Annotated in this window: 50 protein-coding genes, 9 tRNA genes and 1 riboswitch (1 of these 60 only partly in view); of the genes, 51 read left to right on the top strand and 8 right to left on the bottom strand. The window is 44.8% G+C overall.

The genetic code is table 11. The features are described 5' to 3' along the window. Positions 1–1,637: the 5' portion of an ATP-binding protein gene (locus tag DWB64_RS14480; protein WP_129488971.1), read on the bottom strand. 82 nt of this gene lie to the left of the window's left edge; 1,637 of the gene's 1,719 nt are visible here — the first part of the coding sequence; it begins with the start codon at positions 1,635–1,637; the stop codon falls past the left edge of the window. A gap of 98 nt (positions 1,638–1,735) precedes the next feature. Between DWB64_RS14480 and DWB64_RS14485 the strand changes: the two genes are divergently transcribed. Next, on the top strand, positions 1,736–2,647 hold the full coding sequence (locus DWB64_RS14485) for a substrate-binding domain-containing protein (protein WP_129488972.1): 912 nt from the start codon (positions 1,736–1,738) through the stop codon (positions 2,645–2,647). Between the two features lie 136 nt (positions 2,648–2,783). Next, positions 2,784–4,295 (top strand): glycerol kinase GlpK, encoded by a 1,512-nt coding sequence (gene glpK / locus DWB64_RS14490; RefSeq protein ID WP_129488973.1) that lies wholly within the window; start codon positions 2,784–2,786, stop codon positions 4,293–4,295. Positions 4,296–4,342: 47 nt separating this feature from the next. Here glpK and DWB64_RS14495 read toward each other — a convergent pair. Then, positions 4,343–4,426, bottom strand: a tRNA-Leu gene (locus DWB64_RS14495). 255 nt (positions 4,427–4,681) lie between these two features. Here DWB64_RS14495 and DWB64_RS14500 point away from each other — a divergent pair. From DWB64_RS14500 to DWB64_RS14540, 9 genes are all read left to right on the top strand, one after another. Further along, the gene (locus DWB64_RS14500) at positions 4,682–5,800 is read left to right on the top strand and encodes a hypothetical protein (protein ID WP_129488974.1); all 1,119 of its coding nucleotides are present in this window, start codon (positions 4,682–4,684) and stop codon (positions 5,798–5,800) included. An 8-nt stretch (positions 5,801–5,808) separates the two neighbouring features. Then, positions 5,809–6,075 (top strand): CD3324 family protein, encoded by a 267-nt coding sequence (locus DWB64_RS14505; protein ID WP_129488975.1) that lies wholly within the window; start codon positions 5,809–5,811, stop codon positions 6,073–6,075. A 123-nt stretch (positions 6,076–6,198) separates the two neighbouring features. Continuing rightward, entirely contained in the window at positions 6,199–6,846 is a 648-nt protein-coding gene (locus DWB64_RS14510) for a DUF2238 domain-containing protein (protein ID WP_129488976.1), read from the top strand. 191 nt (positions 6,847–7,037) lie between these two features. Next, on the top strand, positions 7,038–7,976 hold the full coding sequence (locus DWB64_RS14515) for an NAD-dependent epimerase/dehydratase family protein (RefSeq protein ID WP_206736684.1): 939 nt from the start codon (positions 7,038–7,040) through the stop codon (positions 7,974–7,976). A 13-nt stretch (positions 7,977–7,989) separates the two neighbouring features. Beyond that, positions 7,990–10,026: a urocanate hydratase gene (locus DWB64_RS14520; protein ID WP_171831371.1), complete on the top strand. Its 2,037-nt coding sequence runs from the start codon at positions 7,990–7,992 to the stop codon at positions 10,024–10,026. Positions 10,027–10,128: 102 nt separating this feature from the next. Beyond that, positions 10,129–11,022 (top strand): glutamate formimidoyltransferase, encoded by an 894-nt coding sequence (gene ftcD / locus DWB64_RS14525; RefSeq protein ID WP_129488978.1) that lies wholly within the window; start codon positions 10,129–10,131, stop codon positions 11,020–11,022. A 4-nt stretch (positions 11,023–11,026) separates the two neighbouring features. Next, positions 11,027–12,283, top strand: coding sequence for an imidazolonepropionase (gene hutI / locus DWB64_RS14530; RefSeq protein ID WP_207713468.1), 1,257 nt, complete (start codon positions 11,027–11,029; stop codon positions 12,281–12,283). Between the two features lie 69 nt (positions 12,284–12,352). Then, positions 12,353–12,970, top strand: coding sequence for a cyclodeaminase/cyclohydrolase family protein (locus tag DWB64_RS14535; protein WP_129488979.1), 618 nt, complete (start codon positions 12,353–12,355; stop codon positions 12,968–12,970). 124 nt (positions 12,971–13,094) lie between these two features. Next, positions 13,095–14,558 carry a PAS domain-containing protein gene (locus tag DWB64_RS14540; protein ID WP_129488980.1) on the top strand — a complete coding sequence of 488 codons (1,464 nt, stop codon included), beginning with the start codon at positions 13,095–13,097 and terminating at the stop codon, positions 14,556–14,558. 39 nt (positions 14,559–14,597) lie between these two features. On the opposite strand, the gene DWB64_RS14545 is transcribed toward DWB64_RS14540, so the two are convergent. Beyond that, positions 14,598–15,617 carry a M42 family metallopeptidase gene (locus DWB64_RS14545; RefSeq protein ID WP_129488981.1) on the bottom strand — a complete coding sequence of 340 codons (1,020 nt, stop codon included), beginning with the start codon at positions 15,615–15,617 and terminating at the stop codon, positions 14,598–14,600. A 134-nt stretch (positions 15,618–15,751) separates the two neighbouring features. On the opposite strand from DWB64_RS14545, the gene DWB64_RS14550 reads away from it, so the two are divergent. From DWB64_RS14550 to DWB64_RS14710, 33 genes are all read left to right on the top strand, one after another. Further along, positions 15,752–15,979 carry a DUF2164 family protein gene (locus tag DWB64_RS14550; protein ID WP_164980428.1) on the top strand — a complete coding sequence of 76 codons (228 nt, stop codon included), beginning with the start codon at positions 15,752–15,754 and terminating at the stop codon, positions 15,977–15,979. A 12-nt stretch (positions 15,980–15,991) separates the two neighbouring features. Further along, positions 15,992–16,993: a ribose-phosphate pyrophosphokinase gene (locus DWB64_RS14555; RefSeq protein ID WP_129488983.1), complete on the top strand. Its 1,002-nt coding sequence runs from the start codon at positions 15,992–15,994 to the stop codon at positions 16,991–16,993. A gap of 3 nt (positions 16,994–16,996) precedes the next feature. Continuing rightward, entirely contained in the window at positions 16,997–17,590 is a 594-nt protein-coding gene (locus DWB64_RS14560; RefSeq protein ID WP_129488984.1) for an HD domain-containing protein, read from the top strand. 88 nt (positions 17,591–17,678) lie between these two features. Continuing rightward, positions 17,679–19,859, top strand: a complete 2,181-nt coding sequence (gene pcrA / locus DWB64_RS14565; protein ID WP_206736685.1) for a DNA helicase PcrA — start codon at positions 17,679–17,681, stop codon at positions 19,857–19,859. A gap of 15 nt (positions 19,860–19,874) precedes the next feature. Continuing rightward, positions 19,875–21,104 carry an aminopeptidase gene (locus tag DWB64_RS14570; protein WP_129488986.1) on the top strand — a complete coding sequence of 410 codons (1,230 nt, stop codon included), beginning with the start codon at positions 19,875–19,877 and terminating at the stop codon, positions 21,102–21,104. Positions 21,105–21,213: 109 nt separating this feature from the next. Next, positions 21,214–23,223, top strand: coding sequence for an NAD-dependent DNA ligase LigA (ligA, locus tag DWB64_RS14575; protein WP_129488987.1), 2,010 nt, complete (start codon positions 21,214–21,216; stop codon positions 23,221–23,223). A gap of 14 nt (positions 23,224–23,237) precedes the next feature. After that, complete coding sequence (locus DWB64_RS14580; RefSeq protein ID WP_129488988.1) at positions 23,238–24,908, top strand: peptide ABC transporter substrate-binding protein; 1,671 nt, start codon at positions 23,238–23,240, stop codon at positions 24,906–24,908. Positions 24,909–24,918: 10 nt separating this feature from the next. Beyond that, a complete protein-coding gene (locus tag DWB64_RS14585; RefSeq protein ID WP_129488989.1) occupies positions 24,919–25,902 on the top strand; it encodes an AIR synthase family protein in 984 nt (327 codons plus the stop codon). A gap of 85 nt (positions 25,903–25,987) precedes the next feature. Then, positions 25,988–28,069, top strand: coding sequence for an N-acetylmuramoyl-L-alanine amidase (locus DWB64_RS14590; RefSeq protein ID WP_129488990.1), 2,082 nt, complete (start codon positions 25,988–25,990; stop codon positions 28,067–28,069). A 73-nt stretch (positions 28,070–28,142) separates the two neighbouring features. Continuing rightward, positions 28,143–28,571: an ATP-binding protein gene (locus tag DWB64_RS14595; protein WP_129488991.1), complete on the top strand. Its 429-nt coding sequence runs from the start codon at positions 28,143–28,145 to the stop codon at positions 28,569–28,571. Then, complete coding sequence (locus tag DWB64_RS14600; protein ID WP_129488992.1) at positions 28,556–28,861, top strand: STAS domain-containing protein; 306 nt, start codon at positions 28,556–28,558, stop codon at positions 28,859–28,861. The genes DWB64_RS14595 and DWB64_RS14600 overlap by 16 nt, the downstream gene beginning before the upstream one ends. Before the next feature lie 19 nt (positions 28,862–28,880). Continuing rightward, positions 28,881–30,047, top strand: a complete 1,167-nt coding sequence (locus DWB64_RS14605) for a PP2C family protein-serine/threonine phosphatase (protein ID WP_129488993.1) — start codon at positions 28,881–28,883, stop codon at positions 30,045–30,047. A gap of 146 nt (positions 30,048–30,193) precedes the next feature. Then, positions 30,194–30,913, top strand: coding sequence for a ribonuclease PH (gene rph, locus DWB64_RS14610; protein ID WP_129488994.1), 720 nt, complete (start codon positions 30,194–30,196; stop codon positions 30,911–30,913). Then, complete coding sequence (locus tag DWB64_RS14615) at positions 30,913–31,509, top strand: XTP/dITP diphosphatase (RefSeq protein WP_129488995.1); 597 nt, start codon at positions 30,913–30,915, stop codon at positions 31,507–31,509. Before rph ends, DWB64_RS14615 begins: the two co-directional genes overlap by 1 nt. Beyond that, positions 31,506–31,985, top strand: a complete 480-nt coding sequence (locus tag DWB64_RS14620) for a YfcE family phosphodiesterase (RefSeq protein ID WP_129488996.1) — start codon at positions 31,506–31,508, stop codon at positions 31,983–31,985. Before DWB64_RS14615 ends, DWB64_RS14620 begins: the two co-directional genes overlap by 4 nt. A 127-nt stretch (positions 31,986–32,112) precedes the next feature. Continuing rightward, positions 32,113–32,189: transfer RNA gene (locus DWB64_RS14625), tRNA-Pro, on the top strand. 15 nt (positions 32,190–32,204) lie between these two features. After that, positions 32,205–32,278, top strand: a tRNA-Gly gene (locus DWB64_RS14630). A gap of 18 nt (positions 32,279–32,296) precedes the next feature. Next, positions 32,297–32,373, top strand: a tRNA-Arg gene (locus tag DWB64_RS14635). A 7-nt stretch (positions 32,374–32,380) separates the two neighbouring features. Continuing rightward, positions 32,381–32,456: transfer RNA gene (locus DWB64_RS14640), tRNA-His, on the top strand. 8 nt (positions 32,457–32,464) lie between these two features. Continuing rightward, positions 32,465–32,539, top strand: a tRNA-Gln gene (locus tag DWB64_RS14645). A 3-nt stretch (positions 32,540–32,542) separates the two neighbouring features. After that, positions 32,543–32,618: transfer RNA gene (locus DWB64_RS14650), tRNA-Lys, on the top strand. Positions 32,619–32,988: 370 nt separating this feature from the next. Beyond that, positions 32,989–33,064 (top strand) — tRNA-Lys (locus tag DWB64_RS14655). Positions 33,065–33,317: 253 nt separating this feature from the next. After that, positions 33,318–33,770 carry an NUDIX domain-containing protein gene (locus tag DWB64_RS14660; RefSeq protein ID WP_129488997.1) on the top strand — a complete coding sequence of 151 codons (453 nt, stop codon included), beginning with the start codon at positions 33,318–33,320 and terminating at the stop codon, positions 33,768–33,770. A 219-nt stretch (positions 33,771–33,989) separates the two neighbouring features. Next, positions 33,990–34,066 (top strand) — tRNA-Arg (locus DWB64_RS14665). Between the two features lie 73 nt (positions 34,067–34,139). Beyond that, complete coding sequence (locus DWB64_RS14670; protein WP_129488998.1) at positions 34,140–35,810, top strand: hypothetical protein; 1,671 nt, start codon at positions 34,140–34,142, stop codon at positions 35,808–35,810. Positions 35,811–36,813: 1,003 nt separating this feature from the next. Further along, positions 36,814–37,668: a hypothetical protein gene (locus DWB64_RS14675; protein WP_129488999.1), complete on the top strand. Its 855-nt coding sequence runs from the start codon at positions 36,814–36,816 to the stop codon at positions 37,666–37,668. 223 nt (positions 37,669–37,891) lie between these two features. Continuing rightward, positions 37,892–38,509 carry a histidine phosphatase family protein gene (locus tag DWB64_RS14680; RefSeq protein ID WP_164980429.1) on the top strand — a complete coding sequence of 206 codons (618 nt, stop codon included), beginning with the start codon at positions 37,892–37,894 and terminating at the stop codon, positions 38,507–38,509. 62 nt (positions 38,510–38,571) lie between these two features. Beyond that, positions 38,572–38,745, top strand: a riboswitch (cobalamin riboswitch). 242 nt (positions 38,746–38,987) lie between these two features. Beyond that, a complete protein-coding gene (locus DWB64_RS14685) occupies positions 38,988–40,142 on the top strand; it encodes a Card1-like endonuclease domain-containing protein (protein WP_129489001.1) in 1,155 nt (384 codons plus the stop codon). A 9-nt stretch (positions 40,143–40,151) separates the two neighbouring features. Then, positions 40,152–40,814 (top strand): L-serine ammonia-lyase, iron-sulfur-dependent subunit beta, encoded by a 663-nt coding sequence (sdaAB, locus tag DWB64_RS14690; protein ID WP_129489002.1) that lies wholly within the window; start codon positions 40,152–40,154, stop codon positions 40,812–40,814. A 9-nt stretch (positions 40,815–40,823) separates the two neighbouring features. Next, complete coding sequence (sdaAA, locus tag DWB64_RS14695; RefSeq protein WP_129489003.1) at positions 40,824–41,699, top strand: L-serine ammonia-lyase, iron-sulfur-dependent, subunit alpha; 876 nt, start codon at positions 40,824–40,826, stop codon at positions 41,697–41,699. A gap of 123 nt (positions 41,700–41,822) precedes the next feature. Then, a complete protein-coding gene (gene rpsD, locus DWB64_RS14700; protein WP_129489004.1) occupies positions 41,823–42,407 on the top strand; it encodes a 30S ribosomal protein S4 in 585 nt (194 codons plus the stop codon). A 246-nt stretch (positions 42,408–42,653) separates the two neighbouring features. Continuing rightward, positions 42,654–43,613, top strand: a complete 960-nt coding sequence (locus tag DWB64_RS14705) for a TraX family protein (protein ID WP_164980430.1) — start codon at positions 42,654–42,656, stop codon at positions 43,611–43,613. A 175-nt stretch (positions 43,614–43,788) separates the two neighbouring features. Then, positions 43,789–44,538 (top strand): GNAT family N-acetyltransferase, encoded by a 750-nt coding sequence (locus DWB64_RS14710; RefSeq protein WP_129489006.1) that lies wholly within the window; start codon positions 43,789–43,791, stop codon positions 44,536–44,538. A gap of 34 nt (positions 44,539–44,572) precedes the next feature. On the opposite strand, the gene larB is transcribed toward DWB64_RS14710, so the two are convergent. Genes larB through larC form a run of 3 tightly spaced genes read right to left on the bottom strand, consistent with a single transcriptional unit; the run spans position 44,573 to position 47,374 of the window. Continuing rightward, positions 44,573–45,319 carry a nickel pincer cofactor biosynthesis protein LarB gene (larB, locus tag DWB64_RS14715; RefSeq protein WP_129489007.1) on the bottom strand — a complete coding sequence of 249 codons (747 nt, stop codon included), beginning with the start codon at positions 45,317–45,319 and terminating at the stop codon, positions 44,573–44,575. After that, positions 45,316–46,125, bottom strand: coding sequence for an ATP-dependent sacrificial sulfur transferase LarE (gene larE / locus DWB64_RS14720; RefSeq protein ID WP_129489008.1), 810 nt, complete (start codon positions 46,123–46,125; stop codon positions 45,316–45,318). The genes larB and larE overlap by 4 nt, the downstream gene beginning before the upstream one ends. After that, positions 46,109–47,374: a nickel pincer cofactor biosynthesis protein LarC gene (larC, locus tag DWB64_RS14725; RefSeq protein WP_129489009.1), complete on the bottom strand. Its 1,266-nt coding sequence runs from the start codon at positions 47,372–47,374 to the stop codon at positions 46,109–46,111. Before larC ends, larE begins: the two co-directional genes overlap by 17 nt. 113 nt (positions 47,375–47,487) lie before the next feature. Between larC and DWB64_RS14730 the strand changes: the two genes are divergently transcribed. From DWB64_RS14730 to DWB64_RS14755, 6 genes are all read left to right on the top strand, one after another. Then, positions 47,488–47,919 carry a hypothetical protein gene (locus tag DWB64_RS14730; protein ID WP_129489010.1) on the top strand — a complete coding sequence of 144 codons (432 nt, stop codon included), beginning with the start codon at positions 47,488–47,490 and terminating at the stop codon, positions 47,917–47,919. A 273-nt stretch (positions 47,920–48,192) separates the two neighbouring features. Then, a complete protein-coding gene (locus DWB64_RS14735; protein WP_129489011.1) occupies positions 48,193–49,026 on the top strand; it encodes a hypothetical protein in 834 nt (277 codons plus the stop codon). A 420-nt stretch (positions 49,027–49,446) separates the two neighbouring features. Further along, positions 49,447–51,321, top strand: a complete 1,875-nt coding sequence (gene abc-f, locus DWB64_RS14740) for a ribosomal protection-like ABC-F family protein (RefSeq protein ID WP_164980431.1) — start codon at positions 49,447–49,449, stop codon at positions 51,319–51,321. Positions 51,322–51,420: 99 nt separating this feature from the next. Then, positions 51,421–52,044, top strand: a complete 624-nt coding sequence (locus DWB64_RS14745; RefSeq protein WP_129489013.1) for a hypothetical protein — start codon at positions 51,421–51,423, stop codon at positions 52,042–52,044. Further along, complete coding sequence (locus tag DWB64_RS14750) at positions 52,031–52,537, top strand: GNAT family N-acetyltransferase (protein WP_129489014.1); 507 nt, start codon at positions 52,031–52,033, stop codon at positions 52,535–52,537. The genes DWB64_RS14745 and DWB64_RS14750 overlap by 14 nt, the downstream gene beginning before the upstream one ends. A gap of 230 nt (positions 52,538–52,767) precedes the next feature. Then, positions 52,768–53,589, top strand: coding sequence for a DUF4349 domain-containing protein (locus DWB64_RS14755; RefSeq protein WP_129489015.1), 822 nt, complete (start codon positions 52,768–52,770; stop codon positions 53,587–53,589). Between the two features lie 70 nt (positions 53,590–53,659). Here the strand turns inward: DWB64_RS14755 and DWB64_RS14760 are convergent, their stop codons facing one another. Next, positions 53,660–54,934 (bottom strand): adenylosuccinate synthase, encoded by a 1,275-nt coding sequence (locus tag DWB64_RS14760; protein WP_129489016.1) that lies wholly within the window; start codon positions 54,932–54,934, stop codon positions 53,660–53,662. 107 nt (positions 54,935–55,041) lie between these two features. Between DWB64_RS14760 and DWB64_RS14765 the strand changes: the two genes are divergently transcribed. Next, positions 55,042–55,935 (top strand): LysR family transcriptional regulator, encoded by an 894-nt coding sequence (locus DWB64_RS14765; protein ID WP_164980432.1) that lies wholly within the window; start codon positions 55,042–55,044, stop codon positions 55,933–55,935. 34 nt (positions 55,936–55,969) lie between these two features. On the opposite strand, the gene DWB64_RS14770 is transcribed toward DWB64_RS14765, so the two are convergent. Next, entirely contained in the window at positions 55,970–57,649 is a 1,680-nt protein-coding gene (locus DWB64_RS14770) for a transporter substrate-binding domain-containing protein (RefSeq protein ID WP_129489018.1), read from the bottom strand. Positions 57,650–57,671 lie beyond the last annotated feature (22 nt).

The following is a 57,671-nucleotide window of genomic DNA, read 5'->3' on the forward strand; positions in this document are numbered from 1 at the left end:
TTTAAGACTTGCGAAACCATGTTATGCACGATATGCAGCCCGAGTCCTGTGCAGCCTTTGCTGCGATTTGTCGTATAGAAGGGATTGAAAACCTTTTCGATAACCGATTCTTTGATGCCCTGGCCGTCATCGACATAATGAAGCTGTATGGCGCCATCGGTCTGATCGTATCGAATGGTGATGGTACCTCGCTGATTGTTCTCGTAGCCGTGCAGGATACTGTTCATGACAAGATTGCTTAGGATATAGGAAATAGCACCGGGATAAGAGACGATTTCGAGTGTCGGATCGCATTCGAGATTCACCTCGAGATTCGCGGTTCTTATTTTAGGCTGCAGTGTGACGAGTACGTCTGTTGTATAGGCATAAAGATTGAAGGTGCCGATCTCCAGGTTGTCTTGATTGGAAGCGACGGTTTTAAAACTTGTGACGATATCAGCTGTCCGTGACAGGTTGTTTTCAAGCATCATTAGCGAGTCATTTGTAGAGCTCAGATAATCCAACAAGTGCTTCTTGGTCATTTTGTTGCTATCCATGTGTTCCTTAAGTGTCTGGTGCTGCTCGATCAGGAAGGAGCTTAATGTGATGCTTACACCCAGAGGGGTGTTCAGTTCGTGAGCGACTCCAGAAACCAGTTCACCCAGTGAGGCGAGTTTTTCCGATTGTATCAGCTGTTCCTGTGCCTGGTTCAATGACACGAGAGATTCCTCCAGTTCCTTTGTACGCAGGGTTACCTGATGATTCAAGCGTGCATGCGACTTAAGCAGGGAAGATAGATAGACAAAGACTAAGATTGCGATGAAAAGCCCTAAAATAGGAAGGTACAGGTACTGGTTGGTCGGTGAACGCCATCCGCCGATCGGTTCGACTTCTAATATCCAGTAGTTGTCTTCAAGCGGCACAGGCAGCGAAATCGGATCGACAAGTCTTGACACTCCGGGTGAGAACAGGCGGACCTTTGTCTGCTTCAGTTCTGAAAGTGTGTAAAGATTCAGGTTGTAATTCTTTGTCGACTGCAACAGTCCTGAATTACCTAAAAGGCGATCGTAGTCGAGTATCACGTTCAAAAGACCGATAAAATTTTTTGGCAGCCCGTTTTCGTAGGACATGATCGGTACCCTGCTAATGATTTTTTGAGAACCGGTGGCCATGTCTGTGGAGACTGTGATGACGGTTCGTCTTGTATTTTTTGTCTTGACCACAGATAAGAACTCCGTTTGGCTAAGCAATAGATCTTGACCGATAAGGGAATCATTTAGTTTTGGAGGGTAGACATAGGATACGGTTGTGCCTTCTGTGAGCTGGACTTCCTTGATCAGATCGTTCTGCTGGGAAAATAGCTTCTCGCTGAACTTATTCAGTTCGTCAACGGTGCTATCAGGATGTAGTTGGTAATAGACGAGTAATCCGCGTGCCTTATCCATGGTCTGATTGATCTGGTAAATGAAATTCGAGATCGTTGTCGACATTTCGTCACGCACCCTTTGCTTTTCGCTGGCGATATCGTACTGGTAGGAGAACCATGACGCATAAGAGAAGATGCCTATAATCAGTAAAGAAGAGAGTATCGGAACCGCTTTCTTCAGTATCGGATGAGCCAGGGATTGTCTAATTTTGTTTAGGGGTAGATTTAGCATTTATAGCGCTCCGTTTCAGATGAGTTGATCGATGTTTAAAGCATACCCATATTGGGCATAGTCATAACAGACGAACATAAATTTAGGAGGGTTTCAAAATGATTTTAAGAAAAATCAGGCATATTCGTAGCCTATGCTTGCTGGTTCTGATAGCTATTTTGACCGTAGGTTGTGTAGGGAGTCAAACAAAAACGGTAAGCATAGGTGTGGTCTTGTCCAATTTAAACAATCCTTTTTTTGAATCCATCCAAAATGGAATGATGGATTCAACGGGTTCATCGGAGCTGAAGCTGACGATTGTCTCTTCAGATGATGAAATCAATAAAGAGTATGAGGCTGTCAAAATGTTAATCTATCAGGGGGTGGACCTTATCGTGATCAATCCAACCAACTCCGATGCGGTGTTTAGGGCTGTGAGTCTTGCAAATGAAAGCGGGATACCAGTAATGACAGTCGATAGGGAATCTACAGGAGGCCGTATAGTCAGCCATATCGGGTCAGATAATAGGAGTGGTGGCGAAATGATCGCAAAGGTCATGATAGAGGGTGCTGGCAACCAAGGCAAATACGCGGAAATAATAGGTGTGGAAGGTACCTCGGCCTCAAAATTGAGAGGTGAAGGCTTCAATTACTATATGTCTGCAAACAGCTATATGACCTTGGCGGCAGCCGTGCCTGCCGACTTTGACCGCGAAAAGGGACGGCTGTCGATGCAGACGATCCTGTCTGTGCATCCGGACCTTGTCGCCGTGTTCGCTCAAAACGATGAAATGGCTCTGGGAGCCCTAAGCGCAGTCGAATCTGCAGGACTGCCCATAAAGATATATGGATTTGACGGGTCAGACGAGGCAATCAGGGCGATCGATGAAGGGCTCTTGGAAGCTACTGTGGCGCAACAACCCTACTTGATCGGAAAAATGACGGTAGAGGCGGCCAAAGCTTTTCTTGACGGAAGCGATGTCGAAGAACTCATCCTAGTACCTGTGAGAATTATTACAAAAAAAGAATGATCGGCTTAAGCTTTAAAATGAGGACTTCATTTTAAAGCTTTTATTTTGCAGCTGGTGGCGCATTTGGTCTAAACGCCGTCCCAAGGAAGTGCTATAATTGATTTATCGATGTTCATGTGAACCAGGGGGCTTACTTATGGAAAAAAAATATATCTTATCGCTGGACCAGGGGACGACAAGTACGCGTGCGATCTTGTTTGACCGTTCAGGTGATATCGTAAAAATCGCGCAAAAGGAGTTCACCCAGTTTTATCCCAAGTCAGGGTGGGTGGAGCACGACGCTATGGAGATCTGGGGTTCTCAGATGGGAGTCGCCAGAGAGGTGCTTGAGACGGCGGGGGTATCGACTACTGAAATTGCAGCGATCGGAATCACAAACCAGCGGGAAACCACCGTAGTATGGGATAAGGTCACAGGCAAACCGATTCACCGCGCAATCGTCTGGCAGTGCAGGCGGACAGCATCCATCTGCGACCGCTTGATCGAAGAAGGCCATGAGGCGTACATAAGAGAAAACACAGGTCTTGTCGTAGACGCCTACTTTTCTGCTACAAAAGTTAAGTGGATACTGGACCATGTGGAGGGTGCAAGAGAAAAAGCCGAGAAGGGCGAGCTGTTATTCGGTACGATCGATTCATGGCTGATCTGGAACCTTACAAGGGGAGCGGAGCATGTGACCGACTATTCCAATGCGTCAAGGACCATGATGTTCAATATCAGGACGCTGGAGTGGGACAGGCAGATCTTAGAGGCGCTTGATATTCCTTTGTCGATGCTTCCTGAGGTCAAAGCTTCCTCAGAGATCTATGGGGTGACCGACGAACATACCTTCGGCGGAGCAAAGATTCCTATCGCAGGTGCTGCGGGAGACCAGCAGGCCGCGATGTTCGGACAGGCGTGCTTTTCAAAGGGCATGGCTAAAAACACCTACGGCACCGGCTGTTTCATGTTGATGAACACCGGCGAGGAGATGATTACTTCAAAAAACGGTCTTTTGACGACGATCGCCTGGGGTGTCGATGGAAAAGTTGAATATGCGCTTGAGGGATCGATATTCATGGGTGGAGCTTCTGTGCAGTGGTTGAGGGATGAGATGAAGCTGATCACCGATGCCGCCGACAGCGCCTATTACGCATCCAAGGTGGACAGCACGGGTGGTGTGTATGTCGTACCCGCCTTCGCAGGTTTGGGGGCGCCCTACTGGGATATGTACGCGAGGGGAACCATCGTCGGCCTTACTCGTGGATCTGGTAGAGATCATATCATCCGTGCGACCCTCGAATCCATCGCTTATCAGACAAGAGACGTACTTGAGGCGATGCAGGAAGATTCGGGCATAAGACTTGAAACCCTTAAGGTGGATGGCGGAGCTACTGCAAATGACTTTTTGATGCAGTTTCAGTCGGATATTCTGGCAGTGCCTGTGGATCGTCCGGTAGTCAGGGAGACAACCGCGCTTGGTGCGGCGTATCTTGCGGGACTCGCTGTAGGGTTCTGGTCGTCTAGGGAAGAAATCGCCATGAACTGGTCGATGGAAACGCAATTTACCCAAAACATCACAGAAGCATCAAGAGCCAAGCTTTACAAGGGCTGGAAAAGAGCCGTTGAACGATCAAGGGCTTGGGAAGAAAAAGAGGATGAGGATTAAGAAATAGGTAAATAAAAAAAACCATCACATTGTGATGGTTTTTTTATTGGTGCGGGTAGAGGGACTTGAACCCCCACGAACTAGTCACTAGATCCTAAGTCTAGCGCGTCTGCCAATTCCGCCATACCCGCGTATGCTTAACAAGTAGATGTACTAACTTGTTGCGACTAATATAATTTAACACATCTAAAAAAAAAAACAAGTGTTTTTTTATAAATTTATTTATTATTTTCATTTTTTTTATCACGGGTTCGAAAGGACTATGTAAAGAACGACATCCATCTGTTTTTTGCATAGCGCCAGTTGGATTGTTTACGTTATACTAAAACTGTGGATGAGCTCACCGAATCAGGCTGTATAGTTAATGATAAGTACAGGAGAACATGATGAAAATAAATAAGAAAGTACTGGAAACCATCAAGAAAAAGATAATAGAAGACTATAAGGACGACGTGGCGATTCTTGTGCGTTACAATGTGAACATCACAGCTACTGAAGAAAATAAGATTGGTTTTGACTTTTACTTTATTCCCAAAAACGAAAAAGCCAAGCAGCTGTCCACTCAGTTCATCATAGACGGAATCAGCTATGACCTGTTTCCGATGTCATGGGACAGGCTCATCAGCAATGCCGCTTTCGATAGCCCGCAGGCCTATCTGCTGACAGAATCCGAAGTGGTCTACTATGCTGACCAGGATGATCTGAACCGGTTCAATCAGCTGATTGATAGTGTGGGCAGGTTGACAAGCCCTGAATACGCTGAGCTGATGTTGAATAAGGCCTTTGAGTATTTCAATGAGACATTCATCTATCTATTCAACATGGATCAGGTCGGTGACAGCATGCTTGATCTGAGACTTGAAGCCAGCAAGGTGATCACGAAAATCACAAGCGCCTTGGCCTTTTTCAACCAGACCTATTATAGGGGCGGTAATGGAACCGACTTATCCATCATCGAGGAAAGCTATACCTTCAATAGGTTGCCTGTCGACTATGAGGTCTTGATCAAAGAAATCTTGTCGGCAAGCGATGCACAGAGTTTAAAATCAAACACCGTAGCGCTTGTAAGCAATACAAGGGAGCTACTGGAGCAGGGGCGCAGGGAACATGCTCAGATTGAACCCTTTGAGACATTTTTTACAGGGTATTATGAGGAACTCAAATCCATTTTGACCCGATTTGAAATGGCATGTGAAAGCAAGGTCCAGTCCAAGCTCTTCCTGCTTGCGGCCTATATGCATGAGGAAGTCAGTCAGTTTATGGCAAAGGTAGAAACCGGTATCTGGTTTAATGACCGCAATTACTATTCGGAGTACAGCAAGGCTTTTGACGATTTTTTTAAGGTGGATCTTTTAGAGCTGATCGCTCAAGAAAACTATGAGGAATTGCCGATTGCCATTAAGGATTTTGAAGCTAAAATGATGCAGATGTTAAATGACAACGGAATTGACTTATTGATCTTTGACGATGTCGAGGCCTTTAAAACGTATTTTGAAAGCAAGTAGGCACCCAGATGAAGTATAAGAATGCGAAGAACGTGTTGCCCCAAGAGCTCATGGATGAGATTCAAAAGTATATCCAGGGTGAATACCTCTATGTGCCCAAAGCGGATGGGTCGAAAAAGAAATGGGGTGAAAAATCGGGGTCTCGAAGGGAATTGTCACTCAGAAACGACAACATCAGAAAGGCCTTCAATTTCGGAACAAGTATTTCCGAGTTGGCACAGGAGTACTTCTTGTCTGAAGAGAGTATCAAGAAAATCGTGTATGGTAAAAAATAAGAGTAATAAGCTAATGCAAACCGACCTTTTGATCAGTATAGGGTCGGTTTGTATTTTGGCGAAATGTGGTTAAGGAAGAAGGATATTGGATATATAGTTTGCAAGTAAACTTAAGGAGCGCTTATGAAAATGAATAAGGATCCGTCACAACATCAATATAGGATTCATGTCACATTAGTGATACTAAGCCTTGTAGTACTGCTATGGTCTGCTGTGAATCCGTATAAGTACCTTTTTTGGTTCTTTCTGACGATTCCGCCTTTACTGCTTGAAGGCTCCTTGATTTTGACCTACAGACACTTCCGGTTTTCAACACTTGTATATATCGTCGTTTTTTTACATGTGATCCTTCTGCTTGTAGGGGCCAAGTACACCTATACGAACGTCCCCGCTGCTGTCTATATCTCAGACCTGTTCGGTGCGAGTAGGGTGCATTTTGATAGGCTGGGCCATTTTATGCAGGGGATAACCCCGGCGATGATGGGCAAAGAATTGCTAGTCAGAAGAGGCTATATCACAAAGACGTTCATGAGCTATTACATCGTCATGAGTATCGCGCTCGCCTTTAGCGCGTTTTATGAACTGCTCGAGTTCATGGTGACAGTCGTGACGAAGCTGTCTCCTTCGATCATACTCGCTCCTCAGGGAGATGTCTGGGATACCCACTGGGATATGATCTGGGCGATCATCGGTGCGGCATTCGCCCTTACCGTTTTGGCAAAAACCCACGACAAGCAGATTGAAAGCTTACCTAAGCGCAAACACAAGTAAAAGCAGACTGCTATGATTACGAGAGGAAAGTCGCATACGAAATGCGACTTTTTAGCGTCTTTATTTAAGTAAAGTTACGTTGATTTTTTGACTGCCTAGATATAGACTATACATATGCAACACCTTGGAGTAAACGGTTTCATAGCGTATGCGGCCGTCTTGTGGATTTAATGCTAAAACGAGGTGAAATAGTGGGCAAAATACTTTTGACAGGTTCACACGGACAAATCGGGACAGAACTCGCTGACGCGCTTGGCGCAAGATATGGCGCAGATGCCATTGTCGTAAGTGATGTGAAAGCGGACTACGCTGGACCCTACACGCATGAGGTACTTGATGTGACGGACGGTCATGCTGTCACAAACATTGTAAGGAAGCATGACATAAAAGAGGTCTACCACTTGGCAGCCATCCTTTCGGCGGCTGGAGAGAAACACCCCGATTTACTGTGGCGTGTCAATATGGACGGTCTGAAAAATGTGCTGGATGTCGCTAAAGAGAATCGTTTGAAAGTGTTCGTGCCAAGTTCGATAGCCGCATTCGGGCCTTCGACTCCAATGGATATGACACCACAAACTACCATTCAAAGACCGACGACCATGTACGGGATTTCAAAAGTAGCTGGCGAACTGCTCTGTGACTACTATTTCAAAAAATACGGGGTGGATACCAGAGGGGTAAGGTTCCCTGGCATCATTTCGCATAAGGCGCTTCCGGGCGGTGGAACGACCGATTACGCAGTCCATATCTATTACGAGGCGATCAAGTCAGGTAGGTATACGAGTTATATCGATAAGGGAACCATGATGGATATGCTTTATATGCCGGATGCTATCGAAGGGGTATTGGCCTTGATGGAAGCGGATGGGAATAAGCTGAACAATAGAAATGCATACAACATTACTGCGATGAGTTTCGATCCAGAACAACTTGCAGCATCAATAAAAAAGGAAATACCTGAGTTCACACTTGATTATGCGGTGGATGATGTTCGTCAGGCGATTGCGAACACTTGGCCGAACTCGTTAGACGATCATGTGGCGCGTGAAGAATGGGGATGGAACCCCAAGTTCGATATTGACGCGATGACAAAGGATATGCTTTACAACCTAAAGTTAAAACTTAAGTAAATGGGAGGATGCTATGATTTCAAATTTTGACATCAGTCAGGCGATGACTGTAAAACTGGATGCTGTTCTACCTGAATATCCGAGCTTTAAAGAGGGTATCAGAAGAGCTCCGAAGCGTGAGTTCACACTGACGAAGAACCAAACGAAAACGGCGCTTATGAACGCACTACGTTACATTCCGGAAGAACTCCATGAAGCGCTTGCTCCTGAGTTCATGGAAGAACTTAAGACGCATGGCCGTATCTACGGCTACCGTTTCAGACCGGAAGGAGACATCTCGGGCAAGCCATATTCCGAGTACAAGGGTGTCTGCACAGAGGCAAAAGGCATCCAGGTGATGATCGACAATAATTTGGATTTCGATATCTGCCTATACCCATATGAGCTTGTGACTTACGGTGAGACAGGCCAAGTATGCCAAAACTGGATGCAGTACCAGTTGATCCAAAAATACCTTGAAATCATGACGCAGGAACAGACGCTTGTCGTGATGAGCGGTCACCCTCTTGGCTTGTTCAGATCTTCTGCTGAAGCACCAAGGGTAATCATTACAAACTCATTGATGATCGGCATGTACGATAATCCTGAGTGGCAAAACAAAGCCCAGGCGATGGGTGTTGCAAACTACGGTCAGATGACCGCAGGTGGCTGGATGTACATCGGACCGCAAGGAATCGTTCATGGAACATTCAACACGGTGATGAACGCGGGCCGTTTAAAACTTGGTATTGCAGATGACAAAGACCTTGCCGGTGTGCTGTATGTGACATCAGGTCTTGGCGGCATGAGCGGCGCTCAAGGTAAAGCGGTAAAGATCGCAAACGGTGTCGGCATTATCGCCGAAGTGGACAAGTCGCGCGTGATGACACGCTTTGAACAAGGATGGGTAGACAGTTACACGGATTCTGCCAAAGAAGCCTTTAGAGAAGCAAGCGAGTATATGGAAAAAGGTCAAGGTAGGGCCATCGCATTCCACGGTAACGTCGTGGACCTTTTGGAGTATGCGCTTCAAAACGATGTGAAGATCGATCTTCTGTCAGACCAGACATCTTGCCACGTGCCATACGAGGGCGGTTACTGCCCGGTTGGTATCACTTTTGAAGAAAGAACAAAGATGCTCGCTGAAGATAAGGCGACTTTTGTCAAGCTTGTCGACAACACACTACAAAAGCACTATAGAATCGTGAAGGAACTCGTTGAAAAAGGCGCTTACTTCTTTGACTACGGAAACGCCTTCATGAAAGCGGTTTACGATACAGGAATCACAGAAATCACAAAGAACGGCATCGATGAGTCTGAAGGTTTCATCTTCCCGTCCTATGTCGAAGATATCATGGGCCCAATGCTGTTTGACTATGGCTATGGACCTTTCAGATGGGTTTGCCTAAGCGGTGACCCGATGGACCTTAGAAAAACCGACCATGCGGCCATGAGCTGCATCGATCCGGATCGACGCGGTCAGGACAGAGACAACTATGTTTGGGTGAGAGATGCAGAAAAGAACAAGCTGGTTGTCGGCACTCAGGCTCGAATTCTTTACCAGGACGCCCTAGGCAGAATGAAAATCGCGCTTAAGTTCAACGAAATGGTTAGAAACGGCGAGATAGGTCCTGTCATGCTTGGACGTGACCACCATGACACAGGCGGTACGGATTCACCGTTTAGAGAGACTTCGAACATCAAAGACGGTTCAAACATCATGGCTGAAATGGCTGTTCAGTGCTTTGCGGGCAACGCGGCACGAGGCATGTCGATGATCGCGCTCCACAACGGTGGCGGGGTAGGTATCGGTAAATCGATCAACGGCGGATTTGGAATGGTGCTTGACGGTTCTGAAAGAGTGGATACGATTCTTAGAAGAGCGGTGCCATGGGATACGATGGTCGGCGTTGCAAGAAGAAACTGGGCAAGAAACGAGCATGGTATTGAAACATGTATCGAGTACAATGAAATCTATGCTGGAACAGATCACGTGACGATTCCTTTCAGAGCGAAAGAATCACTTGTTGAGTCTCTGGTAGATGCCAATTATGATGATTGCCTTAAATAATTAAAGCAGTAATGCCACTGGGCGAGTGTCCCAGTGGCTTATGTCGTTCATGTCCGCATCAGCGGTGTGATATAACCTTATAAATAACTGGAGGATACATTAATGTCAAAACTCGTTCAATGTGTACCAAATTTTTCTGAAGGCCGTGACTTAGACAAAGTTGAAAAGATCCTTAATGCGTTTAGAGCAAAAGAAGGCGTTAAATTACTGGATTACTCAAGTGATAAAGATCATAACAGAAGTGTTGTAACACTTGTAGGTGAACCGCAAGCTGTAAAAAAAGCGGTAGTTGAAGCGGTCGGTATTGCAAAAGAATTGATCGACATGACAAAGCACGAAGGCCAGCATCCTAGAATGGGCGCTTGCGATGTTATTCCCTTTATCCCTATCAAGAACATCACAATCGAAGAGTGTGTCGCTCTTGCCAAAGAAACAGCGCAAGAAATGAACACTGCTCACGGCGTACCTGTATTCCTTTATGAAAAAGCGGCTTCTAACCCAGACCGTGAAAACCTTGCAAAGGTAAGAAAAGGTCAATTTGAAGGCATGTTTGAAAAAGTGAAAGAAGCAGAGTGGAAACTTGACTTCGGCACAGAGTGTCACCCTACTTACGGCGTAACAGCTGTCGGAGCTAGAATGCCTCTTGTAGCATTCAACGTACTGCTTAACACAAACAATCTTGATATCGCAAATCAAATCGCTAAAAATGTAAGACATTTAAGCGGTGGTCTTAGATTTGTAAAAGGTATCGGTATCGATATGCCAGAAAGAAACATCACACAAGTATCGATGAACATGACAGACTTCACGAAGACTCCTTTATACAGAGCCTTCGAACTGATCAAAATCGAAGCGAAGAGATACGGTGTCAGCGTCATCGGCTCTGAGGTCATCGGTCTTGTACCAATGGAGGCCATGGTCCGTACTGCCGAGTGGTACCTTGGCGTTGAAGACTTCTCTATGGAACAAGTGCTTGAAAAACGTATGATGGAGTAATCCTATGATTACTAAGCTATTAATAAAAAACGCCTCAGAACTCGTTACTTGTTCTGGAAACGCCGCTAAAAAGGGCAAGCAGATGAGCGACCTGCATGTGATCAGAGACGGAGCTATCGCATCGTCTGACGGAGTGATCACGCATGTAGGTAAAACCGAAGATGTGCTAACGGCTATAAACGAAGACGATTATGTCGTCATCGATGCGACTGGAAAAACAGTCATGCCAGGTTTTGTCGATTCACATACTCACTTTGTATTCGGAGGCTTCAGGGCCGACGAGTACGGATGGAGACTTGAAGGACAAAGCTATGTTGACATCATGGAAAAAGGCGGCGGAATCGCAAACTCTGTTCGTGGAACAGATCAGGCGACCTTCCAAGAGCTGATCGATGTCGGTATGAAACGACTTAACTCCATGCTTTCATTCGGTGTGACAACAGTCGAAGGAAAATCAGGCTACGGCCTGTTCAAGGATACCGAACTTAAGCAGCTTAAGGTCTATAAGGCGCTTAAGGAAATGCACCCGATGGATATCGCTGTCACTTATCTTGGACCACATTCTGTTCCAAAAGAGTACAAGGGCAACGAGATGGCCTTTATCGAGTATCAGATCAAGGAATGCCTGCCTGAGGTGATGAAGCTTGATGTCGCAGAGTTCGCTGATATCTTCTGTGAGGACAAGGTCTTTAATGTGGAACAGTCCAGAGCTTTCCTGACTGCTGCAAAAGAATTGGGGCTTAAGCTTAAGATACATGCGGATGAGATCGTACAACTAGGTGGTGCGGAGCTTGCTGCAGAACTAGGCGCCGTATCGGCGGACCATCTGCTTCAGGCGTCAGACAAGGGCATCGAGCAGATGGCTGAAGCTGGTGTTGTGGCAACACTTTTACCGGGGACCGCATTTAGCTTGAAAGAGCATTACGCCCGCGCCCGATATATGATCGATCATGGGGCGGCTGTGGCTCTTGCGACAGATTTCAATCCGGGCAGCTGCTTCACAGAATCGGTTGCACTGATTATCGCCTTGGCAACGCTTCAGATGAACATGACGACAGAAGAGGTGATCACAGCGCTTACCATCAATGGTGCTGCCGCGCTTGGACGCGCTGATACGGTAGGTAGCTTGGATGAAGGCAAATTAGCTGATATCGTCATACATGAGTTCCCGTCTTATAAGTTCTTGCCGTATCATATCGCTGTTTCGACAGTGGAAACGGTAATTAAAAAAGGGGAAATCGTTTACGAGAGATTGTATTAACGGTTTGCTTTGTGACTATGATATACTATTAACAACAAAGTGACAGTTGATGCATAGAGGAGGAAGAACATGTTAGCAAATTTGACGTGTGTGGAATTTTTAGATAAGTTGGCTTCAAACGAGCCTGTTCCAGGTGGCGGCAGTGTCGCTGCACTTACTGGCGGAATCGCCGCAGCGCTTGCTGCGATGGTTGCAAACCTTACAGTCGGTAAAAAGAACTATGTGGAAGTCTCTGAAGAAATGGAAGAGATTGCGACTCGCATGATTCAAATGAAAATCGCTTTTGTCGAATTTATCGACAAAGACGCAAACTCGTTTGACGGCGTGATGAAGGCGTTTAAACTTCCTAAAGAAACCGATGAAGAAAAAGCAGCTCGTACTGCTGCAATTCAAAACGGTTACAAAGAGGCGATCGCAGTACCGCTTGCAGTTGCCAAAGCGGCTTCTGAGATGTTCGAGATGATCGAAGTTGTCGTGACTAAGGGGAATCAGAACGCTGTGACAGACGGTCTTGTTGCCGCGATGTCGGCCCGTACTGCGATTCTTGGTGCGCTACTTAATGTTAAAATCAATCTATCTTCTGTTAAAGATGAAGCCTATGTAGAAAAAATCAAGTCTGAGGTCGAGGCGCTTGAAGCGTTTGCGATTAAACGTGAAGGCGAGATTTTGGCTAAAGCGGCTTTCTAAGTCGGTAGACTCAAAGTTAAAACGGATCAAAACCTCCACAATTTTATTGTGGGGGTTTCTTTTTTTTGGTAGTAAGCCTTGAAAAGGTGTATAAATAGAAAAAGAAGATTTCAAGGAGCATGCTATGAAAAAGCTGGAAAGAATATGGATGTATGGAGTTACCCTCTTTATCGTGCTGTTACTGACCACCACCCTTTATATCCTGCTTTTAAGGGAAGTGGAGCGCACGGATAAGGTGGTGGAAGACACGAAGCGCGAGATACTCACCCTGTTCGAACGCGCGGAAAACCATGTGGAGACACTCGCAAAGCTTATGGAAACAGAGTATGTCGATCCACGTATGCCGTCGGATACCATCAAGTTCAATCAAAAGGAAGATTACTTTGCTATCGATGACGACTCCTTGTCGTGGAACATCACGGGACTTGGAGACTACAAGAAGCTATCAGGCAAAAGGTCTAAAGAGATTTACAGCGCCTATGTCGTCGGAGAACTTATGGAATATTTGAGCGCAAAAGAGCCGGAGATCGTTTGGATCTATTATATCTCAAACGGCGGATTCATCAATATTAGCCCTTATGTCTCCTCGACAGATTACCGTATCACGGTGGAGGACTATTCAAGACCCTTTGTCACACTCAACACCACCTATCAGAATCCAACAAGAGAACCTGTATGGACGAATGTCTACTTGGATGGGGCCGGGCAGGGGCTTATGGTCACCGTCGCGAAACCTGTGGATATCGCTGAAGACCATTTGGGTGTGATGGCGATAGACATCACCCTGAACACGCTTGAGAAGCTTATCGAAAACGTGGAGTTCAGAAACGCAAAGTTTCTGATTGTCAGCCCACAGGATGATGTTTTGGCATCAAGCAGTTTTGATCAGAAGGATGAGATGAAAATCAATCGTCTGATAGACGTCTTGCCTCTGGGGCTTAGGAGACACAGCATCGATTTAAGCTCGATAAGCGCCGAAGAAAGAAAGATGATCAACGGGTATCTGGTATTTAAAAAGAATCTCGGAGAAACGGGATATCATATTTATGCGAGTGTTTCCATCTGGTCGCTTTTCTTGTCGCAGTTTATTGCGATCATACCTTTGATCCTAGGTGGAATCATCTTGTTCACTTTCTTCTTCAAACGCTATCACAAAGACCAGCTCAGGTACATTCTATCGGCGGATGGCATGAAATTCCAGAAGCTGTTCAACCATTATGACCATCTTTTGCTGATTCTAAATGAAAAGGGAGCGGTTCTAGGCATAAACGACAAGGGTCTTAAACTTGTCACCGCACAAAAAAACGACGTTCTTGGAATGATGATATGGGATTGTCCCTGGTGGGCTGAGGTAGCAAGCTATGAGGTCTATTTTAAAGAGGTCATCTCCAAACCTGAAGGGGGCAAAAGAAGCAAGGAAATGATGTATTTTGACATAAGCGGTGAATCAAAATTTATGACGGTGTCCATCTCGCCCGTCTATGACGATACGACGCATTACATCACCAACTTCATTGTTTCAGGTGAGGACAAGACTGAAATCAGGCATCTGGAAGATGAACTGGACAGGTATAAGCAAAAACAATAAAAAAACGCCTATCCCCACATAAGGGGATAGGCGTTTGTGTTATAAGTAGGCTTTTAACAGCTTGGCTGTTTCGACAATACCGTCGATATGGGTACGTTCCATATGGTGGGATGCATGAACGCCAGGACCGATCAGACCACCTTTAAACTCGTGGCCCGCACTTCTTGCAGCGGATACGTCTGAACCGTAAAACGGATAGATGTCGACCGCGTGATTGATCTTAGCTTTTTTCGCCGCGTCAATCAGACCCGATACGACTTCGTAGTCATAGGGACCGGAAGAATCTTTCGCACAGATGGAAACCTGCTGTTCTGTACAAGCGAGGTCTTTGCCCATGGCACCCATGTCGATTGCGATAAACTCGTCAAGATCCCATGGGATCGCCGAGGATCCGTGACCGACTTCCTCATAGGTCGAAATCAAAATCTTGATGTTGCATCTAGGTTGCGCTTTAGTTGAAGAAAGTTCTTCAAGCCAGCCGATAATGGATGCGACACCCGCCTTGTCATCGAGATGTCTTGATTTGATATAACCGCTACCTGTTACGACCGCACGGGCATCAAGCGAGACGAAGTCTCCTGTTGAGATTCCTAATTTTTCGACATCCTCTTTGGAAGCGACCACTTCATCAAGACGAATCTCCATGTTGTCGATCTTACGTTCCTGTGTTCTGGCATCGTCGTAGACATGGACTGAGGGACTTGTGTTGAGGATGGTGCCTGTGTAGGTCTTGCCGCCTCTTGTGTGTACTACGACGTATTCGCCTTCCACACTGTGCATGGTGTATCCACCGACGGTTGTGAAGTTGAGTGTTCCGCTACTGTTGATAGAGCGGACCATCGCACCTAGAGTGTCGACATGGGCAGCCACACCGATAGTTTTTGTCTTGTCGACTCCTTCGATCTCGATATGCCCGTTACCTTTTTTGGTGAAGGTCATCTGATAACCGAGTGAAGAGACTCTTGCAGCCAATTTGTTCATGACGTCCTTGCAATAACCTGAAGGACTAGGTGTATTTAGCAGTTCTACTAACGTTTCTGTAATGTATTTTTTATTCATGGAAAAGCTCCTTTCTTCAGCTATTGTACCAAAATAGTCACTAGGATGAAACCGTTTTCATTTATTTGAGTCTTCACATTGTTTTAATAAACCATCAGATGCGATTGTGTTATAGTTAGTATTGGAGGTGTATGATGAATAAAAGACTGAAATTGACAATGGAGAATGAGAAAGCCCTGAAGGAAATGATTCGAAATTTTTTTGAAGAACAATATGATGAAGAAATAGGTGATCTCAAGTCGCAATTGATTTTTGATTTTTTTGCTGAATCTCTTGCGCCAACCTTCTATAATATGGGTATAAAAGACACGGTAGCGTTTTTATCGGATAAGATGGATGATGTTTATCATTTAGAACTTTAAAAGGGAGATGCCATGAGTCTTGATTTGAAAATTTTTTCGGGATCGTCTGGAAATGCGTTCGCTCAGAAGATATGTGATTACTTGGATGTTCCACTTGCTAAATCCGACGTGTTCAATTTTTCTGAGGGCAATACCTTTGTAAGAGTCGGTGAAACAGTACGTGGAGAAGATGTCTATATCGTTCAAAGTATCGGCATGCATCCCAATGACGAGTTTGTAGAGATTTTGTTCTGGATCGACGCGCTTAAGAGGGCCAGCGCCCATTCTGTGACGGTGGTCATGCCGTTTTTCAGCTATGCCAAAGGCGATAAGAAGGATGAGCCGCGTGTTTCCATAAGGGCGCGTGTCTGTGCGGATTGCATCGAGGTGACGGGTGCAGACAGGGTAGTCACGATGGACCTGCATAGTCCTCAGATACAAGGATTCTTTAAAAAGCCTGTCGACCATCTGACGGCGCTTCCAGTGTTCGCGCAGGCCATCAGACGGCTCAATCTAGGCGATTTTGTAATCGTTTCGCCGGATGCCGGATATGTCAAGGAAGCCAGAAAGCTTTCGAAAATGTTAGGGGTTTCGACGGTGATCGGCGATAAAACACGGGAGGATCATTCCGAATGTGCCGAGATTCTTGAACTCATAGGAGATGTAAACGGAAAGAACGCTGTCATCGTCGACGATTTTACGATCACCGGAGGGACCATCTTCGAACTGACGAAGGTCTTGCAGTCAAGAGGTGCGAATCGTGTCATCGCATGCCTTTCGCATGTCATGTTGAACGAGTCCGCTATCCAGTGGTTAGAAGAAAGTGCGATTGAAAAATTGCTTTGTACAGATACGGTCGACAATCCCCATATCAGATCGAGCAGTAAGATTCAGGTGATCTCAGTCGCTCCGCTGTTTGCTGAAACAATCAAACGGATTCACAACAAGGAGTCCGTCAGTGTGATGTTTGAGACTCTGCCTGATGAAGTGGATAAGGAAATCAAACGGATAGAACAAGTTGAATATAAAGGATAAACCATGCTGGAATTGATGAGAAGTCTACATAAAAGAACACAGTCGCTAGAAGAACAGGTCTTTAGTATGTTTGATCATTTTGATCGAGAGGACTTAAAGGACCATACGGCAGCAGTGGTGACTGCGGCAAAAGAAATCGCCACCAGGTTTGATCTGAATCATGATAAATTGGTGACAATGGCTTATTTTCACGATCTTGGAAGGCTCATTCCGCTTGATCGCATGGTGATTTTCTGTGAATCAAGGGGATATGACGTAAGCAGCGAAGAGGCTAGGGTGCCCGGCATGTTGCACCAGAAGGCGAGCGCTGCGATTGCCAGGGATGTTTTTGACTACCGCGACAAACAAAGTCTTGAAGGAATTATGATTCACACCACACTAAAGGCCGGGGCGAGCCTATATGCCAAGGCGCTTTTTGTGGCGGATAAGCTGACATGGGATGAGACAGAACACGAGTTCATTCGTGAGATGAGAAGTGCCGCGAACGAATCGCTGGAAGCTGCGATACGGATCTATTTGGATGATGTGCATAAAAACCGACATGAGATGGCCATTTATCATCCGTGGACCCATCAGGCCTATATCGATTATTGTTAATAAAGTTGAGTCCTGACGCTACCTGTTCAGGACTTTTTTTGCTATAATAATAAGCGAACAAACATTCGAGCAAGAAATGGGTGGAGATATGGATTTACAAATACTTAATGAAAGACAGCGTGAAGCAGTAGAACACATCAAAGGACCACTTCTTGTCCTTGCTGGGGCAGGTTCGGGTAAAACCAGAGTGTTGACCTACAGAATCGCCTATCTGATTGAAGATCAAGGTGTGCTTCCTAGCAATATTCTGGCGCTTACATTTACCAATAAAGCGGCAAATGAAATGAGGCATAGGGTAGAAAAACTTATCGGCGGCGTAGCGTCTTCGATGTGGATAGGCACCTTTCACTCCATCTGCGTTAGGATTTTAAGACGTGATGCCGATGTGATCGGATTCACCAAGGATTTTGTCATTTATGATACCGCTGACCAGAAGACTTTGACGAAAAACATTATGAAAAGGCTCAATATCAGCGACAAGGACCTGAAGATCAATTTTGTCAGGGCTAAGATATCGGAAGCGAAAAACGAGATGATCTCGCCTGAAAAGTTTCAGGATATGTACACGAGCGATTATCAGCTGAAGCAGGTCGGTAAGATCTACGGCGAATATCAGAAAGAGATCGCTCAAAACAACGCGATGGACTTTGACGACTTACTCCTCAACACGCTCGAGCTTTTCAGGGTGAATCCCGAGATATTGGAGTTTTATCAGCGTAAGTTCCAGTTTATCCACGTCGACGAGTATCAGGATACCAACGGAGTGCAGTATTCGCTGGTCAGAAAACTTGCCGCACGCAATTTAAACCTCTGTGTTGTCGGCGATAACGACCAGTCTATCTACGGATGGCGTGGTGCGGATATCAGAAACATCCAGGACTTTGAAAAAGACTTTAAGGACGGACGAGTAGTCCTTTTGGAACAGAACTACCGGTCTACAAGAAAAATTCTAGATCTTGCCAACGGAGTGATCCAGAACAATCCCAAAAGAAGGGATAAGAATCTCTGGACGGACAACCACAGCGGTGAGGACATCAATTACTATAGGGCTAGGGATAATAGCGATGAGGCAAGGTATGTCGCGAATGAAATCATCAAGCGGTTTGAAAACGGAGCCAGCTACAATGAGTTCGCAGTTCTTTACAGGACCAACGCCCAATCAAGAGACTTTGAGGAAGCCTTTATCCGGGCGTCCATCCCTTATAAGATCATCGGCGGACTCAAGTTCTATGAACGAAAAGAGGTCAAGGACCTGATTTCATATTTGAGACTGATCGCCAATCCAAGCGATGAGATTTCACTGCAGCGGATCATCAACACTCCTAAGCGTGGAATCGGTGATAAAACCGTGGAAAACGTGTTCGCACTTGCCCACCGCGAAGGTATATCCGCCTATGATGCGATTGAACTTGCTGTGGAGACCAAGGCGTTTCCAAACAGGGCGCTCAGCGGTCTGAAGGAATTCTTTGATACGATCTCGCCATTTGTGAGAAACGCGGATAATTACAAAGGATCTGATATCCTCGATGCGGTGATCAAAGCCACAGGATACAGGGATGAGCTCGTAAGAGAGGGCACGATCGAAGCGCAAACCAGAATTGAGAACATTGACGAGCTGTACTCGCAGATCTTGAACTACGAATCCATGCATGATGATGTCACACTAAACATGTACTTGCAGGAGATAAGCCTCTTGAGCGACCAGGACGATATCGAAGAGGATGAATCGGGCCATATCCTTCTGATGACGATTCACGCCGCCAAGGGACTCGAGTTTCCAACTGTCTTTTTAGTAGGACTCGAGGAAAGGCTGTTTCCATCTGAAATGACCATGGAGACGGATGAAGGCGTCGAAGAGGAACGAAGACTTTGCTATGTTGGAATCACAAGGGCGGAACAGACACTGCATCTGACTCATGCGGCGCAGAGGATGCGATTTGGTCGCACCATGGTCAACAAGGTTTCCAGATTCATCGATGAGATGCCAAAAGAGCTGATCTTCAGCCATAGCGGAGAGATAGCGACAAGGGAGGCAAGTCCTATTCAAATAGGACCGAAATATAAGACGGTAACACCCTCAAGACCTGTGAGCGCATCCGATTCGGATGAGTTTAGGGCGGGTGTGAAAGTCAGACATCAGCTATTTGGGGATGGTATGGTGATCAGTGTCAAAGGAGCCGGCGAAAACGCCGAACTTACGATTGCCTTTGACAAAAAGGGAATAAAAAAACTGATGCTAGGAATCGCACCACTAAGCATAGTGGATTGATGAAAGGAGACCCATATGTCATTTGAACAATATCTGGACAATTATGCAAATATAGCAGTACATCAAGGAATTTCTCTTCAAAAGGGAGAAGGACTTATCATAAGGGCGAGCATCGAAAGCGCCGATTTTGTAAGACGTGTCGTGAAGAAAGCCTATGAGGCTGGAGCCATCAATGTCGAAGTACAGTATGCAGACGATGAGGTGACACTCGCTAGGTACCACTACGGCGATGAGACATGTTTTGAATATGCGCCTAAGTTTAAAACCGACTATTTGGAAGCGGCCTTTAAGGAAGGGTACAGCTTTATGAGCATCATGTCTCCTAATCCTGAACTGTTAAAGGATGTGCCTGCTGAGCGGATAGCGATTGACCAGAAGACGATGTCGCTTGCAATGGCCGATGCGATGAAATATATGATGAAGGGTCTTGTAAAGCGGACAATTGTCGCGATACCGACTCCTGAGTGGGCCAAGCTTGTTTATCCCGACTTTGACGAGGCTGAGGGCATGAAAGCACTTTGGGAAGCTGTGCTGAAAATCGTAAGGGCGGATCAGGCGGATCCTGTCAAAGCGTGGAATGAACATGATGGAAACTTAAAAAAATACCTGACCTTCTTAAACCAGCAGCACTTTGAAAAACTTCATTTCAAGGCTCCAGGCACCGATCTTGAGGTGTATCTGGCGCATGAGCACTTATGGGTGGGCGGATCAAAAGTAAGCCCGGGCGGTGATAGCTATTTTGCCAATATTCCTACTGAAGAGGTGTTCACGACACCGAAAAGGTCGATGGTCAACGGAACGCTTAAAAGCACCAAGCCGCTTAGCCTTAGAGGAACGGTCATCGATGGATTCGGATTCGAGTTTAAAGATGGAAAGGTCGTGGACTTTTATGCTGAAAAGGGCAAGGAGACATTAGCTTCGCTTCTTGACAATGACGAGGGCGCAAGATTCTTAGGAGAAGTGGCGCTCGTTCCGCATAGTTCTCCGATTTCGAAGTCTGGTCTTATTTTCTCGAATACCCTGTTTGACGAGAACGCTTCCTGTCATTTCGCTCTTGGCAAAGCCTATCCATACGCGATGAAAGATGGAACGACACTGACAAGTGAGGTGCTTGAGGAACGCGGAGCGAACTCCTCGTTGATCCATGTGGACTTCATGATCGGCGGACCGGAGCTTGAGATCGTAGGATATACCACGAACGGCGATGGAATTACACTCTTTAGAAACGGTGAATGGACATTTTAATTGATAATCAGACCTGATTGCTACAGCGCATCAGGTCTTTTTTTGGTATAATCAAACTAGTGCTTAAAAATTTAATCCATACTGGATCGCATGATAGAAAGGAAGTTTTATGTCACTTGAAAGGTATTTGGACTTAATCGGAATCATAGAGGAACATAATCATAATTACCATGTCCTGGACAAACCTGCGATCAGCGATTATGATTACGATCAGCTGATGAATGAACTGCTCGCCATCGAGGCGGAGCACCCCGAGTTTACAGTGGATTACTCCCCTTCTAAAAGGGTGGGCGGTAAGCCGCTTTCTTCGTTTAAACAGGTACAGCACACGGTAAGGCTCTTGAGCCTTGAAAATACCTATAACCTATCGGATCTTGTCGCGTTTGAAGAACGTGTGAAAAAAGAAGATGTCAACGCGAACGCGTTTGTCCTTGAATATAAGATTGACGGACTATCCGTTGCGATCACCTACGAGAAGGGCCTGCTTGTGAGGGCTGCCACTAGAGGCGACGGAAGCATCGGTGAGGATGTCACAAAAAACGTCAAAACCATCCGTTCGGTTCCCTTAAAACTGTCTCAGCCTTTGAGCATGACGGTGCGGGGCGAGGTGTTCATCGGCAAAAATGACTTTGTAGCGATGAATGAGAGACAAGAAAACCTAGGTCTGCAGACGTTCGCCAATCCAAGAAACGCGGCGGCCGGTTCACTCAGACAGCTTGATTCGAAAGTCGCAGCGGCGAGACCGCTTGATATTTTCGTGTTCGGTATCTTAGATGGTGTACCCGAAACGGTGTCTTCCCACAGCGAGGCGCTTACCCTACTAAGTGATCTTGGATTCAAGACATCGAGGTTTATTGTAGTAAATTCCGCAAAGCAGGCCCATGACGAGATAGTCACAATCGAAGAAAAGACTAGACACGACCTTGCCTTTGACATTGACGGCATGGTGCTTAAAGTAGACGATCTGCAGGTGCAGCATAACCTGGGGGAGAGGACTAGGACACCCAAATGGGCTGTCGCCTATAAATTCAAAGCCGAACAGGTACGCACAAAAGTGGTGGCGATCAAGGCTCAGGTCGGCCGTACGGGTGCAATCACACCTAGAGCGGAGTTTGAACCAGTATTCGTAGCCGGTTCGACCATCACCTATGCGACGCTCCATAATCAGGATTTCATCGATGAAAAGGACATCCGTATCGGAGACACGGTCGTTATCGAAAAGGCGGGCGATGTGATTCCAGCAGTCGTCGAAGTCGTAAAAGACTTGAGAACAGGTGGAGAAGAAGTCTATACACTGCCTTCAACATGCCCTATCTGCCAAACTCAAACCGTCAGAGAAGAGGGCGAAGTGGTCCTTAAGTGCCCGAATCCCACATGTCCTGCAAAAGATAAGAGGGGTATCACCCATTTCGTTTCAAAGCCAGCGATGAATATCGATGGTCTTGGAGAGTCGGTGGTCGAGTTGCTGCTCGATGAGGGACTCATCAGAGACTACGCCGATCTGTACCGCCTAGAAGATAAGAAAGAGCTGCTTTTAGGTCTTGAGAGAATGGGCGATAAGCGTGTAGAAAACCTACTAAAGGCGATTGAGGATTCAAAATCGAACGGCTTGGATCAATTGCTTTCAGGACTTGGGATACCCCTTGTTGGTTCAAAAGCCGCACGAACCTTGGCAAAAACCTTTAAAAGCCTTGACCAGCTGATGCTTGCTGAGATTGAAGTACTGACAGAAGTCGAAGAAATCGGTGAAAAAATGGCGTCGAGCGTGCATCAGTTCTTCAGGGACCCGATGCAAAAAGAAAAGATCGATAAGTTGATCGCGGCTGGTGTGAATACGACCTACGCCCAGGAAGAAATGATCGCCGACAGACTTGAGTTTGAAAATGAGATTGTGGTATTGACTGGCAAATTGACTGTCTTCGGTCGTACCGAAGCAGGTAAGATAATAGAAGCACTTGGTGGAAAAGTCAGCTCAAGCGTGAGTGCCAAAACCACGCTGCTTGTGGCGGGTGAAAGTGCGGGGTCAAAACTTGTGAAAGCCGAATCGTTGGGAATCAAAGTGATCGACGAAGACACGTTTGTCAAACGACTCGAGGATGCAGGATATAAGCCCGCATAAATGGAGGAACCGATGTGAAGAAAATCATAATGGTGCTGACGATACTGTCCGCGGTGATGCTTCTTATGGCGTGTTCGCCGGAGTCCAAGACAGAATCAAATGGCGAAAGCGAGGAAGTTCCGATTTCAAGCGCTGTAAACCGTGAAAGTAAGACAGAAGTGATATCGAGTATTCAGAATATCGACTGGAACCTGGGGGCTCAACCGACCTCCCTTGATCCCCAACTGACGACCGACCCCTATGGACAGCAGGTGATCAGCCAGCTTTATGAGGGACTGTTCAGGTATGACGGCGATGAACTGGTTTTGGGACTGTGCGAAAGCTACACACTGTCTGCCGACGGTCTGGTCTATACCTTTGTCCTTAAGGATACGGAGTGGGACGACGGTTCTACCTTGACCGCGTACGATTTTGAATATGCCTGGCGAAGGGCGATCAACCCTTTAAATAACAGTGGGAACGCCCAGTATTTCAAGGTCATCGAGGGTGTCGACGAATACATGACAACCGGTACGGGGCTTCAAAAGGTGGGCATCAAGGCGATAGGAAGTTCGATTCTCGAAGTTAGGCTGGAGGCCGAGCTTGAAGGGTTCATGCACCGGCTGACCTTGCCATGCTTCATGCCTGTCAAAAACTATAGTGTCGAAGAAGGCGTTGCTCCCTGGTACACCGATTTGACAAGACTTGCTACCAACGGGCCCTTTAAGCTGGTAGAAGTGAATTACGGATTAAGCTACGTGCTTCATGATAACACTAGGTATCATATGGCTGATCAGGTCAAGCTGAACAGCATCGTCGTTGGAATGGTCGTCGACGATAATGCCATGTACCTCAAATTCAGGGGCAACTCGTTTACAGTGATCGATGTGGTCTTACCCGAGATCATTGACGAGCTTGAGGACAAGAATGCAGATTATCATATCAAAAACAATAATTCGCTCATCTTTGTGGCGATGAATCAAAAAAATAGACACTTGAGCGATGCAGGGGTCAGAGAGGCCTTGTCGCTTGCGATCGATAGGACAGCACTTTCGATCATCGCACAGCCGCTAAGCGAATCACCTGCCACAGGCATGGTACCGACAGGTGTGACGGATTCGGTGGGCAACCTATTTAGAAACGTGGCAGGAGATTATGATATCAACGTTGAAGAGGCGCAGCTCACTAGGATAAAGGCTCTTTTTGAGAACGGCGGACATGATGGGGAGAACCTGCCGCCCCTTAAGCTTGTCTATCCGGTTGGAGCCTTGCACTCTGAAGTGGTGGATTATCTTGCGATGATGTGGAAAGAAAATTTGGATGTCGATGTTCGCATCACCCAAATGTCATGGGTAGATTATCAGAATGCGTTAGCCATCGGAGATTATGATCTTGCGCTTGTAGACTGGCGTTTTCCACTGGATGACCCCCTGATGATTCTGAGTAGGCTTATGGCTGATGGAGAATACAATGTCGGAAACTGGAAAAGCGTTCGATACGATCACCTGATCAGCACTGCGAACACATTAGCTGATTTTAAGAGGGACGCCCTTATCTATGAGTCCGAAAGGATACTGATGGATCAGGTCGCTATTATCCCACTGTATTACGGAAGAGACAATTACTTAGTCAAAGAGACGTTAAAAGGATGGTCGAAAACACCAAGCGGATATTGGAATTTTAGCCGTGCTTATATGATTCAATAAGGAGAAAAGCATGATTGGTAAATTGACATCGAATCAATTGAAAGAAATGGTGTTTAAGCATCTTACTTATAGAAGGCCCGAAGTGCTGATAAGACCAGCGGTAGGGGAAGACTGCGCCGCAGTTGATTTTGGTGAGGAAGTGCTTATCATATCGACCGACCCGATCACGGGCACTGCTTCAGAAGTCGGAAAATTGGCGGTGAACATCAACCTGAACGATATCGCATCCAACGGTGTTGCACCTTTTGGACTGATGTTGACGGTGCTTGCTCCGGTAGGCACGACCCTTGAAGAGATAGAAATGGTCATGTCGCAGGCTGCGATAGAGGCCGAGAAGAACCAGGTGGAGATCATGGGCGGGCACACCGAAATCACAGATGCGGTCAACAGGATCGTCGTTTCTGCGGTGGCAATCGGGAAACAACCGAAAAGTGAGCTGATAAAGACGAGTGACATCGCTCTTGATGATGTGATCATCATGACAAAAACAGTAGGACTGGAAGGCACGGGGATCATCGCTTTTGAAAAAGAAGCCGAATTGACAACGCAGTTCGGTCCAGAGATGGTCGCAGATGCAAAAAAACTGCTCGATCAGACCAGTGTGGTAAAAGAAGGCGTACTTGCAGGTAAGTTTAAGATCCATGGCATGCATGATGTGACAGAAGGCGGACTCCTAGGCGCTATTTGGGAACTGTGTGACGCGTCGGGGCTAGGCTGCATCATCGACACGGCATCCATCCCCATACAATCGTCAACCGCACTGATCTGCGACCACTACGATATCGATCCACTCAGGCTGATCTCGAGCGGCTCCTTGATTATCATCGCCTGCGAAGAAACAGCTGAAAGCCTGTTGAAAAAGTTTGATGAAGAGGGAGTCGACGCTCAAGTGATCGGTAAGATCATCGACGATGCGTGCCTCATAGACGATGAAGGCGAACTATTCGAAATTCCGCCTCCAGAAGGGGACGCGCTATATGACGTTTTGGGATGATTTGTTTACAAATTGATGACTTTGCACACAAGTCGGACCAACTACGATACGATGGGGTAAAGTTAAGTTTAAAGAGGAGACGACAATGAGACGGATAATTACGATGATGCTGGTCTTGTGCCTGGTGATGGGGACTGTACCGATATCTTTCGCATCAAAATTTTTAGAATATGACGAGGTGCTTTTAACAGATACCTTATCCAGTACGGAAAAAGCCTATAAGACGGTAAGCGTCATGCTCGGTGGCGAGGATATCATCACCGACGTGCCTGCGATTCTATACAATTTGAACGGCAAGGACAGGACCCTTGTACCGGTTAGGGTGATCAGCGAAAGTCTAGGAGCCGATGTTGCGTGGAACGGCGATAAGAAGCAAGTGACCATTACCTATAACAGCAAGAAGATCGTACTGACGATCGACAGCGCCAAGGCCCTGGTGAATGGAAAATCATATACCCTGCCGGACGGTGTTCCAGCCAAACTGATGGCATATCAGGGTACCAATAGAACGCTTGTGCCTGCGAGATTTGTTTCTGAACAATTGGGACTCGATGTGGGCTGGATAGGCGATACAAGAACCGTGCTGCTCAATAAGAACAAACAGTCTGTGACGGGTATCAGCTATGACGGTACGGGTAAGTTTCAGGAAGTGCTGATCCATACGACCGGACCTGTGGATGTGTCCTCCTTCTATCTTGATGGGGGAACAGTTGGAGTGAACAACAAACTGGTGCTGGATATTCCAAACGCCGCTTTCAATTTTAGTGACAAGACCAAGGTGGACTCGAAAGGGGTTTCCTATCTTGGTATCCACGAGCGATACCTGACCAGCGTCAGGGCGTCTCAATTTCAAGTCACACCCATTCCGACGACTCGAGTGGTCATCGATATGGACGAAAAAAAGGGCTACGAGATCATAAAAGAGAACAACAAAATACGAATTCAATTCATCAATACGGTAAAGGATATTCGTACACAGGAGGTATTCAACGCGCAATCGGTCATCATCAAAACCGGAGAAGCGCCTGCCTATAATGTGGATACATGGAACGGAAAAGTCATTATCGATGTGGTCAACTCAAAAATGAAGTATGCGAGTGATGCCGGTTCGATTGTTCCTGTGAATAAGGGAGGTATCGAATCCTACAGCTATTCACAGCTGGATGCGACCGAATTTTATGGTGCGAATGCTGTCGTTTCAAGAGTTGTGGTGACACTTGACGATCCCACGAAAATTGATAATGTCTATGTGGAAGATGTAGACAATGAAATCTATGTCTATGTGGCGGGGAATCCGCTGAACAACTTTACTTACGGAAAAGACAGTATCGCAACTTCAAAGTTGACGCTGACAGGAATAAACGAAGTGGACTATCAGACGGTCTACCTGGAAGACGAGCATACTCTGATGCTGTTCATACCGCAAACATTCACCTATCTTAATGATTTTGATATGAAGCCTAATGACCATATCATGCATAGTATCGATGTGAAGCTCGTAAACGGTGTTTATACGGTAACGATGGTGCTGAATGAAGCTACTGATTTTGTAAAAAGTGAAACATCCGGCAAAAGCATTGCCTTTAACTTTGTGAATGAAGGGCTTAAGGAACTCAACAACACCAATAAGCTGATCGTTATCGACGCAGGTCACGGCGGTAAGGACCCCGGAGCTGTCAGTCCGATCGATAAGACAAAAGAGAAGGATCTTGTTCTAAAGGCCACACTGCTGCTCGGAAAGCAGCTGGAAGGACTCGGGTTCAAAGTCTATTATACGCGCGATTATGACACCTATGTCGGCTTGTACGACAGGGCTTCTATCGCAAACGAACTTGGTGCGGACGCATTCGTTTCAATCCATGTCAACGCGGCGCAAAATTCAAGTGCCTCAGGCGTTGAAATGCTTTATGTCGATGACAGTCGAAACTCCAAAGTCATGGCGACCTTGCTTCAAAGTGAGCTGGTCAAAGCGACTGGCGCTAAGAGTAGAGGGGTTATCGAACGATCAAAGCTTGTGGTGATCAGAGAAACACTGATGCCTGCTGTACTTGCTGAAATCGGATTCCTTACAAATGCGAACGAACTCAGAAGCTTAAACGACGATACCTATCTCGATTCTATCGTCGAAGGTCTGATGAAGGGTTTAGTCCGTTACTTGGAAGATTAATGTGTAAGCTGGTCTTATTGGGGTATTTCTCTGATATAGGCCAGCTTATTTTACTTTTAAGGAGCGGATCGATATGGTCATCTATCAAAACAAAATTGAATCAACGTTTGTTGCTGTCGATGGCGCTGTACATAGGATTATCGACGCCTTAAAAGATAAGTGTGGGCTGGATAACAAGACAGTTCTTTTTAAAATTAGTTTTATGCTGAGGGAAATGCTCAATAACGCTGTAGAGCACGGTAACGAGTTTGACAAAAATAAAATGGTGTCTTGTGAAGTGGATTGCTCCCAAAAAGGGCTATCCTTTGTTATTTCGGATGAAGGGGAAGGAATCGACTTCACCTGTAATCCGTTTCACATAGCTGACGACAAACTACTCAGAGAGCGAAACCGAGGATACATGACCATTCAGGAAATGGCATTCGGTGTGATGATCGAAGGCAATAAGGTGACGGTTACGCTTGAATTAGATCAGGAGGCTGAACGATGGAAAAGCATGTAGATGGAACAAGTGTCAGACTAGTACTCAACGACGATTTAACTGCAAACAACGTACCGGTGTTCAACGACGAGGTAGATGACAATCTAAAAAACAGTAACTCGATGGACGAACTAGTACTTGATCTAGTAAATACGGAAAATATCGATTCGGTTGGCGTCACCTTTGTCATAGGACTATATAAGCGCGTAAAGGATGAAGGCAAATTGTTCAGAGTGGTCGGAGCAAGCCAAGACGTTCAAAGTCTTTTCAAATTAATGAAACTAGATCAATTCTTCGAAATGGAAGCTTAACGAAATAGGAAGTGTTGTTATGGCATATTGTGTTCTGATCGCAGACGACGCGACGATGAACCGCGTCTTAGTCAAAAAAATACTCTCTCAAAGTCTGGATAACCTTGAATTCGTAGAAGCGATAAATGGTCAAGAGGTCATGGACATACTTGAACATACTACCGTGGATTTGATTATCCTAGATCTTATCATGCCCGTAATCGATGGATATCAAGTGCTTAAGCTCATTAAAAAGAATCCTAAGATAAGCGACATACCGGTTATCGTCAATTCCGCCATAACCGAGATCAAGTCGATTGAGAATACGCTCAAAGAGGGTGCGATCGACTATTTTACAAAACCGCTGTCCCCAAACGACATGAAAATCATCTTGCCCCTCAAGGCAAAAAACGCGCTTTTAGTGTATGAACAGACAAGGACCATCGCAGAACTTAACCGAAAAATCAACGATGAACTTAAAAATGCGAACACCTTCGCCAATATCATGTTGCCAAAATCCCGAATGTTAAGTGAGGTCGAGCTATTTATCAAGTACCATCCATCCCTTGGCATCGGAGGCGACTTTTTCGATTGTGTCGAAATTGACGGCAAAACGCATTTTATGATTGCGGATGTCACCGGCCACGGCATAGCGGCAGGGATGGCTTCTTCAATGGTTAAGATCCTATATCGAAAAAGCATTGAAAAACCGGGTATCAAACCCCATGAGATTCTTGAAGACATCAATCATTCCGTGTTCGAGATCTTTGATTTCTCTGGACACCTGAATTATTTTGTCTTTACCGCATTTGTCGGGTGTATTGAAAACGGAGTATTGTCCTTTGCCAATGCAGGTCAGCCTTATCCGCTGATCTACCACCATGCGAAGCAGGAGTTCGAGGAAATCAGAGAAAACGGTTTTCTTGTGGGAATGATGGATGACGTCACATTTGAGACAAAAGAGATAAAAGTCGCGGCAGGCGATCTGATCTTCTTATATACCGACGGATTGTTCTGTTCTGGTGATAAGGGTGATTTTACAGGCTGGGAAAAAGTCCTCTCGCTTTCAAGAAGGCTAAAGCATTCCCTTGACACCCAACCTGATGATTTCTTAGAAGAGATATTCTATGCTTTTCACATGATACACAAGTCGCATCAGTCCGAATTCACTGACGATGTCGCTCTGATGCTCATGAAAATCAAGTGAACAGAAAGGTTTATACATATTTTAATGACCTGAGGTTCAAGAGTAATTCTTGAACCTCATTTTTATGAGTCTATGGTAGAATAGTAAGAGGCTTAACAGCAAAGGAGCCATAAAACCGCGAAGGATACGAACTAAAGGAGAAATCAATGAATAGATTCGATGGAAGAATAAATGACGAACTTAGACCGGTGACGATAACAAGAGGGTATACGAAGCATCCTAGAGGATCTGTCCTGATCGCGATGGGAGACACAAAAGTGCTGTGCACCGCTACGGTCGAAGAAAAAGTGCCACCGTTTTTAAAGGGGCAAGGAAAGGGTTGGGTAACAGCCGAATACAGCATGCTTCCTTCTTCAACACACACTAGAAAAATCCGTGAATCCAGCCGTGGAAAAGTAGATGGCCGTACCATGGAAATTCAACGTCTGATCGGTAGAAGCCTTCGCTCGGTAGTGAACCTGGAACTACTTGGAGAGAGAACGATATGGATCGACTGTGACGTTTTGCAGGCAGACGGAGGCACAAGAACAGCTGCGATCACAGGCGGATTCGTCGCACTTAAGGATGCCGTCAACAGCTTGATAGCAGATGGACTACTTGAGATAAGCCCCATTACCAGTCAACTTGCCGCAATCAGCGTGGGCATCGTAAACGAACAGCCGATGCTAGACCTATGCTACGTTGAAGACTCATCGGCAGCGGTTGATATGAATGTGATCATGAATCATTTGGGTGAGGTGGTCGAACTACAAGGCACCGGTGAGGAAAGACCTTATACAAGAAAAGAACTTAATGCCCTATATGACTTGGCTGAAAAAGGAATTGCAGAACTGATTGAAGCTCAAAACAGGGCTTTGGAGGAATAATGAAGCAGATACTAATGGCAACACAGAATAAAAACAAACTCAAAGAAGTGCGTGAGATGCTTGAACCCCTTGGAATAACGGTCCTATCGATGGATGATGTCGATTTGGGAGAAGTAGACGTTATAGAAGACGGTGACACATTCGAACACAATGCCTTGAAAAAGGCGAAGGAAATAGCCGTGCTTGCGAACACTCCGGTGCTTGCTGACGATTCAGGCCTTATGGTAGACGCTCTCGGTGGTGCGCCAGGGGTCTATTCGGCGCGGTTCTCAGGGGTTGATGCGACGTCTAAGACGAATAACGACAAACTGCTTAAAGAGCTAGCTGACGTACCTAAAGAGGGCAGAGGAGCCAAGTTCGTCTGTGTCATGGCCTATGCCACACCACAAGGCGAGGCGTTCACTACAAGGGGCGAAGCGCACGGATTCATCATAGAAGAGCTAAAAGGCGAAGGCGGCTTCGGTTATGACCCGCTCTTTTATGTGACAGAGTACGAGAAGACCTATGCCGAACTGGGACCGGTCATAAAAAATAAGATTTCGCATAGGGCCAAGGCGCTGACTTTGATGAAGAAAGAACTAGAGGTGCGTGCATGAGGTATCTGATTCTGTCAGATTCCCATGGCTCTGAAGAACATATCTCCCTTTTGGACAAGGAACTGGATTCAGTGGATGCGGTGATTCATCTGGGAGATCATGCCGAGGATATTCACTACCTTTCACAAAATCCTAACCTGATTTTCTATGTCATCAGAGGGAACTGCGACAGCAAAGATTTTGGAAAATCAGAGATTTTGATTGAAGACCATGGAAAAAAGGTATTGATGACACATGGGCATCGCTACAATGTAAAAATAAATTTGATGAATTTATGCTATAAAGGCGAAGAAATTGGAGCGGATATCGTTCTTTTTGGACATACTCATTTTCCCATGACAGAAGATTTAAATGGCATGTGGCTCCATAATCCGGGCAGTTTGACCTTTCCAATGCCCGGAAGCGCCCGAGGATATTCAATAATGAAAATCGACGAAAGCGGAGTTGAGATCGTTAGACACGAGCTATTGGAATAACTACAAGATAGATGGAATGTTCAGACACTTCGGTGAATTCGAGTATCGTAAAAAAACGAAAAAAACTTAGGAAAAAGCGTTGACGAAAGGGTACTTTGTGTAATATAATTATTTTCGTCAGCTAAGACGGAGTGTAGCGCAGCTTGGTAGCGCACCTGGTTTGGGACCAGGGGGTCGAAGGTTCGAATCCTTTCACTCCGACCATTTTTCCTCTTAACTGCGGGTGTAGCTCAATGGTAGAGCTCCAGCCTTCCAAGCTGGCCACGTGGGTTCGATTCCCATCACCCGCTCCATTTTTACTTTTTACATCTGTGCCAATAGCTCAGCTGGATAGAGCAACGGCCTTCTAAGCCGTAGGTCCGGGGTTCGAATCCCTGTTGGCACGCCAATATGTGGCGATTGTAGTCAAGTGGTTAAGACACAGGATTGTGACTCCTGCATGCGTGGGTTCAAATCCCATCAGTCGCCCCATTATCCTTTGGGGATTCGCCAAGCGGTAAGGCACCGCCCTTTGACGGCGGCATTCACAGGTTCAAATCCTGTATCCCCAGCCAAGTGGTCCATTAGCTCAGTCGGTAGAGCATCTGACTTTTAATCAGGGTGTCCCGCGTTCGAGTCGCGGATGGATCACCAAGCAATAAAAAAGACAACTCATACGAGTTGTCTTTTTTTATTGCAATGATATTTGTTTGTGCCAAACATCACGAATGTTTCTTATTCGTGAATCCTGAAAGTGAACGTATTTTGTTCACGGAGGATGGAAATCCCAAATCGTGAATCTAAATAGATATAAAAGTCATCAACTGCCATATTAACCAAGATAGATCATTCGCATTTAAATCGACTTCTCAACAACTCCCAATTTCCCTGTTTACCCCCATCATTTACAGGGTATCAGACCCATGAAATAGTCAGAATAATGAATTACTTAAAAACCCTTTACAAACAGGTTTATATATAGTACTATAGCATAGTTGTCGTAACGAGGCAGCACAATAAACTTGGTCCATTAGCTCAGTCGGTAGAGCATCTGACTTTTAATCAGGGTGTCCCGCGTTCGAGTCGCGGATGGATCACCAAGCAATAAAAAAGACAACTCATTGCGAGTTGTCTTTTTTTATTGCAATGATATTTGTTTGTGCAAACATCACGAATGTATTTTATTCGTGAATCCTGAAAGTGAACGTATTTTGTTCACGGAGGATAATATGTCCTTTATTCCCGAATCTGTAAGTAGATAGAATTCTTTTATTACTCATAAACCTCGTAATCCAATTGATATGTTAAAATAGTAATTACGTACACACCCAACCCCAAAGGAGCCCACCAAAAATGAAGATCCACTTCCGACCACTTGGAACATTCAAGACAAACGGATATCTATACGCTGTGACAGTGGCGTTTAAAGGCGATAAGCTAGTCCTGGTACATCATAAGGACAGAAACACCTACGAGCTGCCAGGCGGCACTAGAGAGCCAGGAGAAGACATCAACGATACAGGGTCTAGGGAACTGATAGAAGAATCGGGTGCGAAAGACTTTATCATAGAGCCTTTTTGCGATTACGGCGTCGAAAGAGACGGTGAAATCTCAACTGGAAGACTATTCAAAGCCCAAATCAGCACATTTGACGAGCAGCTCCAACACGAAATGGAACAAGTGAGCCTCTTCGACGAGCTCCCACCAAACCTAACCTACCCAGAAATCATCACAGCCCTGGTAAACACAGTGAAAACCATTCAAAATACAGAAAACATTCATATAACCACTTCACAAGAAGTGTAAATTGAGTTAGAATGGACTAGTACTATTCAGTAGTACAAAAAATTCAATACGCGGTATTAGCTCAGCTGGATAGAGTAGTAGGCTTCGTCTACGAATTCTTTCCATTCGTAGCGCCCCACCGGCAAGGATAACGTATTTTGTTATTCCGAAGAGGTGCCTAACCTCTTATGTGAGAAGCAAAATTAGAAAAAAGTAAATTTGAATCATACAATCATATATGCGGTATTAGCTCAGCTGGATAGAGTAGTAGGCTTCGAACCTATTGGTCGGGGGTTCGAATCCCTCATGCCGCACCACATTTAAGAGAGTCACGTCAACGTTTATAGCGTTTGAAGTGACTCTTTTCATTTTACAGGAAAAGGAGATCGCATGAGGTATAAAGTAAGTACTATGGTATTAATTGTTTCAACATTACTTGTTGGTTGCGCAAGTAATCTGCATAATCCCAATGAAACACTAACTACAGAATCTCAAAAAAATCAGACTACTCCGATTACTACTGTACTAGAAACAGAGGTTGAATCTGAAAATCCAGTAGAAACTTCATCTAACAAGAACGAAAACATCACCTCAAATCTGCTTGATTCAAATAAGATAAAAGTCGGAGAACAAGGTTTAAACTTTACAACGTCTAGAGAGGAAGTATTTAAACTATTAGGTGAGCCATTGAAGAGTGAAAAAGCAATGGGAGTTGTAGTATATGACTTTGATGGTTTACGACTTGCTTTTATTGAAGAAGAATTAGCCTTTATTAATATATATAAGTCTTTATATCAGGCTCCATATCAGATTGAAGTTGGGGAGAGTATAATTGATATAAGTAAAAAATATGGATTACCTCTGGAGCTAGTCACATTGGGAGCAACTGATTTGACAGCTGATGACGAATTGGCAACTATGATCCGCAATCATAACAGCTCGGTCTATGAGTTCATTATTGATGATACATATAGGTTTATTGCTCATATAGACGTGGATTCCTTAAAATCGGATTATTTCGAAATTGGACGTTTGGAAGCACGAAAGGAATTTAAAGTAGTTGAATTGGATGATTTTAGTAAGGACATCAAAGAAATCTCTGAAAAGTATGGCTATCCAGATGATGTGTATATTAGTGGAGATAGTGGTCTTATTTTAAGCTATACTAAGCCGTATGATAACATAACTATGCTAAATGATTATGTCTTAAAATCAAACGAATTGTACTTAATTGATGATTGGATATGCCCCAAAGGAATTAAAGCTGGTACTTCAGTAAAAGCAGTTTTGAATATTCTCTATGATCAGAATACGCTTTTAGACTATGGAATTACAAGTGAAATGAATAATAGTGAAATTATTACTTTAATTACTGAAAATAACGCCTATGGTATTCTTTCTTTTGATGAGGCTGAATATAGTGGAAGTTATCGATTTAATAATGACGGCGATGTTGACTCCCTAGTGATTTCGAGGAAATGGATAATTGACTATGAGGTACCTTTGACTGATGAGGAATTTGAGGTTCCTGAATATGATAAAGATAAGTTTATGGATTCGAGTGAGATGTATTTTTCAAATATTGGCATAGGTTCGACTAGAGAAGACGTTTTTCAGACTCTTGGAAATCCAATCTATAATCAAATTGGATTTGATGATTTTCTAGGAAAGTATCAGATATGTGGGTTTGAGAAAGGAGAAGCTTATTTTGATATATTATCAAATCTAAGTGATTTATCAGATGGCTGGGTGTATACACTTGTCGTCTGGGATCCTAGTTTAATTGGGCCAAGGGGATTGAAAATTGGTGAATCTATAAATAGAATACTTGAATTATTCCCAACCTTTGAAGTTGATGATATAACAAGCTTGAATGAAGAAGCAAAGATATATTCATTAGACGATTCAAATTCTTACGAGCTCGGAATCTGGGCTTCACCTGAAGAAGATGACTCCACCTCGGGAATTATTGTCGTTAGAATAAAGTGGATTGATACTTTTATCATTTTTTATGAAAAGGGAATTATAACAAAAATGGCATTAGATACAATGCTAAACTAATTAAGTCTAAACAACATCCTTCGATTAGGTTTTTACTTGAATACATAAATTGCGATAAAAAAATGAGGATTACACGCAAGTAGGACTGGTCATTAGACTGGTCCGTTTCTTTATGCCCATATGGATTCGAAGCATCGGTTGTAGGTAAATCAAATCCAAATGCCATATTATTTATGACAGGCGTTAGCTTGTTGGTGACGAACCATTAAATTCCGATTTGTCATGTCGAATTAATGTCTGTATAATTCTCGACATGGTATTTTATGGTATTATAGAAGTAGAGCAATGGAATGAACAACTCCCCCAAAAAGGATATATTATCACTAGCTAACTAACGTTCACATCTTGTCACCATTAAGCGTAAGCTGTGCTTATGGTTTTAAGAAAGGATACCCATGAGTAAAAAAACGTTACTTGCTATAGCATCAATTCTCTTATTTGCTACTATAGTCATTTACATCAACACTCCGAAAATGTATGTTAGGTCTTTTGAAACACTTGAAAGTCTAAATGCCGCAAACACGCCTTACCAATTTAGTACGTTTAATAGTCAAATTAAAATCAGCTCAATAGACTATTACGATGATTCGTTTACTTCGCCTTATGTAAAGTTCAAATGTACGATAGATGGGTCCTGTCTTCAGTACATTGTAGGCGGTAATTTTACTGTAGACTCAGAAGGTACAGAGGTGCGGTATAAGAATTCAACCTACGTACTATATGCCCATAATGATTACACTAACAGTTCTCTCTTCAATGGACAGTACATTGTAAAGTGGGTTAACAAACTGAATACAATAAATTCTCCGGTAGGTGGCATCGTTTATAGTTATTTGGTTTTCGATACTCCTTATGATACAAATGAAATCTTGAGTCTTACAGACTTGTTTGAATAACTTAAGCAAACTCAGCAAACTAAAATGAAGTAATGTATCCCAATCCAATAAAAATCAAATCTTTCCATACATTGAATCTGAATTCAAAATCGAGTGAGGGGTTAGTTGTGAACAAGAAAATATTGTTAGTAACGGTCAGTGTTTTTTTATTGCTTCTTTTATTTATTGGAAGTAAATTCCTATTAAGTACCGATGAGCATGATGTCGTCTTTCGAAGTGATTTAAAAGAAAACAAAAGTTTCTATGCTTCATACGATAAAATTGTACGTACTATTGAAGAGGCAGCTATTGAGTCATATGCTGTGGTAACAGCGACTTTGGATAAAGTTGAACCGTTTGATGCAGATACATATGAGTACTATTTTACACTTCATGATTATATTGCAGGGAATGAAATTGATCAGCAGTTTATGATATTTTCTTACGATTTGGAGTTGGTTCCTGGAACTCAATATTGCATGTTTCTTAATGAAGAATACACCGGAAATACTCCCGCTCCCAACTATTCCATTGCATATGATATTATTTACACCCTTGAGGACAAAAAAAATGTTGAAGCATATTCTGATATCCCGATAAATGACTTGTTGGACTATTACAATCTGTCAATGCTGTCCAAATTTGAGGATAAGGTAATTAGAAGAGACCATAAGTACAAAATTCAAAAGCATATAGACCTTGATGCGGCAATTGAAGCTGCATCATTCAAAATGAAAGTAAGCGTTGGTGAACTTGCTCGCAGTAATAAGTACAATTACTTTTATGAATATGAGATTATTGAAACTTATTCTGAAAAGAATTCAGTAGTGAAGTACTTGGTTTCCGGTAAAAAGCTAGAAAAAGGAATTGAATACTTTGTATTACTGGATAGCGGTTCCGTAGCTGTTGATAAGGAGTTTGGGATTCTAGAGACTGATGAATATGAAGAATATCAGATTGATAAAATCCGAAACTTCAAATAGTGCAGAAAAATAGTCAGGTGTTTCCTTAGATATAGATGTACCGAAAAGCTTTGGGTGTCAACCGATTCATAGTCTGATGCATTGACCCCATTCTATCGTCGTTTTAAACAAATCCCAGTTTTTAACATGCAGTTACCATACCGACAGTAGCCTGCAAATACTTTCCATAGATAATCTCCACCCGCCTATGTTATAATAAGATAATTATTTGAGAGGTGATGATGTGAAATTATATTTAGTGCGACACGGTGAAACCGATTGGAACAGAGAAGGCAGAATGCAGGGACGTAAAGAAGTGGACATTAACCTGTTTGGTCTGAGACAAGCCCATCTTTGTGCAAAGCGACTTAAGCATATCCCTTTTGACAGCGCCTATACAAGCCCGCAGAGCAGGGCGATTCAGACTGCCGAAATCATCACAAGAAACCACGACCTTACACTGAACAAACACCCCAACCTTCAAGAAATCCATCTAGGATCGTGGGAAGGGCTGACTTGGTCGGATGTCAAGAAGAAGCATCGTGGTCTGATGGATGATATGAACAGGGAAAAGAAAATGGCGAACATCCATGGAGGCGAAACCTATGAGGATGTGATCGACAGGGCGATGCGTTTCATTGATGATATCGAAGATACCGACTTGAAGAATGTGCTGGTGGTCACCCACGGCGGTGTGATCAAATCGATGGTGACGCATATTCTTGGGCTTTCGATCGAAAAGCGATCAAACTTTCATATCACCAACACAAGCGTCTCTGTCCTTGAACGTGACAAGGCCGGAAAATGGAAGGTGCTTACGATGAACGACCATAGTCATTTGGAAGAATTGATGTTTGATTAGTGTTAAAATTATTTTATAACGTTTACAAACCACTATATGTTGTGGTAGTATAAGTTAGAACTAAATCATAAGACAGTCTAGGTGCCCGAAAGGGATAATAGGGAATGAGGTTTAAATCCTCAGCAGCCCCCGCTACTGTAAGGTGTTACGAACCCCATTGCCACTGCTGACGCGGGAAGGTGGGTAGTAGGTTTGACCACCGAGCCAGGAAACCTGCCAGACATGTACTAATACACCTTCGGAGGGAAGGCAGTGGAGACTATTCAGTTAATTTCCCTGTTGCCTTTAGGTAACAGGGTTTTTATATTTAGTAATGCTTTAAATGCTTTGATTTAACCTTTATCGAATAACTTGAAGAATCTGCTTCGATCCTCGACATGACTGTCGGGGATTTTTTTTTGAGACCCTAACCTTTAGCGTACCTTTTCAGTTTTCTTTGCTATAATAAGGTGATAAAAAGTAATTACTTGGGGGACTTATGAGAACTGTATTTTATTTAGAAGACAAATTCAACGATGAGAACATCATGTTCACAAAAGCGTTTCAGCCACATTCCATCGTGTATCTTTCGACGATCAGAGGACTGCATGCTGGGTATTATGAAGATTTTGCGGATTATATCATCAACGACTTTCCGACGGTCAACATTGAGGTAAAGTATATCGAAGAGGTTACGATTCCTGTGATGACAGAAATATTCAAGTCATATCCCATGCTGGATGGTGTCCATCTTGCCAGTTCGAACAGCCTTTTATCCATTATCGCGACCAAAGCCTCTGAACTTGCCGGTGTAAGGTCTTTTTATACCGATCTTAGTAGAGACAGCATTCTGGAGTTTGACGGATCTAAATGCAATGTGGTTAAGTCTGACATCGAAGGAATCGAAGTATCCGACTATATCGATATCGCCGGTGGGGACATCTTACGAAAAACGACCATCTTCAATGAAGATCCGCTGATCAGGCTGCTGACAGACTTTATCGCCGAAAATCAGAGCAGATGGAAGAGGATCAAAAGGATCCTGGGTAGACCCGATGTGTTCAACCATCATGAGGAGAACAAGGGTGAGATCGAGGCGGTACTCAGTAATCTTGATAAGAGCGAGTATCTGCAGTTTAAATGGCTGAAAACCTTCATGAAAAGTATCGGCTATGTCAAAACGAAAAAATCCAAGGACGGAAATCTGATTTTAAAGTTCAAAAGTCCTGAGCATAAGCAGTTCCTCTTTATCACGGGGTCGTGGTTAGAAACCTTCACCTACAAGACGATACAGCTTGTGGACGATGTGACGGATATCGAAACGGGTGTTTCCTTCTCGTGGGATAGCGGCGGTGATGTCGTGAAAAACGAAGTGGACGTGTTGGTGTCTTATCACTCCAGACTGTTCTGCTTTTCTTGCAAGGATTCGTCCAACTACGATGTGAACACGCTCAATGAGCTAAGTGTATATGCGCAGCGTATCGGTGGAGCGAATGTTAAGAAAGTGTTGGTTGTCACCGACGCTCCAAGGAAAGATACTGTAATAGAAAGAGCAAGAGAGATGGGCGTATACGTCTTATTATATGAAGGAAATCCGATGGGATTCAGAAGACAGATCGAACGACTGTTTTTAGATATCGACATCATGATTTAAGGAGGCCTTATGCCAAAAAGTTTATTTGATATTATCGGTCCTATCATGGCGGGGCCTTCCAGTTCACACACCGCAGGCGCCGCAAAACTAGGTGGACTTGCGCGCAGGTTTGTAAAAGACGATATCGCAAGCGTCGTGTTCTATCTCCACGGATCGTTTGCGAAAACCTATAAGGGACATGGAACAGACAAGGCTCTATTAGGTGGAATCATGGGACTACCTGCTAGCAGCCCTGAGTTGAGGTTCGCCTTTGACCTGGCTAAACAAAGTAAGATCGACTATAAGTTTGTCGAAGCCGACCTTGGAGATGTCCACCCGAATTCGGTAAAGATCGAAGTGGTCGGCAGCGACGGGAAAACCACCGTCATCAGCGGCGCGTCCGTTGGTGGAGGTGCTGTTAAAATTACGGCTATCAACGGCATTAAGATGAGTTTGAGCGGGGATTACCCTGCGATTGTGACCCACCATGTGGATCGAAGGGGTATTCTGTCTGTCATCAGCAGATTCTTAGCAGAAAACGGACTCAATGTCGCCACAGTCAATCTGTTTAGAAGCGAAAAGGGTAAAGACGCCTTTATGATCATCGAATCGGATGATGATTTTGACGATGCGATCGCAGAGGAATTAAAGCGCGAAGTTCAGGACATGATCGACGTGTTCATCATAAAATAGGAGGACGCTATGGCATTTCAATCAGGTAACGACTTATTAAAACAATGCGTCGAAGAAGAGAAACAGATTTGGCAAGTGATGCTGGAACAAGAAGTGGAGCAGTCCGGTAAATCCACAGAAGCAATTGAAGATAAACTAGATGAAGTTTTAGAGGTCATGTTTAAGGCGATCGATACAGGATCTATGAACGATAAGCGGTCGCTAGGCGGACTTATCGGTGGTGAAGCCAAACGCATGCTTGAAGCTATTGAAAATGGGCAGCTCAACTATCTGCCCGCTAACAGTCTAAAGGCCGTGGCCTACAGTATGGCTGTGATGGAAGTCAATTCGCTGATGGGCATCATCGTTGCGGCTCCGACTGCTGGGTCGTGCGGCGTTTTACCGGCTGTGCTCAAATACGCTCAGGAACAGTTCAACTATGATAAACAGACTTTAAGGATAGGAGTGCTGACCGCATCCGCTGTCGGATACCTTGTGACGACCAATGCGACGGTATCCGGGGCAGAAGGTGGTTGTCAGGCCGAGATAGGTTCTGCAACGGCCATGGCTGCGGCGGCCCTTGTCGCCATGCGCGGAGGTTCTGCCAGCAGTTGTCTTGACGCTGCGGCTTTTTCGTTTAAAAACATCATGGGACTTGTGTGTGACCCGATAGCAGGACTTGTAGAAAGTCCGTGCACCAAACGTAACGCGCTTGGAACGCTCAATGCCATGCTGAGTGCTGACATGGCCCTACTTGGCATGATCAGCATCATTCCCTTTGACGAGGTGGTAGATGCCATGTACAAGGTGGGTAGGATGATGTCATCTGATCTTAGGGAGACCGCACGTGGCGGAATAGCCGCTTGTCCTAGCGCAAAAGCGATTGAGAAAAGAATCTTCGGTTAATTAATAATAATTCTCATTTACAAGATGAAGACTTTATGATAGAATGTCCTTGGCTTACTACCGCGGCAATTCATAGTGTACTGACAACCGTCACGTCGGTACTCATACATGGAGGTAGAAGACATGGCTAGACCAAGAGGTCCAAGATTTAAAGAAGCAAGGTCGCTAGGGCTCAACGTACACGGGCACCCGAAGGCGATGAATAGGCAAACCCCATCAAGAGCCGATAAGAAGCTGAGCAACTACGGAAAGCAGTTACTCGAAAAGCAAAGGCTGAAAGCCTATTACGGCATGATGGAAAAACAAATGAGAAAGTTCTTTAAAGAAGCTTCAAAAGAAGCGGTTCCAGTTGTTGGGCTGATCAGACGTTTGGAACTTAGACTCGACAACGTGGTATACAGGGCGGGATTCGGCACTACACTACGTCAAGCCAGACAAATGGTTGGGCATGGACACGTGCTTGTAAATGGAAAACGCATTGATATTCCAAGTTATCAGGTGAAGGTGGGCGATGTGCTTAGCTTAAAAGAAGGCAACTCACATGCCAAACGCGTCAGTGACGCCGGAGCACCTCTGCAGTTGGTTCCTTATCTCGCATATGATGAGAACGGCAGTTCAGCCACACTCATTAGATTACCAAACCGCGAAGAGATTCCGATAGAAATTCAAGATCATTTGGTGACTGAGTTCTATTCCAAAATGGCATAAGACCAGTCACTTTAAGAACGGATGATTAGCATCTTAAAAGACTAATAATTAATTACCGAAAGAAACTATTCGTATGGATAGTTTCTTTTTTTATGTGCTTTTTTCAGGGACATGCAAAGACCGGTTTACAATCTTGTCTCAATCTTATGCAATTGTCTGAATAAACACCCAATTGGAAATCATTATGCTATAATAGCAAGTGGAGTTTGAATATTTACAGAAAAAGTATTGATGAGGGGGCTAGTTATGACAGAATCTATTGTTTCGAGTAGTAGATTGAGTAAGACCAAACGCAATGACGTTTTAAAGCTCATTGCGATTATCACAATGCTGATCGACCATATCGGATATCTTTTCTTTCCGCAGATCAGACTGTTTAGAACGATTGGACGTATTGCATTTCCTATCTTCGCTTTTCAGCTTGCAGTGGGTTACAAACACACTTCGAGTCTGCCGAAGTACAGCCTAAGATTATTTGGCTTCGCACTTATCTCTTATTTACCTTATATTTTCTTTGAACCGACGCTGGAACCGAATCCGCTTGCATTCAATGTCATGTTCCTATTACTTGCGGGCATCGGCGCGATGAAACTATGGGAGCTCTCCATCCATGCCTTCAAGCAATTTAAAATCAACAAAAGCTTAATGGGATTGATCGGCGGTAGCTTCTTCTTGGCTGTGTTTATCGCATATATCCTTGCGCCGCAAGCGCTTAGCATTCTTGTGAGAAACATCGATGTTCCACTTTTTGAGGGCTTACATAGCATCAGGGTTTCCTACGGAACCTATGGACTGCTTCTGATGATGATGTTCTACTGGTTTGAAAACCAGGCGATACTCGGGTTTGTAGCATTTGTGGCAATCACGTTCTCGACCACCTATCTTAGTGGCGCCATGTATACCGGCAGCGTCTACAATATTGCAGATGCTTCGCTCAGAGTCAAATCGTTCATGGATACCGTCATAAAACAACCCGCTTATATCTGGGAAAATATCACAGGATACAAGAACGGTCTGATGACCTTAGAAGGTTACTTCTTCCAGGCAAGAGCCGTGATGGGTGTCATCCTGATCTATCTGCTAAAAAACCGTAACTTCACCTTTAGGATGAACAAATACGTCGCATACTGGTTCTACCCTGTGCACATGACGCTTTTGATGTTCATCAAGTATGGAACAATGCACTGGGGTTGGAATATATTTTAGTATATAATTAGCTAAGGAAATTGCATAATTACATTCAAAAAGAGGATCATAGTCTAGCTAGTAGAGTAGTATCTTCAGCATTCATATATCTATTATGCAATATCCCATGTGACCTATTATAAAATTTTATCGGCTATATGCCTTGTGGCGTATAGCTATTTTATTGGAGGAGACCATGATTAGAAAACTGCCTTCTGAGGACTGGAATAAACTAAAAGAAGAACTGGCACCCTACTGGCACGAAGTGTACTTCCTATTGCTTGCGCTGGACAGCGGCAGGCATTTGAAAGAAGTGTACATCGCTGAGGACAAAGGTAAGGTGATCGGCATACTGGCAATAAGAAAAAGCAACAAGGCCCACCTTCATATGACTGCAGCGCTTACTGAGGAATGGACGGCACTGCTCAAATCGAAAGCGCTTAAATCGCTTTTAGTATCTGAACGCGTGTACCGCTTGATAAGCGGTGGGGACCTTGTCAAGGCGCACCACCGGACAAGCCTGATCATGACAAGATATGAAGCGCCATTTGATATGCAAGATACCCTTACCCCGCTGTCCATAGAGGAGCTTTCAGAAGTGGATGAGTTGTACCGGATGGAGATGCCGGGTGCCCTATCCCTTGAAGGAATGAGACGAAACTATGAGAAGGGTGGATTTGGTGTAGGAATAAGAAGGCATGACAAGTTGGTGTCCGTTGCCCAAGTGAGTGAGGTCAGTAAAGACCAGGGATTCGTGTTCGGAGTTGTGGTGATCGAAAAGTTCCGGGGGCAGGGACTTGGCAAGCGGGTGATGCAGGGATTATTGTCGCTTGAAAGCTCAAAAGGGCTGACGCTGCATTTATTGACAGATAATCCCTTAGCCATTGGACTTTATGAACAGCTTGGATTCAAAGCTAACGGCAAGATGATAGAAGCCGTACTATAGAAAAGGTCGCATTCAAATCGAATGCGACCTTGTTTTATAAGTGGTTGATCATGCTGGCGCTATAGGCCGCGCCGAACCCGTTATCGATGTTCACGACAGTCACACCGCTCGCGCAGCTATTGACCATCGAAAGCAGGGCGGTGATTCCGCCAAGGTTGGCGCCGTAGCCCACGCTTGTCGGAATAGCAATCACCGGCTTGTCGACAAGTCCTGCGACAACGCTCGCAAGCGCGCCTTCCATCCCAGCGATCACGATGACGACCTTTGCGCCGCGTATGTCGTCAAGACGCTTGAACAGCCTGTGGATGCCAGCCACGCCGACATCTACGATCTTGATCGTCTGATTCCCTAAAAGTTTTGCCGTAACGTATGCCTCTTCCACAACAGGAAGGTCCGATGTACCCGCACTGACAATCGCGATGTAGTCCTTTGTTTCTGCTAAGTCCTGGTTCACAACGCTGATGGTCCGGCCTAACTTGTTGTGTTGCGCATGTGCGACCTTCCTCTGAACGGCTTCAAAGACCTCTGAATCCACTCTGGTCACCAGTATATTGTGTTTAAGCTCATTCATATGGACTACAATATCCACAATCTGCGAACTGGTCTTACCTTCGCCGTAAATCACCTCCGGGTATCCGACCCTTAACTGCCTATGGTCGTCGATGACGGCAAATCCCAAATCCGTAGAAGGGAACTTCTGAAGGGCATCGGCTGCCACATCTGTGGATAGGGTGCCGTTTTTCACTTGTTCAAGCATTCCTAATAGTTGATCTTTGTTCATAATCGCTCCTCTGACTGAATGGTATGATTGAGGCTTCCCATCTTATAGCCTGCCAAGTCTAGTGAGACAAAGGTGAAACCATATTCTTTCAACTGGTCATTGATCTTATCCATGATCCCTGTGTCGAAAAATCGGTCTCTTTGATCCTTGGCGATTTCAATGCGCGCAATCTCGCCGTGCGAGCGGACTCTCACTGCCTTTAACCCCAAACTGTGTAAGAAGACCTCAGAACGTTCGACTCTTTCGAGTTCGTCAAGGGTGATCCTGTGGTCGTAGGGAAGCCTTGTAAGCAAGCAAGCGTAGGCGGGCTTGTCGTGCGTAGCAAGCTTGAACAGCTTTGAGCTGATCCGTATGTCCAGCTTTGAAAATCCTGTTTCCAGCAGCGGGCTTTTGATGCCAAGTTCCTTAAGGGCAATCATTCCAGGCCTGTAGTCTTTGGTATCGTCCGTATTCGATCCGTCTGCGACGTATTCAAAACCGTCTGCTAGCGCCTTGGCCTTTATCTGACTGAAAATCAGGGTTTTGCATAGGTAGCAGCGGTCCACAGGATTGTCGATGATGATCTCGCTTAATCCCACCGTCATGATTTCATGCCTGATGCCGATAGTCTCTGCAAGTTCTTTGGCTTCGTCAATTTCCCAGTCGGGAATATAGGGCGAATTCACCGTATAGGCGATCGCCTTGTCTCCAAGCGCCTCCTTAGCGGCATAGGCAAGAAAAGTGCTGTCGACTCCTCCCGAAAAGGCGACTGCGACAGAACCTAGATTCTTTAAATAGGTGATCAGTTCGTTATATTTGTTCTGCATAGCGGTTGTTCCTCTTCACTGCTTCCTCGATCACGTGGACCGGTATACCATGCTGATTGGCAAGGCGCTTGCAGTCTTCATATTCGGGTTTGCTTTTAACACAGGCGTCCTGCCAGTATAGGTCCTTAACCGTCACCGGGCCGTATTCCGTATCGATAGTCCTGAAAGTCCTATCGAGCATCGTCTTTGTGACTTCGTATTCCCTGATACCCGCGGAACTTGTATCCGTAAACAGGATATGTTGCACCGAAAATCGCTTGTCGTCGGTGAATAAGACCGATAGCTTCACAGCAGGTCTGCCTTTTTTCATGATGATCGGCGTTTTAAAAACATCCAACGCGCCAGCGTCAAACAGCTTTTGTTCGACAAACTCATAGTGTTCGGGATTCATATCGTCGATGTTCGTTTCAATAATATATTGTTTTTGTGTAGTGGTAGACTCGTTCATCTCACCCAAGAAAACCCTAAGTACGTTCGGTACTTCAAAATCCTTGGTACCGAGTCCGTATCCGATGCTTTCAATGTTGATGGACTGGATGTCGGTGAACTCATGGACCATGGCCTTAAGAATCGCGGCACCGGTAGGTGTGGTCGATTCAGACTGCACAAGACCTGTTTTCATGGGAATACCCTTGAGTATCTCCACAGTCGCAGGCGCCGGCACAGGAATCTTACCGTGCGTGCACCATACAAAACCGGCTCCGACCTGAACGCTAGACGACATGATTCTGTCGACTTTGAGATAATCGATACAGATCGCCGCACCAACAATGTCTACTATAGAGTCCACGGCACCCACTTCATGAAAGTGGACCTCGTCAACCGTCTTGCCATGTACCTTGGCCTCGGCGATGGCTATCTCGTGAAAAATCCTCAAGCTGATATCCTTTACCTCGTCAATAAGCGGACTACTAAGAATCATCTCTTTAATGGTGCCATAGGTACGGTCGTGGCTGTGCGTATGGTGATGGTGATGGTCATGTATGTGGCTATGGGCATGCTGGTGATGATACCCGTGTTCATGACCTTGCTCATGGGCATGCGCTTCACCTGCAAGCACCACATCGGCCTTTATTCCAGTAATACCGCTTTTGATACCGGTATGTATATCTAATGTAAATTCCTCATCGAGTCTTAGCTTGGCAAGTTCCTTCTTAAGATACTCCTTGTCGACACCTAAGTCGATCAGCGCACCCAGATTCATATCACCGCTAATTCCAACACTGCAATCATAATAAAGTACTCTCATAATTCCTCCTATCTCTCTCTTAATGAATCATAACATAACCGCTAAAAATAGGCCATATCAAGCCTGTTTTATGTTAGACTTTAACTATCAGAATCATATCAAAAGGAGGCTTTATGAACATACTTATCATCGCAATCATCCTGTTTTTAGTACTTGAACTGATGAATGTCGCAACACTGTATTTCAAACCCGATTCAAAAGCGGGAAACGGCATCGGAGTATTCAACGCCTGGGAAAAATCAAAAGAAATCCCCGAAGTCCACGAACTGGTCAAATACCTGACCTACTGGGTCGCAGGAACCAAGCTGATCTTTATCGGACTGCTTCTAGTCATTATCCTCACAGCAAACGAAGTGACACAGTTTTATGCTGTGGGAGTTCTGATCTTATCTATCTTCTCGTTTTACTGGAGACTGTATCCGATGATAAAAAAGATGGATGCACAGAACCATATCACACCAAAAGGCTACTCAAAAACCTTAGGTATGATGATCACAGTCATCATTATTGTACTCTCAGCAGTTTTATTCATCAGCATGTTATAGGCGACGAGTCAACTTAAATGGAAAACTAAAGAACTGACTCAAAAACACCACTTATTGACTATTTGGTGTTTTTATCTCTTAATTATCCCTAAAAGAGTACTACAAAATTTTCGACAATTTCATTACAATTCCAATAAATAACATATAAGCATCCATCAAAACAGTATAATTGGTGTAGAGCAACTCATCGAACGAGAATAATCATTGAAAGAAGTCTTATAGGAGTTGCAGTTATAACATACGTTTTTGATATGAGTTGTTCATGGAGGACTTATGAAGCTAAAGTCATATTGGGTGCCACTTTATTATCTCTGCATAGTATTGTTTTTTTCAGGGAATACCATCATCATAAACACGTTTGAAATTAACTTTGATTATACCCTTATCCTCACAGCAATTACTGTAGTTTTAGTATTGAAAGCTAGTAAGTATCACCTTCTAGGTATGGCCCTGACGATTGCCTATACCTATTGGTCTGCGGTGAGACGATTCCATTCTGGCTGGGTTGTTTTAATCTTAGTTGCCATTTTGGCTGTATTGGTGCTACTGATTAATACGGCTAGTGTCAAAACGCACCGAATAGTTTGGCGAGAGAGAGTAGGGCGATTCAAACGAAATAGAGCTTATAAGTATCTCAGCATGTGCCTATCATTGGTGGTAGTGGTAGGTCTGCTTATTTATTTATGGCCAAATGAAATAAATGTATTATCAGAGGACTACAGTCAGATTAATTCTTCAACTGAAGGCATAGACCTGTTTTTATACTTCAATAGCAACGACATACCCCTCCCCAAAAATGTATACAGTTTAACAGAGCAGCAATACAAGGCCTTAAAGTCACTGCTGAACAGCAAACCGCTCATCCCCATCAGACAACCCGAGCTTTTCGATATGAAGTTTTGCGGCTACGGCAAAGACCTCATGTCAATTACGTATCAAATAGGTAAGGACCGTGTTGCCTATTACATGCAATTTGGCAGTAATTACATTGATGTGGGTAGAAGTGTCTATATCGACGGGGATGAGAACAATGGGGTGCACGACTACCAAATGTATTTTAAACCAAGCGGATTTGATGTGGACGAGATTGTGAATCTCATCCTGTAAAATTGGAAAGTTCAATTATAACCAGACATCCCCGTGCACCCATAAAGGACATCGTATATACTAAAATAAAGTACAGTAGAAGGATGGTGCACTATGTTTGAGTATGTTTACATTGCACCAGCTGCTGGCGCAACTATTTGCTTCGGGTGTTAGAGGGATTATCAACATTCGGTGAGCTTGTCCGGAGCAAATGGGCGGTACCGGGTACCGCATGAGCCGAAGCTGGATTACAACACTTATGTTTCAAAAAACCTTTTAGCAAGGTCTATTTGTGGTGTGATTCGCTTCGCTGCACGCTTTTTTCAGCACTGTACTTGTGCGCGATCAAGCACGTTTAACCATGGCTTCGTGACGTTAGTTGCGAAGCCTTTTATATTGTATTGCTCCGGCAAGCTTTTGATGCTATTAACGGAGGATATTATGAGTTTATTGAATGTACAAGCTGTGGCAATGGCCTACAGAAACAAAGAAGTCTTATCTGGCGTTTCGCTGACCGTTGAACGGAGGGAACGTGTCGCCCTAATTGGCAACAACGGTTCTGGTAAAACAACCCTTTTGAAAATCGCGATGGGCAAGGAGACGCCTGACGGGGGAACCGTGACCTTTGCAAGAGGTATCAAAGTGGGTTACCTGTCACAAGTCACCGACGAACTGGTGCATGGCCATACCCAGGCTGGTTTTTATCAAAAGATCGATGAACTGGAATTCAAGCTGAGAACGATCGAAGCGGATATGTCTCAACTGACGGGCGATGAAGAGGCTTCTGTAGTGGCCCAACTCACCGGTACCTATACGAAAGCCCTTGACGAGTTCAATGCCATTGGTGGTTACGAGGTCTACCATGAAATCACAAAAACATTGAAGGGACTTGGTCTAAGTGACGATGCCTTGACCACCGACCTTGAACATTTGAGTGGTGGTGAAAAAATGCGAGTGGCTCTGGCCCACCTTTTGATTGAAAAGCCGGATCTGCTGATTTTAGATGAACCGACCAACCACCTGGATGTACATGCGATAGAGTGGCTTGAAAATTTTTTAATGAAGTTTTCAGGTGGTGTCCTGGTCGTTTCGCACGACAGGTATTTTCTTGACCGTGTCGCCACTAGAATTGCTGAACTTGCTGGTGGAACCTTGCTGGAAATGAAGTGTAATTACTCTGAGTTTTTAGACCAGAAGAAAACGCTAAGGGAATACTATAACAAAGAAAGAAGAAACTTAAAAATCCAGATCAGGGATTTGAAAGCCATGATTCTTGAACTTAGAAGAAAACGCAAGAGTAAACAGGCTGATAGCAGACAAAAGGAAGTCGACAGACTGGAGGAAAAGTTCATTGAACTGACCAAACAGTCAAAATCTCATGGCAACCTGACGAAAGTTAAAAAGCCGAAAATTGATGTAAAGGGCCATGGCCATGTGAGTCAATCAGTGGTTCAAGTAGAGGGATTGTCAAAGCACTTTGGACAAAGAAAGCTCTTTGACAGCATCAGTTTTGACATCTATGGTGGGGAAAAGGTAGCCATTGTCGGTTCGAATGGAACAGGTAAGACGACGCTTCTCAACCTCTTGAGGGGCATTGACAATCAGTTCTCGGGAACCGCTAAACTAGGTGCATGGATCAATTATGTGTATCTGGGTCAGCACGTGAGTTTCACAAGCGAAGACTGGTCGGTACTGAGTGAGATGATGCATGCCTGTAAACTCGACGAACAAGAAGCCAGAAGAAAGCTTGCGGCCGTTGAACTATACGGTGACGAAGTGAATACGTTGATTTGTGATTTGAGTGGTGGAGAGCGGGTAAGGCTATTCTTTGCAATAGCCATGACATCTCATCCCCATTGCCTGATTTTAGATGAACCCACCAACCATCTTGACCTTTCATCCCGTGAAGCGCTAGAAGCCATGATCAATGCTTTTAACGGTACCGTCATCGCGGTGTCTCATGACAGGTACTACTTGAACAATTGCGTGAGTAAAGTCATAGAACTCAAAGAGGGTAAGGCGCATGTGTTTTTAGGCCATTACGATGAGTACATTAAAAGCCAGTTGCAAGAACCTGTGAAAGTTCAGCGGATGAATAAGAAGCCTGCCAAGGAAAGCCCCAACAGACTTGAAGAGATTGCAAGCAAGAGGGCAGCTTTGGAAGGGCGGATTGAAGCACTTGAAGCAAGCATCAGATTCCACGAAGCCATGTCGATAACCAGTCCTGATGAGGTCGATTACAAGCAGTGGTCCCATGAATCGGCAACACTTGAATCGCTCATGGAGGAGTATATCGTACTGGACCTTGAAGCTTGATTAAAACATCAATTGTCATATTACAATTACCTTAAATCGTGCACGTAATCTAAATTTTTTAGTACAATGACTTTGAATTGTACAGTTTAGGGGGTTAAGATGTTTAGAAACAAAAAAATCATAATGATGGTTCTATTGTTATTTGTAGGAATCATGACTCTTCAATATGCTCAAGCAGAAGGTGATCAGATTAAAGTCGATTTTGACATTTTTAGGTATACCCTAGAAAGTTCGTCAAATGATTCATCATCAACCTCAACCTCAGGGGAGCTTCCGAGTGCATATACCTTAAGCCTTCAGATTAAAAGGGATGATGTCATACTCTATGAACATGAAATGACAAAATTCAGTATAGGTGATGCTGATAGCCAAAGTGCAAAGCCCATGAATATCACAGTCGATATATCAGAACTCGACTATCACTACGAAAAGAGCTGGCTTTTAAACAAAACCTATCAACTCAAGTACAAAGCGGTCTTATCGATGGACAACCCAAATATAATGATCCCAATACCTGATTCAGAAGGTGAGTCCGCAGGTTACCATCGTCCACTCAATATCGAAGGAGACTACGAAGGGGAAATCAGAAATCAGATTAAAGGCTGGTGCAGTAAACAAAAAGCTGAGCAGATTGGACTTGACATGGTTGTTGATAAAATACAGATCCATATTTACAATCACGTTGATAAGCTTATAAAGGATGAAGAAGATGAGAAGAAATAATATTGAAATAAGAAATGCCCAGGCAAGTGATGCCCAACTGCTTGCAAAGTGGTGGAATGACGGGAAAATCATGGCGCATGCCGGTTTTCCCGATGGGCTGGGAACAAGCCCTGAAGAGGTGGAAGAAGGTCTGAAAACTGATGAAGACAGGGTAAGAAGACGCCTGATTTTGGAATACGACAAGGAAGCCATTGGTGAGATGAGCTATCGTTTTAAGACCGGTGATAAAGCGGAAATCGGTATTAAGATATGTGTTCCCACGTTAAGGGAAAAGGGAATAGGCACCCAAGCGCTCACGCTGTTAATTGAACATCTGTTTAATGAACTGGACGCAAAGCGAATCATTTTGGACACCAATGTTACCAATCACAGGGCACAACATGTTTATAAAAAACTAGGGTTTGAAGAAACCTACTACTGGTTTAACGCATGGACCAACCAGCATGGCGAGTTGCAGTCTTCTGTGCATTATCAGCTCTTAAGGACAAAATGAGTTTTAAGCATCACTTTTCACAAGTGATGTTTTTTTACTTTTAATCCTAACAGCAAGTGAAGTGACGACTTTGTAACCGGCGCAGGGATTCGGTGAAAAGTCCATCATGCTTGCAATGACTTGATGATGAAGATAGCAATCGGTGCAAACACATAAAGAGCATAGTAGTAACAGAATTGACATTTTATAGGCACTTACAATTGGTATACTCATATTAAAAGGAGGTTGTCATGAAAAAAATTATCGGGTTACTACTATTGATATTGGTTCTTACCGGGTGTTCTGCTAAAGGCGCGGCTGAAGAATCGGTATCGAGCTACGAAGACAAAAATTACGAAGTATCGGAAACGTCCTCGTCTGAATTTGGATTTGAAAAGAACATAGGGGATAGAAAAATCATCTTTAAGGGACAAGTCACGTTGCGGATCGCATCGTATCAAGATGCCGCTCAAGAAATCGAAGAAGCCACCATGAAAGCGGGTGGCTATGTCAGTGAATCGAATATAAGTGAAGGATACAGTCATCTGGTGCTTAAGATCCCCGCTTCAGAAGCCAAGAACTTCCTAAACGGCTTTGAGCAGTTTGGAACGGTGATCGACAGCCGATTTACATCGGATGATGTCACAGAGCAGTTCACCAACCTGGAGATCAGAACCACCAATCTGGAAGTGCAGATCGCGACCTTAAGGGAGCTCCTTAAAAAGGACGACATCAAGGTGGAGGACATCTTCAAGATCGAGAACGAAATCAGACGGCTTGTCGATGAACTTGAAGGCTACCAGGGGCAGATAAGAAACCTCAGTTCACGCGTATCCTTCAGTGAAATCGTCGTATCGCTTACAAGAGAGACGGAACTTGAGGTCACAAACGGCAAGACCTTCGGCTACGAGGTAAGCTCGGCCTTTAAAACAGGGGTGAACGGCATTGTCGAACTGGTTCAACTGATCATCATCGTCGGCGCCTTCTTAGTGCCGTGGCTTCCTGTCGTTCTAGTGATCGGCCTTACAGCCATCATGATCAGAAGACGTACCCTTAAAAAGGGCAAGGAATAATACAGCAAATCAAAAACGACCGTCAAGCGGTCGTTTTGTTTTGCAAGGGTTAAGCTAGGAAGATAAGGCGCTAGACATCCCTGCGAATCAGCGCGTCCCTGCCTGGTCCGACGGATACGTATCTGATGGGGAAACCGATCATGGTTTCGATGGCTTCGACGAATTCTTTTGCCTTTAGGGGCAACTTGTCGTAGTCTCTGATCTTGCTGATATCAGCCAGCCAGCCTTCAAAGGTTTTAAACACCGGCTTCGCTTTTTCAAGCTCGTAGGTGCAGGGGAAGTCTTGCGTGATTTCACCATCGATGTCGTAGTGCGTGCACACTTGAATGGTTTCTAAAGACCCCAGAACATCGAGTAGTGACAACACGACTTCTGTTGTGCTTTGCAGCTGGCATCCGTAGCGGGTGGCTACTGCGTCGAACCAGCCGATCCGACGTGGGCGAGAGGTGGTCGCTCCGTATTCGTTGCCGATTTCCCGGATGGTGGCCGCCATTTCATCATGAATCTCACTTACAAAAGCGCCTGCGCCGACTGCGCTTGAATAGGCTTTGACAACGGTTGTCACTTTGGTAAGCGCGCTTGGTGGCAAACCGGTGCTCACGGGCGCAAAGGCAGCAAGCGGGCTCGATGAGGTCGTCATCGGATAGATTCCGTGGTCGGGGTCTTTAAGCGCACCGAGCTGGCCTTCGAATAGAATGGTCTTAAAGTTATGGTGGGCATCCAGTAAAAGCTTTTGCGTATCTGCGACAAAGGACTTGATCAGTTTGCCCTGCTCGAACAGTTCTTCGGTGATCTCCTGAGCATTCAGCAGTGGCGCGTGGTAAAGGTTGGACATCAATATATTGGTGTGTTCGATGTTTCTTTCCACTTTTTTAAGAAGGTGGTCGTAGTCGAAGAGGTCGGCGATTTGAATACCGATCTTTTTGTATTTATCAGCGTAAAATGGAGACATTCCGGTCTGCGTGGACCCGAACTGGTATTCCTTGAGGCGCTGTTCTTCCAGTTTGTCAAGGGTGATGTGATGGGGCAGCACAACCTGCGCCCTGTGGCTGATCTTTATGTCCGGGGCCGGCACTCCGCATGCTACCACTTGATTGTATTCTTCCAAAAATGCCTTGATGTTCACCGCAACCCCTGTCGCCAGGACGTTGGTGGTTTTTGCATTAAACACGCCCGACGGCAGAAGATGGAGCTTGAATGTTCCATAATGGTTCACGATGGTGTGGCCTGCGTTGTTGCCACCTTGAAACCTGACGACAAAATCAGAATTCTGCGCAAGGTAGTCGGTCATTTTTCCTTTACCCTCGTCGCCCCAGTTGCCACCTACGATTGCTTGTATACTCATTATAAAACTCCTTTCGGTTGTTTACTGTATCGGTTAAGTACAGTATAATCAATTTATGATTATAATTAAAATCAATGTTATTTATAATGTGTATAAGTGGGGTTTATATGACGCTAGATAGCTATAAAGTATTCTTTACAGTGGCAAAAGAAGGACAGTTTTCAAAGGCTGCGACCGTGCTGTATCTTTCGCAACCAGCGGTGAGCCAGTCTGTGAAGCAGCTTGAAGGGCAGCTGGGTTGCGTGCTGTTCAACAGGACCGCAAAGGGCGTTGAACTGACCTACGAGGGAGACCTTCTGTTCGGGCACTTGAAAAAGGCGTTTGAACATATTGAAGCTGCAGAACTGGCAGTCATCGCCGCTAAAAACCTGGAAGTCGGTGAAATAAAAATAGGGGCCAGTGATTCTGTGTGCAGTCATTACCTGCTTGACCATCTGCAGACTTTCAAGGACAAGTTTCCTGAAATTAAGGTCCACGTATACAACAAGACCTCTTCTGAAGTACGGTCGATGCTGAAATCAGGTGAAGTCGAGATCGGTTTTGTGAACATGCCCCTGGACGGGCAGGACGGGCTAGAGGTGATCGATGTGATGCCGCTGCAGGACTGTTTTGTCCATCATCCCGAGTTCTCAAGTGATCTCAAAGGCGAGAAGGACTTGTCGCAACTTGCCGGCTATCCGCTGGTCGTGCTTGAAAAAGGAACCAACATGAGAAGGTTTTTTGACAGCATCATGCACGGGCATCAGGTGGACTACACGGCGGATTACGAACTGGGAAGCGCCGACCTTGTCGTCAAGTTTGCGATCAAGAAGTTCGGGATCGCCTTTGTCACAAGAGAGTTTTGCGAATCAGAGATCGCATCGGGCGCATTGGATATCATCCGCCTAAAAGAAGAGATACCCAAACGAAGCATCGGCATGGTCACGGTGAAAGGTAAAAAGTTAAGTAGCGCCGCAAAGGAATTCTATCAGCAGTGCCTAGATGGAAAAGCAAAACACTAACTCGCAATTGGAGTTAGTGTTTTTTTTAGGGGGCTTATGCAGAAAACCAGATTGGTGCTGTTATGAGTACCGTCACACCGTGACCTAGCATTGAATTAAAGGTAACCGTACCGTTTAAGGTATGTTTCACCAGCTGATAAAGCGTGGGCAGGCCAAGTCCCTCGCCTTTACTGAAATCATTTTTTTGATAAGGTTCGAAGAGGCTTAATGTATCACTTGAACGAACGCCGTGTCCGGTGTCCTTGTAGATGATTTCGAATTCGTTTATCTTCCGGTGGACCTCGATGCTGATTTTGCCTGGCGAATGGTTGTCGAATCCGTGGGCTAAGGAATTTGAAACCAATATCTCAATTACTGTTTTCAGAGCGTCCTTATTGGATTCGACCATAAGGTGCTCGGTGCAGTTGACGCTTAGTTCGTGCGCACCGAGAATGCCTGCAGACCTTAGGTTGTCCGTGACCTGCAGCACATGCTTGCCAAGGTCGAATTCTGTTGGTCTGGCGCTTGCGGGCTTAGTCGATGCGGTTCTCAGTTGCTTGAGCTCTTGGATGACTGTGTTAAGGTCGGTTTCTAGATTGCCGAGATGCGTTGTCGTCTGATCCAGCAGATGAGAAAAGGATCCAACATTCGACCCGGTATCGATAAGGCTTGCTCTCATCTGCTCCGTTAACTTGGCTAACTCGTCTGTGGTGGACAAGCCGCTTCCTATATGAGGAATCAGCCTGTCGGTGATATTAAGTGATAGGCGATTCACGGCGGACATCTTTTCGCTTAGCTGATTGACCGAGTGCTCCTCGATGATCCTTTTGCTTGATGCGACCAACCGCTCGTTTGTGAAGCTCAAGTCGGCTGTCATATGGTCCACCTGTCTGTCTAGATACCACCGCCAGGTCAGATAGGCGGCTGCGATGATAACAAGCGGTATCGTAAGATAGAGGGCGAACTTGAAAAAAGCGAATGAAAAGGCTGATTTTTCATCGGTGCCGAACCACTTTTCATAAATCTCATCGTATTTGCCCGATGCTTTGATGGCAAGCAGCCCCTCGTTGAGCTGGGCGGTCAGCGCCGTGTTGCCTTGTCGCACTGCAAAACAGTAATTGCTTGTACCTACCGCCTGATCGATTCGTTTTATGGTGTTTAAGTCTAAGGAATCGATATAATACTGGGCGTATTTATCCGTCAGCAGGGCGGCGTCATGCTTGCCGTTTTTAAGGAGCATTAGTGCGTCCTCTGTTCTTGGTACCGTCACCAGCGAGTCGGAAAAACCCAGTCTGATCGCCTGATCGTGTAGCGAAGAACCACTGACTACGATAAGCGATTTGCCATTTAGATCGTCGATGGATTCCAATCCTTCTTTTTTTCTGACATACAGATAGTCACTCATTTGCACTACCGGCAAGCTAAAGTCAAATCTAGCGTCATCTTCTTTAGAATAGCGCATGAGTACGTACATGTCGGCGGTATTCGCGGTCAGGTTTCGCAACATTTGAGGATAGGTGCTGGTCTTATAAGTATGCGAAAGATTCATCGCACTCAAAATCTCGTGTGCGATCTCAATACCAAATCCCTTGTATACCTCGTCGTCGACATACGAAATCGGAGGCTGCGACTGATCGCCTTGAACAAGGATAGGGTTATCTGCATGAGTTACTGAAACTGTCAGCAGTAGGGTGACTAAGAAAATCGGCATCCTCAGTCGATGTTTATCTTTCATACGCTCAACTCCTTTTGCTTTA

The organism is Fusibacter sp. A1 (genome assembly GCF_004125825.1).
Lineage (GTDB): Bacteria > Bacillota > Clostridia > Peptostreptococcales > Acidaminobacteraceae > QQWI01.

Coding starts and splice junctions, on each gene's coding strand:
- DWB64_RS14485 (WP_129488972.1), top strand. CDS start 1,736: ATGATTTTAAGAAAAATCAGGCATATTCGTAGCCTATGCTTGCTGGTT.
- glpK (WP_129488973.1), top strand. CDS start 2,784: ATGGAAAAAAAATATATCTTATCGCTGGACCAGGGGACGACAAGTACG.
- DWB64_RS14500 (WP_129488974.1), top strand. CDS start 4,682: ATGAAAATAAATAAGAAAGTACTGGAAACCATCAAGAAAAAGATAATA.
- DWB64_RS14505 (WP_129488975.1), top strand. CDS start 5,809: ATGAAGTATAAGAATGCGAAGAACGTGTTGCCCCAAGAGCTCATGGAT.
- DWB64_RS14510 (WP_129488976.1), top strand. CDS start 6,199: ATGAAAATGAATAAGGATCCGTCACAACATCAATATAGGATTCATGTC.
- DWB64_RS14520 (WP_171831371.1), top strand. CDS start 7,990: ATGATTTCAAATTTTGACATCAGTCAGGCGATGACTGTAAAACTGGAT.
- ftcD (WP_129488978.1), top strand. CDS start 10,129: ATGTCAAAACTCGTTCAATGTGTACCAAATTTTTCTGAAGGCCGTGAC.
- hutI (WP_207713468.1), top strand. CDS start 11,027: ATGATTACTAAGCTATTAATAAAAAACGCCTCAGAACTCGTTACTTGT.
- DWB64_RS14535 (WP_129488979.1), top strand. CDS start 12,353: ATGTTAGCAAATTTGACGTGTGTGGAATTTTTAGATAAGTTGGCTTCA.
- DWB64_RS14540 (WP_129488980.1), top strand. CDS start 13,095: ATGAAAAAGCTGGAAAGAATATGGATGTATGGAGTTACCCTCTTTATC.
- DWB64_RS14545 (WP_129488981.1), bottom strand. CDS start 15,617: ATGAATAAAAAATACATTACAGAAACGTTAGTAGAACTGCTAAATACA.
- DWB64_RS14550 (WP_164980428.1), top strand. CDS start 15,752: ATGAATAAAAGACTGAAATTGACAATGGAGAATGAGAAAGCCCTGAAG.
- DWB64_RS14555 (WP_129488983.1), top strand. CDS start 15,992: ATGAGTCTTGATTTGAAAATTTTTTCGGGATCGTCTGGAAATGCGTTC.
- DWB64_RS14560 (WP_129488984.1), top strand. CDS start 16,997: ATGCTGGAATTGATGAGAAGTCTACATAAAAGAACACAGTCGCTAGAA.
- pcrA (WP_206736685.1), top strand. CDS start 17,679: ATGGATTTACAAATACTTAATGAAAGACAGCGTGAAGCAGTAGAACAC.
- DWB64_RS14570 (WP_129488986.1), top strand. CDS start 19,875: ATGTCATTTGAACAATATCTGGACAATTATGCAAATATAGCAGTACAT.
- ligA (WP_129488987.1), top strand. CDS start 21,214: ATGTCACTTGAAAGGTATTTGGACTTAATCGGAATCATAGAGGAACAT.
- DWB64_RS14585 (WP_129488989.1), top strand. CDS start 24,919: ATGATTGGTAAATTGACATCGAATCAATTGAAAGAAATGGTGTTTAAG.
- DWB64_RS14590 (WP_129488990.1), top strand. CDS start 25,988: ATGAGACGGATAATTACGATGATGCTGGTCTTGTGCCTGGTGATGGGG.
- DWB64_RS14595 (WP_129488991.1), top strand. CDS start 28,143: ATGGTCATCTATCAAAACAAAATTGAATCAACGTTTGTTGCTGTCGAT.
- DWB64_RS14600 (WP_129488992.1), top strand. CDS start 28,556: ATGGAAAAGCATGTAGATGGAACAAGTGTCAGACTAGTACTCAACGAC.
- DWB64_RS14605 (WP_129488993.1), top strand. CDS start 28,881: ATGGCATATTGTGTTCTGATCGCAGACGACGCGACGATGAACCGCGTC.
- rph (WP_129488994.1), top strand. CDS start 30,194: ATGAATAGATTCGATGGAAGAATAAATGACGAACTTAGACCGGTGACG.
- DWB64_RS14615 (WP_129488995.1), top strand. CDS start 30,913: ATGAAGCAGATACTAATGGCAACACAGAATAAAAACAAACTCAAAGAA.
- DWB64_RS14620 (WP_129488996.1), top strand. CDS start 31,506: ATGAGGTATCTGATTCTGTCAGATTCCCATGGCTCTGAAGAACATATC.
- DWB64_RS14660 (WP_129488997.1), top strand. CDS start 33,318: ATGAAGATCCACTTCCGACCACTTGGAACATTCAAGACAAACGGATAT.
- DWB64_RS14670 (WP_129488998.1), top strand. CDS start 34,140: ATGAGGTATAAAGTAAGTACTATGGTATTAATTGTTTCAACATTACTT.
- DWB64_RS14685 (WP_129489001.1), top strand. CDS start 38,988: ATGAGAACTGTATTTTATTTAGAAGACAAATTCAACGATGAGAACATC.
- sdaAB (WP_129489002.1), top strand. CDS start 40,152: ATGCCAAAAAGTTTATTTGATATTATCGGTCCTATCATGGCGGGGCCT.
- sdaAA (WP_129489003.1), top strand. CDS start 40,824: ATGGCATTTCAATCAGGTAACGACTTATTAAAACAATGCGTCGAAGAA.
- rpsD (WP_129489004.1), top strand. CDS start 41,823: ATGGCTAGACCAAGAGGTCCAAGATTTAAAGAAGCAAGGTCGCTAGGG.
- DWB64_RS14705 (WP_164980430.1), top strand. CDS start 42,654: ATGACAGAATCTATTGTTTCGAGTAGTAGATTGAGTAAGACCAAACGC.
- DWB64_RS14710 (WP_129489006.1), top strand. CDS start 43,789: ATGATTAGAAAACTGCCTTCTGAGGACTGGAATAAACTAAAAGAAGAA.
- larB (WP_129489007.1), bottom strand. CDS start 45,319: ATGAACAAAGATCAACTATTAGGAATGCTTGAACAAGTGAAAAACGGC.
- larE (WP_129489008.1), bottom strand. CDS start 46,125: ATGCAGAACAAATATAACGAACTGATCACCTATTTAAAGAATCTAGGT.
- larC (WP_129489009.1), bottom strand. CDS start 47,374: ATGAGAGTACTTTATTATGATTGCAGTGTTGGAATTAGCGGTGATATG.
- DWB64_RS14730 (WP_129489010.1), top strand. CDS start 47,488: ATGAACATACTTATCATCGCAATCATCCTGTTTTTAGTACTTGAACTG.
- DWB64_RS14735 (WP_129489011.1), top strand. CDS start 48,193: ATGAAGCTAAAGTCATATTGGGTGCCACTTTATTATCTCTGCATAGTA.
- abc-f (WP_164980431.1), top strand. CDS start 49,447: ATGAGTTTATTGAATGTACAAGCTGTGGCAATGGCCTACAGAAACAAA.
- DWB64_RS14745 (WP_129489013.1), top strand. CDS start 51,421: ATGTTTAGAAACAAAAAAATCATAATGATGGTTCTATTGTTATTTGTA.
- DWB64_RS14750 (WP_129489014.1), top strand. CDS start 52,031: ATGAGAAGAAATAATATTGAAATAAGAAATGCCCAGGCAAGTGATGCC.
- DWB64_RS14755 (WP_129489015.1), top strand. CDS start 52,768: ATGAAAAAAATTATCGGGTTACTACTATTGATATTGGTTCTTACCGGG.
- DWB64_RS14760 (WP_129489016.1), bottom strand. CDS start 54,934: ATGAGTATACAAGCAATCGTAGGTGGCAACTGGGGCGACGAGGGTAAA.
- DWB64_RS14765 (WP_164980432.1), top strand. CDS start 55,042: ATGACGCTAGATAGCTATAAAGTATTCTTTACAGTGGCAAAAGAAGGA.
- DWB64_RS14770 (WP_129489018.1), bottom strand. CDS start 57,649: ATGAAAGATAAACATCGACTGAGGATGCCGATTTTCTTAGTCACCCTA.